Source organism: Rossellomorea sp. SC111 (genome assembly GCF_024733565.1).
Taxonomy (GTDB): domain Bacteria; phylum Bacillota; class Bacilli; order Bacillales; family Bacillaceae_B; genus Rossellomorea.
Map to the genome: position 1 here is coordinate 1 of NZ_JANIOC010000014.1, position 57671 is coordinate 57671.

52 protein-coding genes and 1 other annotated feature (1 of these 53 running past the window's edge) are annotated in these 57671 nt (G+C 45.3%); of the genes, 13 read left to right on the plus strand and 39 right to left on the minus strand.

The genetic code is table 11. The features are described from left to right. Positions 1-159: 159 nt before the first annotated feature. From fdhD to NQ095_RS17375, 3 genes are read left to right on the plus strand one after another with little or no spacing between them, the layout of a single operon-like run. Complete coding sequence (fdhD, locus tag NQ095_RS17365) at positions 160-993, plus strand: formate dehydrogenase accessory sulfurtransferase FdhD (RefSeq protein WP_258264782.1); 834 nt, start codon at positions 160-162, stop codon at positions 991-993. Between the two features lie 38 nt (positions 994-1031). Then, complete coding sequence (gene fdhF / locus NQ095_RS17370; protein WP_258264703.1) at positions 1032-3977, plus strand: formate dehydrogenase subunit alpha; 2946 nt, start codon at positions 1032-1034, stop codon at positions 3975-3977. Continuing rightward, positions 3970-4458 (plus strand): helical membrane plugin domain-containing protein, encoded by a 489-nt coding sequence (locus tag NQ095_RS17375; protein ID WP_258264704.1) that lies wholly within the window; start codon positions 3970-3972, stop codon positions 4456-4458. Before fdhF ends, NQ095_RS17375 begins: the two co-directional genes overlap by 8 nt. A gap of 65 nt (positions 4459-4523) precedes the next feature. Here NQ095_RS17375 and motS read toward each other — a convergent pair whose 3' ends face one another. The 4 genes from motS to NQ095_RS17395 form a co-directional block, all read right to left on the minus strand. Further along, positions 4524-5261, minus strand: coding sequence for a flagellar motor protein MotS (motS, locus tag NQ095_RS17380; protein ID WP_258264705.1), 738 nt, complete (start codon positions 5259-5261; stop codon positions 4524-4526). Further along, positions 5251-6066 (minus strand): flagellar motor protein MotP, encoded by an 816-nt coding sequence (gene motP, locus NQ095_RS17385; protein ID WP_258264706.1) that lies wholly within the window; start codon positions 6064-6066, stop codon positions 5251-5253. Before motP ends, motS begins: the two co-directional genes overlap by 11 nt. A 59-nt stretch (positions 6067-6125) precedes the next feature. Continuing rightward, entirely contained in the window at positions 6126-7124 is a 999-nt protein-coding gene (gene ccpA, locus NQ095_RS17390; protein ID WP_258264707.1) for a catabolite control protein A, read from the minus strand. 374 nt (positions 7125-7498) lie between these two features. Next, positions 7499-8575 carry a bifunctional 3-deoxy-7-phosphoheptulonate synthase/chorismate mutase gene (locus NQ095_RS17395; protein ID WP_258264708.1) on the minus strand — a complete coding sequence of 359 codons (1077 nt, stop codon included), beginning with the start codon at positions 8573-8575 and terminating at the stop codon, positions 7499-7501. Between the two features lie 205 nt (positions 8576-8780). On the opposite strand from NQ095_RS17395, the gene NQ095_RS17400 reads away from it, so the two are divergent. Beyond that, complete coding sequence (locus NQ095_RS17400; RefSeq protein ID WP_258264709.1) at positions 8781-10937, plus strand: cell division FtsA domain-containing protein; 2157 nt, start codon at positions 8781-8783, stop codon at positions 10935-10937. A gap of 47 nt (positions 10938-10984) precedes the next feature. On the opposite strand, the gene NQ095_RS17405 is transcribed toward NQ095_RS17400, so the two are convergent. The 4 genes from NQ095_RS17405 to NQ095_RS17420 form a co-directional block, all read right to left on the minus strand. Beyond that, complete coding sequence (locus NQ095_RS17405; protein ID WP_258264710.1) at positions 10985-11542, minus strand: YtxH domain-containing protein; 558 nt, start codon at positions 11540-11542, stop codon at positions 10985-10987. A 720-nt stretch (positions 11543-12262) separates the two neighbouring features. Beyond that, positions 12263-12577, minus strand: coding sequence for a bacillithiol system redox-active protein YtxJ (ytxJ, locus tag NQ095_RS17410; RefSeq protein ID WP_258264711.1), 315 nt, complete (start codon positions 12575-12577; stop codon positions 12263-12265). Positions 12578-12692: 115 nt separating this feature from the next. Continuing rightward, positions 12693-13175, minus strand: coding sequence for a YtxH domain-containing protein (locus tag NQ095_RS17415; protein WP_258264712.1), 483 nt, complete (start codon positions 13173-13175; stop codon positions 12693-12695). Positions 13176-13191: 16 nt separating this feature from the next. Continuing rightward, positions 13192-13713: a DUF948 domain-containing protein gene (locus tag NQ095_RS17420; RefSeq protein WP_258264713.1), complete on the minus strand. Its 522-nt coding sequence runs from the start codon at positions 13711-13713 to the stop codon at positions 13192-13194. A gap of 201 nt (positions 13714-13914) precedes the next feature. Between NQ095_RS17420 and NQ095_RS17425 the strand changes: the two genes are divergently transcribed. Beyond that, entirely contained in the window at positions 13915-15030 is a 1116-nt protein-coding gene (locus tag NQ095_RS17425; RefSeq protein ID WP_258264714.1) for an aminopeptidase, read from the plus strand. An 85-nt stretch (positions 15031-15115) separates the two neighbouring features. Here the strand turns inward: NQ095_RS17425 and murC are convergent, their stop codons facing one another. The 9 genes from murC to NQ095_RS17470 form a co-directional block, all read right to left on the minus strand. Beyond that, positions 15116-16435, minus strand: coding sequence for a UDP-N-acetylmuramate--L-alanine ligase (gene murC / locus NQ095_RS17430; protein ID WP_258264715.1), 1320 nt, complete (start codon positions 16433-16435; stop codon positions 15116-15118). Between the two features lie 158 nt (positions 16436-16593). Beyond that, positions 16594-17250 (minus strand): hypothetical protein, encoded by a 657-nt coding sequence (locus NQ095_RS17435; RefSeq protein ID WP_258264716.1) that lies wholly within the window; start codon positions 17248-17250, stop codon positions 16594-16596. Between the two features lie 8 nt (positions 17251-17258). Continuing rightward, positions 17259-18362 carry a nicotinate phosphoribosyltransferase gene (locus NQ095_RS17440; protein ID WP_258264717.1) on the minus strand — a complete coding sequence of 368 codons (1104 nt, stop codon included), beginning with the start codon at positions 18360-18362 and terminating at the stop codon, positions 17259-17261. Positions 18363-18473: 111 nt separating this feature from the next. Then, complete coding sequence (locus tag NQ095_RS17445; RefSeq protein WP_258264718.1) at positions 18474-21272, minus strand: DNA translocase FtsK; 2799 nt, start codon at positions 21270-21272, stop codon at positions 18474-18476. A 565-nt stretch (positions 21273-21837) separates the two neighbouring features. Further along, positions 21838-22443, minus strand: coding sequence for a YtpR family tRNA-binding protein (ytpR, locus tag NQ095_RS17450; RefSeq protein WP_258264783.1), 606 nt, complete (start codon positions 22441-22443; stop codon positions 21838-21840). Continuing rightward, complete coding sequence (locus NQ095_RS17455) at positions 22443-23252, minus strand: DUF1444 domain-containing protein (RefSeq protein ID WP_258264719.1); 810 nt, start codon at positions 23250-23252, stop codon at positions 22443-22445. Before NQ095_RS17455 ends, ytpR begins: the two co-directional genes overlap by 1 nt. A 170-nt stretch (positions 23253-23422) precedes the next feature. Continuing rightward, positions 23423-23740 (minus strand): thioredoxin family protein, encoded by a 318-nt coding sequence (locus tag NQ095_RS17460; RefSeq protein ID WP_258264720.1) that lies wholly within the window; start codon positions 23738-23740, stop codon positions 23423-23425. A 1-nt stretch (position 23741) separates the two neighbouring features. Then, the gene (locus NQ095_RS17465; RefSeq protein ID WP_258264721.1) at positions 23742-24773 is read right to left on the minus strand and encodes a PTS sugar transporter subunit IIC; all 1032 of its coding nucleotides are present in this window, start codon (positions 24771-24773) and stop codon (positions 23742-23744) included. A gap of 597 nt (positions 24774-25370) precedes the next feature. Then, positions 25371-25874 carry a hypothetical protein gene (locus NQ095_RS17470; protein WP_258264722.1) on the minus strand — a complete coding sequence of 168 codons (504 nt, stop codon included), beginning with the start codon at positions 25872-25874 and terminating at the stop codon, positions 25371-25373. A 170-nt stretch (positions 25875-26044) separates the two neighbouring features. On the opposite strand from NQ095_RS17470, the gene NQ095_RS17475 reads away from it, so the two are divergent. Beyond that, entirely contained in the window at positions 26045-26491 is a 447-nt protein-coding gene (locus tag NQ095_RS17475; protein ID WP_258264784.1) for a YtoQ family protein, read from the plus strand. A gap of 215 nt (positions 26492-26706) precedes the next feature. After that, positions 26707-28200, plus strand: coding sequence for a peptide MFS transporter (locus NQ095_RS17480; RefSeq protein ID WP_258264723.1), 1494 nt, complete (start codon positions 26707-26709; stop codon positions 28198-28200). 23 nt (positions 28201-28223) lie between these two features. On the opposite strand, the gene NQ095_RS17485 is transcribed toward NQ095_RS17480, so the two are convergent. The 3 genes from NQ095_RS17485 to NQ095_RS17495 form a co-directional block, all read right to left on the minus strand. Beyond that, positions 28224-28559 (minus strand): hypothetical protein, encoded by a 336-nt coding sequence (locus NQ095_RS17485; RefSeq protein ID WP_258264724.1) that lies wholly within the window; start codon positions 28557-28559, stop codon positions 28224-28226. 139 nt (positions 28560-28698) lie between these two features. Then, positions 28699-29223, minus strand: coding sequence for a DUF84 family protein (locus NQ095_RS17490; protein ID WP_309137661.1), 525 nt, complete (start codon positions 29221-29223; stop codon positions 28699-28701). Between the two features lie 105 nt (positions 29224-29328). Next, complete coding sequence (locus NQ095_RS17495) at positions 29329-30402, minus strand: M42 family metallopeptidase (RefSeq protein WP_258264725.1); 1074 nt, start codon at positions 30400-30402, stop codon at positions 29329-29331. Between the two features lie 230 nt (positions 30403-30632). On the opposite strand from NQ095_RS17495, the gene NQ095_RS17500 reads away from it, so the two are divergent. Beyond that, complete coding sequence (locus NQ095_RS17500; protein WP_258264726.1) at positions 30633-30947, plus strand: PepSY domain-containing protein; 315 nt, start codon at positions 30633-30635, stop codon at positions 30945-30947. A gap of 42 nt (positions 30948-30989) precedes the next feature. Here NQ095_RS17500 and NQ095_RS17505 read toward each other — a convergent pair whose 3' ends face one another. Both NQ095_RS17505 and trmB read right to left on the minus strand, forming a co-directional pair. After that, a complete protein-coding gene (locus NQ095_RS17505) occupies positions 30990-31832 on the minus strand; it encodes a YtnP family quorum-quenching lactonase (protein WP_258264727.1) in 843 nt (280 codons plus the stop codon). Positions 31833-32315: 483 nt separating this feature from the next. Further along, positions 32316-32960, minus strand: coding sequence for a tRNA (guanosine(46)-N7)-methyltransferase TrmB (gene trmB, locus NQ095_RS17510; RefSeq protein WP_258264728.1), 645 nt, complete (start codon positions 32958-32960; stop codon positions 32316-32318). Between the two features lie 234 nt (positions 32961-33194). On the opposite strand from trmB, the gene NQ095_RS17515 reads away from it, so the two are divergent. Further along, a complete protein-coding gene (locus NQ095_RS17515) occupies positions 33195-33473 on the plus strand; it encodes a YtzH-like family protein (RefSeq protein WP_034765629.1) in 279 nt (92 codons plus the stop codon). Between the two features lies 1 nt (position 33474). Here the strand turns inward: NQ095_RS17515 and NQ095_RS17520 are convergent, their stop codons facing one another. The 4 genes from NQ095_RS17520 to thpR all read right to left on the minus strand — a co-directional run bounded on the left by NQ095_RS17520 (position 33475) and on the right by thpR (position 38329). Further along, the gene (locus tag NQ095_RS17520) at positions 33475-34248 is read right to left on the minus strand and encodes a phosphotransferase family protein (RefSeq protein WP_034765627.1); all 774 of its coding nucleotides are present in this window, start codon (positions 34246-34248) and stop codon (positions 33475-33477) included. A 192-nt stretch (positions 34249-34440) separates the two neighbouring features. After that, on the minus strand, positions 34441-36579 hold the full coding sequence (gene pulA / locus NQ095_RS17525) for a type I pullulanase (RefSeq protein WP_258264729.1): 2139 nt from the start codon (positions 36577-36579) through the stop codon (positions 34441-34443). A gap of 231 nt (positions 36580-36810) precedes the next feature. Further along, positions 36811-37755: a nuclease-related domain-containing protein gene (locus NQ095_RS17530; RefSeq protein ID WP_258264730.1), complete on the minus strand. Its 945-nt coding sequence runs from the start codon at positions 37753-37755 to the stop codon at positions 36811-36813. Between the two features lie 22 nt (positions 37756-37777). Next, the gene (thpR, locus tag NQ095_RS17535) at positions 37778-38329 is read right to left on the minus strand and encodes an RNA 2',3'-cyclic phosphodiesterase (protein ID WP_258264731.1); all 552 of its coding nucleotides are present in this window, start codon (positions 38327-38329) and stop codon (positions 37778-37780) included. A gap of 392 nt (positions 38330-38721) precedes the next feature. Between thpR and cysK the strand changes: the two genes are divergently transcribed. Then, positions 38722-39651, plus strand: coding sequence for a cysteine synthase A (cysK, locus tag NQ095_RS17540; protein WP_258264732.1), 930 nt, complete (start codon positions 38722-38724; stop codon positions 39649-39651). 49 nt (positions 39652-39700) lie between these two features. On the opposite strand, the gene NQ095_RS17545 is transcribed toward cysK, so the two are convergent. From NQ095_RS17545 to pepV, 3 genes are read right to left on the minus strand one after another with little or no spacing between them, the layout of a single operon-like run. After that, positions 39701-39976 (minus strand): hypothetical protein, encoded by a 276-nt coding sequence (locus NQ095_RS17545; protein ID WP_258264733.1) that lies wholly within the window; start codon positions 39974-39976, stop codon positions 39701-39703. An 18-nt stretch (positions 39977-39994) separates the two neighbouring features. Then, entirely contained in the window at positions 39995-40843 is an 849-nt protein-coding gene (dat, locus tag NQ095_RS17550; RefSeq protein WP_258264734.1) for a D-amino-acid transaminase, read from the minus strand. Positions 40844-40865: 22 nt separating this feature from the next. Then, the gene (gene pepV / locus NQ095_RS17555) at positions 40866-42272 is read right to left on the minus strand and encodes a dipeptidase PepV (RefSeq protein ID WP_258264735.1); all 1407 of its coding nucleotides are present in this window, start codon (positions 42270-42272) and stop codon (positions 40866-40868) included. Between the two features lie 393 nt (positions 42273-42665). Between pepV and NQ095_RS17560 the strand changes: the two genes are divergently transcribed. Next, complete coding sequence (locus NQ095_RS17560; RefSeq protein ID WP_034765604.1) at positions 42666-42887, plus strand: DeoR family transcriptional regulator; 222 nt, start codon at positions 42666-42668, stop codon at positions 42885-42887. A 113-nt stretch (positions 42888-43000) separates the two neighbouring features. Here the strand turns inward: NQ095_RS17560 and NQ095_RS17565 are convergent, their stop codons facing one another. Next, positions 43001-43720 (minus strand): pseudouridine synthase, encoded by a 720-nt coding sequence (locus tag NQ095_RS17565; RefSeq protein ID WP_258264736.1) that lies wholly within the window; start codon positions 43718-43720, stop codon positions 43001-43003. Between the two features lie 782 nt (positions 43721-44502). Further along, positions 44503-46122 carry a putative polysaccharide biosynthesis protein gene (locus NQ095_RS17570; protein WP_258264737.1) on the minus strand — a complete coding sequence of 540 codons (1620 nt, stop codon included), beginning with the start codon at positions 46120-46122 and terminating at the stop codon, positions 44503-44505. 197 nt (positions 46123-46319) lie between these two features. Between NQ095_RS17570 and NQ095_RS17575 the strand changes: the two genes are divergently transcribed. Beyond that, positions 46320-47582: a BaiN/RdsA family NAD(P)/FAD-dependent oxidoreductase gene (locus tag NQ095_RS17575; RefSeq protein WP_258264786.1), complete on the plus strand. Its 1263-nt coding sequence runs from the start codon at positions 46320-46322 to the stop codon at positions 47580-47582. 50 nt (positions 47583-47632) lie between these two features. On the opposite strand, the gene NQ095_RS17580 is transcribed toward NQ095_RS17575, so the two are convergent. The 6 genes from NQ095_RS17580 to NQ095_RS17605 all read right to left on the minus strand — a co-directional run bounded on the left by NQ095_RS17580 (position 47633) and on the right by NQ095_RS17605 (position 55243). Beyond that, positions 47633-47815: a sporulation protein Cse60 gene (locus NQ095_RS17580; RefSeq protein WP_258264738.1), complete on the minus strand. Its 183-nt coding sequence runs from the start codon at positions 47813-47815 to the stop codon at positions 47633-47635. Between the two features lie 342 nt (positions 47816-48157). Continuing rightward, complete coding sequence (locus NQ095_RS17585) at positions 48158-48472, minus strand: rhodanese-like domain-containing protein (protein WP_258264739.1); 315 nt, start codon at positions 48470-48472, stop codon at positions 48158-48160. A gap of 172 nt (positions 48473-48644) precedes the next feature. Next, positions 48645-51059: a leucine--tRNA ligase gene (leuS, locus tag NQ095_RS17590; RefSeq protein WP_258264740.1), complete on the minus strand. Its 2415-nt coding sequence runs from the start codon at positions 51057-51059 to the stop codon at positions 48645-48647. Positions 51060-51128: 69 nt separating this feature from the next. Next, positions 51129-51351: a binding site (T-box leader), on the minus strand. Between the two features lie 159 nt (positions 51352-51510). Beyond that, on the minus strand, positions 51511-52287 hold the full coding sequence (locus tag NQ095_RS17595) for a 3-hydroxybutyrate dehydrogenase (RefSeq protein WP_258264741.1): 777 nt from the start codon (positions 52285-52287) through the stop codon (positions 51511-51513). Positions 52288-52291: 4 nt separating this feature from the next. Further along, positions 52292-53614 carry a GntP family permease gene (locus NQ095_RS17600; RefSeq protein ID WP_258264742.1) on the minus strand — a complete coding sequence of 441 codons (1323 nt, stop codon included), beginning with the start codon at positions 53612-53614 and terminating at the stop codon, positions 52292-52294. 270 nt (positions 53615-53884) lie between these two features. After that, the gene (locus tag NQ095_RS17605; protein WP_258264743.1) at positions 53885-55243 is read right to left on the minus strand and encodes a sigma-54 interaction domain-containing protein; all 1359 of its coding nucleotides are present in this window, start codon (positions 55241-55243) and stop codon (positions 53885-53887) included. A gap of 175 nt (positions 55244-55418) precedes the next feature. Between NQ095_RS17605 and NQ095_RS17610 the strand changes: the two genes are divergently transcribed. After that, positions 55419-55922, plus strand: a complete 504-nt coding sequence (locus tag NQ095_RS17610) for a cupin domain-containing protein (protein WP_258264744.1) — start codon at positions 55419-55421, stop codon at positions 55920-55922. 331 nt (positions 55923-56253) lie between these two features. Here NQ095_RS17610 and NQ095_RS17615 read toward each other — a convergent pair whose 3' ends face one another. Together NQ095_RS17615 and NQ095_RS17620 are read right to left on the minus strand one after the other, a co-directional pair. Continuing rightward, positions 56254-57441, minus strand: coding sequence for an MDR family MFS transporter (locus NQ095_RS17615; RefSeq protein WP_258264787.1), 1188 nt, complete (start codon positions 57439-57441; stop codon positions 56254-56256). 135 nt (positions 57442-57576) lie between these two features. Then, positions 57577-57671, minus strand: the 3' portion of a protein-coding gene (locus tag NQ095_RS17620; RefSeq protein WP_060672924.1) for a hypothetical protein. Its footprint extends 70 nt past the window's final position; 95 of the gene's 165 nt are visible here — the last part of the coding sequence; its start codon lies off the right edge, out of view; it ends in the stop codon at positions 57577-57579.

The window sequence follows — 57671 nt, forward strand, 5'->3', positions numbered from 1 at the left end:
GGAAAGCGAGCACCTGAAGCGGAAATCAACCACTACTCGCTACCTTACATAGCAACAAAGTTTACGAAAAGAGCCTTATATTAAATTAAGGAACTATTTTTTCATTATTTTAAACATTTCATGTTTTCCTTTCTTACTTAATAGGGAAAACACGATATGATGATAGTTTCACAAAGGGGGGATATGCTGTTGGAGGATAAAAGTATTCTAACCCGTACCGTCCGCAAATATGGAAATGGAGCCTTTTTTGATGAAGTGGATGAGGTGGCGGCTGAATTCCCGCTTACCGTTCATTTAAACGGGGAAGAATGGGCGACGATGGTCTGTTCTCCATCCAACCTGGAGGAATTGGTGGTTGGCTTTCTGGCTTCAGAGGGGATCATTCGGCGCTTCAACGAAATCTCCCGTCTCTCCATCGATCAGGATAAAGGGTTCGCCTATGTACAAATCGATAAGCTGCCTGAAGACCGGGCAAGAAATACCTCGAAACGATTTATCGGTTCCTGCTGCGGGAAAAGCAGACAATTTTATTTCACGAACGATATGCTCACAGCCAGAACGGTTACGTCCAAAACGGAACTAACCGCTCTCATGGCCATTCATCACATGCAAGAGCTGCAGAACCATTCCCGGGACTTTCACAGGACCGGTGGGATGCACAATGCAGCGATCTGCAGTACCACAGGCATCATCCAATGCTATCAGGATATCGGAAGGCATAACGCACTAGATAAGCTCTATGGATACTGCCTCATGAATCACATTTCAGTCAAGGATAAGGTCATTGCGTTCAGCGGGAGGATCTCTTCTGAGGTGCTGCTGAAGATTTCCAAGATGGGGATTGCCATCCTCTTATCCAAGTCGGCACCGACCAATCTTGCATTGGAACTCGCAGATGACTTGGGGATCACGGCCGTTGGATTTATCAGGGGTGACAGAATGAATATCTATACACACCCTGAAAGAATAACCGGTACAGAGCTACATATTTAGGAAAGCACGTAAATCGATAAAGAGGGGGAGTTTTTGTAATGGAAGGAAAGGTAACCGTTTTCATTAATGGCACTCAATACGAGGCAGAGCCCGGTATGTCTGTCCTGGAATTTCTTAATATCGAGAAAGTGGAAATTCCACAGGTTTGTTACCAGGAAAGTCTAGGTGCCATCGAAACCTGTGATACTTGCATTGTCTCCATTAACGGGGAACTGAGAAGGGCATGTGGGACACCGCTTCTGGAAGCAATGGATATTCAGACAGAGCTTTCCCAGGTGAAAGAGGCCAGATTCAAAGCGATGGACACCATTCTGGAGAACCACGAACTTTACTGTACGGTCTGCGAGAAAAACAATGGTGACTGCACCCTCCATAATACAGTGGCCATGATGGGGCTCGAACACCAGATGAAACCGTTTGAACCGAAGCCATATGAGAAAGATTTCTCCGGCCAATTCTACCGATATGATCCGGATCAATGCATCCTTTGCGGGAAATGTGTGGAAGCATGTCAGGATATCGAGGTCAACGAAACACTGTCCATTGACTGGGAGCGTAAACATCCCCGTGTCATTTGGGATAATGATGTCCCGATTGATCAGTCCTCCTGTGTCAGCTGCGGCCAATGTGTGACCGTTTGTCCGTGCAACGCCCTCATGGAAAACGATATGCTCGGAAAAGCGGGTTATATGACAGGCTATAATACGAGCCTCCTCCGATCGATGATTGATATTACAAAAAATGTGGAAACAGGCTACGGTCCCCTTTTCGCCGTGTCCGATTCAGAAGCCCAGATGAGGGATGATCAAATCAAGAAAACCAAAACCGTGTGTACGTATTGCGGGGTGGGCTGCAGCTTCAATGTCTGGACAAAAGGAAGAGAAGTGTTAAAAATGTCACCGACCGAAGAAGCCCCTGCCAATGGCATCGCTTCCTGTGTAAAGGGGAAATTCGGCTACGGCCATGTGAACAGTGACAAACGACTCACCCGTCCGTTGATCCGGGAGGGTGATCATTTTAAAGAAGTCGAGTGGGAAGAAGCCCTCCATTATGTAGCAGAGAAATTCAGGGAAATCAAAGAAAATAATGGACCGGATGCACTCGGATTCATCGCCTCATCCAAAGCAACCAATGAGGAATCCTATCTCGTGCAAAAGTTGGCCAGACAAGTCATTGGAACGAATAACGTGGATAATTGCTCCCGCTATTGCCAGTCTCCCGCAACGAAAGGATTATTCCGGACAGTGGGGTACGGAGGAGATGCAGGTTCCATGAAGGATATCGAGCATGCCGACCTGGTCATGCTGATCGGGACTAACACAGCGGATGCCCATCCTGTGCTCGCTTCCAAAATCAAACGTTCTCACAAACTCTTCGGCCAAAAAATGATTGTGGCTGACTTAAGAAAGCATGAAATGGCCCGGAGAGCCGATATGTTCCTACATCCAAATCCAGGGACCGATCTCGTATGGCTATCCGCCCTATCCAAATTCATCATTGACCAGGATTGGCACGATAAAGAATTCATCGATGAAAAGGTGAATGATTTCGATGAGTATTATCAAAGCCTTGCTCCTTTCACAATGGAATATGCTGAGGAAAAAACCGGTATCTCCCAAGAACTTCTTAAAACCGTCGCAGAGAATATCCACCGTGCGGGTTCAACTGCCATTTGCTGGGCAATGGGTGTTACCCAGCATCAAATCGGGTCTGATACATCCACTGCCATCTCCAACCTCCTGCTGGTTACAGGAAACTATGGGAAACCCGGGGCAGGCGCATACCCTCTCCGCGGTCATAATAATGTCCAGGGAGCAAGCGATTTCGGAAGCATGCCGAATACGTTCCCGGGCTACCAGAGTGTGGAGGATGAAGAAATCCGTGCAAAATTCGAAAAGGCATGGAAGACAGAGCTTCCTAAAGATATTGGTATGAACAATCACGAAATGGTAGAGGAAATCCACGAAGGAAATCTGAAAGGATTGTATGTCACCGGTGAGGATATGGGAATCGTCGACTCTAATATCAATTATGTGACAGGCGCATTTGAGAAGCTTGAGTTCTTCGTCGTCCAGGATCTGTTCCTTACAAAGACCGCCGAATATGCCGATGTGGTGCTTCCTGCCGTGCCTAGTGTCGAAAAGGAAGGAACCTTCACGAATACGGAGCGACGCATCCAGCGTATTTATCAAGCCCTCGAGCCGTTAGGGGAAGCAAGACCAGACTGGGAGATTTATTCAGGTATCGCTGAAAAACTTGGATTCAACTGGGGCTATCATTCTCCTGCAGAAATCATGGATGAAGCTGCCTCACTCACACCATTGATTGCAGGGGTTTCCTACGATAAGCTGGAAGGATTCAACAGTCTGCAATGGCCTGTGCAGGAGGACGGAACGGATACACCTCTCCTTTACACGGACGGATTCCACTTCGATGACGGGAAAGCCCGGTTCTATCCGCTTGAATATCAATACAACTATCCTGCACAAAAAGGGTACGATTATCATGTGAATAACGGGCGGGTGCTTGAACATTTCCATGAAGGAAATATGACTTCCCATACGAAAGGGATTCGAAATAAAATCCCGGAACCATTCTTTGAAGTATCCGAGAAAATGGCCCAGGAACTTGAAATTGAAGAAGGCGCCCTCATCAAGCTTTCCAACGATAACGGTGAGAGCACCGGCAGGGTACATGTGACGAAGGAAGTGTTTGGCAAGGAATTGTTTATCACCTTAAACAGTGACGGTAAAAATGCGGTGAACTATTTGACGAGCAGCCGTGTGGATAAAGACACGGATACACCTGCTTATAAAGAGGTTCCTGCCAAAGTAGAAGTACTCGAGAAAAAAGGAAAATCGCCAATACCCCATAACAATCATCGCTGGGCAACACGCAATCCGCAAATGGGGCCTGAAGTAGAAAGAAAATGGGATCGAAAAGATTACGTCTTCCCTGGAAATGAGGTTGATACAAATGGCTAAATCCATTGATAAGATTATTCCACTGGAGATTCCAAAAGAAAAGATTCAGGAGCAGAACTTGAATGAACTGATAGAAGCCCTTGCTGAAAATAAAGATTCCCTTTTAAAAGTCATTGGGATCATTAAGCACATGGATGAAAATCGAAATCTGGATACAATCAGTGCCATGGTAAACCATCAGGAAGATATCCTGTTTAACTTCTCCAAGGAAGCCAATAAAGATCAGAACGCAGCCATCCTTAATAACGTAGCCCGTATGACTGAATTACTCGGGAGTTTGAATCTGGAAGGGATTGAAACATTGAGTGTCCGGAATACGCGTAATCTCAATATAGGAAAAGAAAGACCATCTACGAAGAGAACCGGGATTTTCGGACTGTTTCGTGCCCTTGGAGACCCTGCAGTTCAGCGTACCATTACGATCATCATCTATATTTTAAGAGGGATCGGTAAAAACCGGGTAAAAAATGACAAGAAATAATACAAAAAAAACAGGCAGCCGACCTCTAAGGTTGGCAGCCTGTTTTCTATTTTTCCCGAAAGTCTTTACGATTGTTCTTCATAAGCGGGATCGGTGATGATCACTTCGACCCGCCTGTTTTTCTGGAGGTTCTCCACTTTATCATTAGGAGCGACCGGACGCGTGTCTCCATATCCGACGGCGATGAACCGCTTTGGATCGAGATCTTCCGTTGTGATCAAGTAACGCACCACACTGCTCGCCCTTGCCGATGAGAGCTCCCAGTTCGACGGGAAACGATATGTATTGATAGGGCGGTTATCTGTATGTCCCTCCACCTTCACAAAGTTCGGGATTTCGGATAAAAGCACGCCCACCTTATTCAAAAACGGATAGGCATCCGGAAGGACCGTTGCTTCGCCTGAGGCAAACAGTGTTTGTTCCTGAAGGACCAGTACGACCCCCCGTTCGGATCTGGTCGCCACTACTGCGTCACTCAATTCGTTTTCCTTCAAATAGCTCTGAATATTGGCAAGTAACGAGTTCAGATCTTGATCTGTCTCATTTCCCTGTTGTTTTGAGTCCTCCGATTCCATTTCGGGTTCTGCAGAGGGATTGTCGAAAGGAATAATAGAAGGATAGAATTCGAGAATCTGCCGTTGCTGAAATGAATCAGCGATGGTCCTGAATTTCACCATATCAATCTGTGACATCGAGAATAATAGAATGAAGAATACGAGAATAAGAGTAATAAGATCAGAAAACGTAACCATCCATTTAGGAGCACCCGGAGGCTGAGATGCCGGTCTTCGTCTACGCTTCATCTGGAGCTGCCCCTTCTTGTTTCCTGTCTGAATACATCTGTAATTCCTCGTTGGATAAGAACACTCTTAACTTTTCTTCTAATATTTTCGGATTTTGACCGGATTGTACCCCGACGACCCCTTCGATCACGATTTGTTTCATAAACACTTCTTTCTCTGTTTTCATCGCAAGCTTGGATGCCATTGGCAGAAAGACGAGATTCGCAAGAAGGGATCCGTACAGGGTCGTAAGTAAGGCGATTGCCATATTGGGACCGAGTGATGCAGGATCATTTAAATTCTTTAACATCAGTACGAGACCGATCAGTGTACCGATCATCCCCCATGCAGGGGCATATTCCCCCGCCTTATCCAATAAACTCTTATTTTTACGGTGCCGCTCTTCTAAGGCAATGATTTCAGCATTCATTATATCGACGATCACATCCTGCTCGATTCCATCGACAGCGAGCAGGACGCCTTTTCGGATAAAAGGGTCCTCGACCGCTTCCAGCTCTGCTTCAAGTGAGAGGAGGCCATCACGTCTTGCTTTTTCTGACAGGGTCACAAACGTCCTGATCAAATCATGAAGATCGTATTCCACATCCCGAAAGGATTCTCTCATCACTTTCCCCAGCTGTTTCAATTCCCTGATCGAAAAGCTGACCAGCATGGCTGCGATCAATCCGCCGATGACTACGAGCATGGACGGAAGATCGATGAAGGAGGTGAACCCGGTCACTCCCGCATTCGAAATGATCGCGAATGCAACGAATAGAAACCCTACTACAACCCCGATTGGTGTAAGAACATCAAGCTTTTTCATTTTGACTCTCCCTACAAAATAAGTTCTGTTTGTCGTTATCCTTTATATCGACAAACTCCTTACTTTGTTGAGTTACGGTATTCAAGTCGATGCGGAAGAACAACTGTCGATTCTTCAACCGTTTCCTTGTTCATATATTTCGTCAATAACCGCATGGCTACTGCTCCGATATCGTATAAAGGCTGGACAACAGACGTTAACTGAGGCCTGACCATCAGGGCAAGTCTTGTGTTATCAAAGCTGATGATTTCCACTTCTTCCGGGATGGAAACGTTTTGATCCTGAGCACCGTGTACCACACCAAGGGCCGTTTCATCATTTCCTACGAAAATGGCTGTCGGCTTGTCCGGTAGCTCTGAGAACTTCTGCCAAGCTTCTAGTCCTGAATCGTATGTGTATTCGCCTTCTACAACCAGATCATCACTGTATTCGACGCCTGCCTTCGCAAGTGCCTCTCTGTATCCTTCAAGCTTGAACTTCATGTTGATCGTATCGTGGAAAGGACCGCTGACGAATCCAATGCGTTTGTGACCTTTTTCAAGCAGTTCAGAAACTGCGTCAAAAGAAGCAGCCTTGTAATCAATGTTCACGGACGGAATTTTGTTCGTTTCTTCAACGGCACCTGCCAATACGATCGGAACCGGAGAACGTTCGAATTCCTGCACATGCTCTTCAGAAATATGGCCGCCGAGGAACAGGATGCCATCCACTTGCTTCCCAAGCATCGTATTCAATAGATGAAGTTCCTTCTCGGTATTCTGATCTGAGTTACTCAAGATGATATTATATTTATACATCGTGGCGATATCTTCAATCCCACGTGCGAGTTCTGCATAGAAGATATTTGAGATATCAGGGATGATGACCCCGACCGTCGTCGTTTTCTTGCTGGCAAGCCCTCTTGCTACAGCATTCGGACGATAGCCGAGTCGATCGATGACCTCTAATACCTTCTTCCTTGTTGCCGGCTTAACATTCGGATTTCCGTTAACCACTCGGGAAACCGTCGCCATACTTACATTGGCTTCTCTTGCTACATCATATATTGTCACGTTCATAGCTTACACTCCTTTACTCTTCTACTCATTTACCTTATTCTACACCAAATAAACCTAAAGAAAAAAGCGATTACAATAGTTTGTTAAAAAATGCACATATTTATGTTCACAATAGTGTTATATAGGTTATTTATCTGCAATTATGTAGATAATCATACGATAGTCTTGATATTCCTGCAATGTCCACATTTGATTTGTGCAAAAAGATTATTATAGCATATGGTCGGGGTGTTTGGTGGATCGATTTCAGAAGGGGAAAATAGGTGGGATTGATGTTTCGCTGATATCTGTACCAGCACCCTCCATCCAACTCACTTCTTTCCAACAAGAAAAGGGCTGAATCCCCTTTTTAAAAGGATTCAGCCCTTCATTCATTATACTTCTATCGTTCTGCCCTTCAATACTTCCTTGTAGAAATGATCGAATTGGTCAAGATCCATTTGCTGAGCGGAGTCGGATAAAGCAACGGCAGGATCGGGATGAACCTCAGCCATCACTCCATCTGCGCCGATGGCAAGTGCCGCTTTCGCTGTTGGAAGCAACAGATCTCTGCGTCCGGTTGAGTGCGTCACATCCACGAATACCGGTAGATGCGTCTCCTGCTTAAGAATTGGTACAGCTGAAATGTCAAGTGTGTTTCTAGTTGCTTTCTCGTACGTACGGATTCCACGCTCACAAAGGATGATGTCTCCATTCCCTTGAGAGATGATGTATTCAGCAGCATTGATGAATTCATCAATCGTTGCGGCTAAACCACGTTTAAGCAATACCGGCTTTTTAACGGCTCCGGCTGCTTTTAATAGTTCGAAGTTTTGCATATTTCTTGCACCGATTTGAATCACATCGATGTATTCCACTGCATGTTCGATATCAGCAGGATTCACGATTTCACTGACGACAGCCAAATCATATTCATCCGCCACTTTTTTAAGGATTTTCAAGCCTTCAATGCCAAGCCCCTGGAAGTCATAAGGAGACGTTCTTGGTTTGAACGCTCCGCCACGGAGCATTTTCAATCCTTTTGCTTTGACGGCTTTCGCGACTTCAGCCACTTGCTCGTATGATTCTACGGCACATGGACCGAAGACGAAATGAGGCTTTCCATCTCCAATGGCTTCTCCATTAATATTGACGATCGTGTCTTCCGGTTTCTTTTTACGGGAAACCAACAGGGCTTTCCGGTGATCATCCTTCTGAAGTTCCAGACCGGCTTTGAAGATTTCTTTAAAAATATGTTCAATGGTCGAATGTTCGAATGGACCATTATTATTTTCTTTAATCAGATTAAGCATTCCTCGTTCACGAACAGGATCATAGCGGTATACTCCTTGAGTCTCCTTGACACGACCGATTTCCTGAACTAGTTTAGCACGTTCATTAATGGTGTCTAATAGTTTTAAGTTCATCTCGTCTACTTGTTTACGTAATTGATCGAGTTCTTGATTACTCACAATACAGCACCCTTTCTTTTTTTATCCTGTTCATACGTAAAAACTGTTATAGTTTTAAGAAAGTATGATACATTTTTGATATTGAAACTTATTATAATAGAACACCTCGAAAATGTCACGATAAAATTCTTTATTAATTAGACGCTTTTAAGCGCTAAAGTATTTTAGTATTGTATGAGACTAGGCTAAAGTGGGTGAACACGAATTGAAAAAAAAGCAAAAAATCTTTGCATTGGACATCGGAACCCGATCGGTTGTCGGCATCATTTTGGAAGAAATAGACGGAATATTTCAAGTTTCAGATATATTAATAGAAGAACATAAGAAGAGGGCCATGCTTGATGGACAGATTCATGATGTACCCGCTGTTTCTGAGGTCATCTCCTCCATCAAACGACAATTGGAAGAGAAACACGGTCCCCTTCATAAAGTATGCGTCGCAGCTGCAGGGCGTGCCCTGAAAACGGAGACGGCCCTATCGACGTCAAATATCAAGGGGAAACCCCTTCTTCAGAAAAACGATATCCTTCATCTGGAATTAAGCGCCGTGCAACAGGCACAGGCATTGGCTGCAGAAAATGAATACGATTCGAAAGGTTATCATTATTACTGTGTCGGGTATTCCGTCCTTTTTTACCGGTTGGATGGCGAGGAGATCGGCAGCCTGATCGATCAGCAGGGGGATGAAGCAAGCGTCGAAATCATCGCGACCTTCCTTCCACGTGTCGTCGTGGATTCACTGATTGTGGCTCTGACACGGTCTGGACTTGAGATGGAAGCCCTGACTCTTGAGCCCATTGCTGCCATCAACGTCCTCATCCCTGAATCCATGCGCCGTCTGAACGTTGCGCTTGTTGATATCGGTGCAGGAACATCGGATATCGCCATCACCAATATGGGCACGGTCATTGCCTATGGGATGGTCCCGACTGCAGGTGACGAAATAACTGAAGCGATCAGTAACGAATTATTACTTGATTTCCCTTTGGCCGAACAGGCGAAGCGGGATCTTCAGTCTTCAGAAGAGATCACGGTAACGGATATTCTCGGGTTTGAAACGAGTTTCCCGTCACATGAAGTGGTAGAGAAGATCTCCCCTTCTGTGAACCGGCTCGCCGGCGAGATTTCAAATGAAATCCTCCGCCTCAACAACGGCAGGCCGCCACAGGCCGTCATGCTCGTAGGGGGAGGCAGCCTGACACCAGGCCTCCCTGTACAACTGGCTTCCTCCCTGGAGTTGCCTTCCAATCGGGTGGCCGTAAGAGGCGTCGACGCGATTCAGAACGTCACTGTATCGGATGAAGTGACAAATGGACCTGAACTTGTCACGCCGATCGGGATTGCCATTGCAGCGAAGCAGGCCCCGGTCCAATATGTCACGGCGTATGTAAATGACCAGCCTGTCCGCTTATTCGAAGTCAAGGATCTGACAGTAGGCGACTGCCTCCTTGCTGCGGGTTTGAAGTTAACGAAGTGGCATGGTACACCTGGCAATGGTTTCTTTGTTACTGTCAACGGACAGGACATTACATTACCCGGTGGTCACGGCGAGCCGCCACTCATTGAAAAAAACGGCCGGCAAAGCGAACTCGACGAAACGATTCAGAATCATGACCGGATTTCGGTTCAGAAAGGGAAGGACGGATCATCCCCTCAGGTGACGATCGATGATCTTGTGGATCCTTCATCGTCAAAACAGATTGTCATAGACGGGAACCCGCATCTCCTCTCCCCTCTCGTTTACAGGAACAATAAGCCTTCACGATTGGAAGACATCATTTGTGACCGTGATTCGATTCGGATTGAATTGATTGATACTCTTCAGGAACTGTTGACCCATTTTGGCTACAACGAATGGATGGAGGGTACGAAGCCTTATCGAATCTCCATCAACGGAGTGGATACATTCTTCCCTGCCTATTCCGGAAAGTTATTGATAAATGGGATGGAGGCTAAACACACTGCTAAAGTCAAGAATGGGGATGATATCTCCTACAAACCCGGTGTCACTCCAACGGTAATTGAACTTCTTACCAGGAAACAGTTAACAGTGGCAAAAGCTATCACGATAACCTTTAACGGCAAAGAATTGCATCTTAAGAAAGAAAGCAGTATCATCACCCGGAATGGCCTCAAGCTCGCAATGGAAGATCGCTTATTCCCTGGTGATTCCATCCTGATAGAAGAACAGCATGCGGGTCCGTTTATCTTTCAGGACTTATTTAATGCTGTGGAAATCAACATGCCCGCTCATTCGAACGGAAGCTTTGTCCTTTTGAAAAATGGAGTGGAAACGACTTTTTACGAAGAAATTGAGCAAGGGGACGACTTGGAAATCCTCTGGCCCCAAGCCTCCCGTTGATCTATTTCAAACAACAAAAAAAACTGGCAGTTACGCCAGTTTTTTTGTTATTTTGATCCAACTTGTCCCGGAATGGTGCTTGTACGGTTCGTTGGATGAATGGACTGATCTTCAGATGTGGAAGTAGAACTTGTCGCAGACTGTGACGAAGTGGAATCTCCAGTCACTTCTTCTCCCGCTTCTTTCACTTTACTGCCGATGTCCTTTAATTCTTCTGCCGCTTCTTTCGTCGAGGCAATCATTTCAGTTGAATCATCTTTGATTTGATTGACTTGATCCACCACATCGTCATTCACCTTTTCGTACAGGCTCTGCGCATCGTTGATGGCTTCTTTCAACACATTGGATGCTGTTTTCAATCGGTCCTGCCAGTCATTCACCAATCCCGAAGGATTTTCTCTCACCTTTGCAACCATCCCCATTGTAGAGTCCTTCATGTCAGATGTTCTTGATGTCACATTTTTCCTTGTTGTTTTATCCAGCATGGCAAGGGCTCCACCTACAACGGCTCCCATCACCATTCCTTTTACTAACTTGCCGCTCCTCTTTCCGTTCACTTTCACATTATTTCTTGTTCCAGTTTCATAAGGTACAGGCTGTGTCATAAATCGTTCCTCCATTTATCTATTTTTTATTCTTATAAGTTAACTTCCCTGTAAGAGGATAAATAAACGTAAAGGAGGTATTTACCAAATATTTTCAAAAGCAAGGTGGCTTTTGTTACGTTTTAAGAAGCGAGGAGTGGTTGATTTCCGCTGCAGGTGCTCGCTTTCCGCGGGGCTGGCGGTGAGCCTCCTCGGCTGTGCCTGCGGGGTCTCACCAGTCCAGCGTTTCCCGCAGGAGTCGAGCACCTTCCGCTCCAATCAACTGATTAAGCATGTGTTTAACTATATTAAGCAAATGCTAAATTTCCTTTAAATAGTTGCAATGGTCGAGGGTAATTAATAAATCCTTTTTCCCTCTTGATTCAGACCACCCTATGGAAGAATAGATGAATAAAATAGGCTGGAACAAAGTGTTTTTGACAAAAGAAAATCCGAACGATCATTCGAAGTCTTTATTGAAAATCGAATTCGTTCGGATTTTTTGTTTTGTAAACGCAAATAAAAGGTGTTTAAGCGGTTCTAGCTGTTGATTGGAGTGCAAGACGAAGACTCCTACGGGAAAAGCGGAATAGGTGAGACCCCGGAGGAGCGAAAGCTGTGAGGAGGCTCGCCTTCCGCCCGAGGAAAGCGAAGTCTTGCACGGAAATCAACAGCGGTATAGCAAGAGATCCTAACCAAAATTAGAGTTCATGAATTTAGTTATGTCCCTGCCTCTTTCCCTTATAGCTTATCCAGTTCGCTTTCGGTGATTTTCCAGTGTGAGGCGGTCCAGCCCGGTTTTCCTTCTATGAAGAGGAAGGCCTGGGGTGATTCGTGGCGGATACCGTATTTTTCGGCGATATGCTGTGACAGTTCCCTGGATTCCTGGACGGCTAGATAGTAGCCATCTTCCCCTTCATGCTTGTTCAAAAATGACTGGTATTCGGTAAAGGCATTCGAGCTTACAGGGCAAGTGAGACTGTGTTTCATAAAGAAGAAACGCGGGTTTGTCTCGGAAAGTTTTTCAAACTCCTGAACGGTATCGATCTTTTTCATATTTCCATACTTCCTTTCATACTAGTAATAGTTCCTTAGCGATTTATAGACCCTTTCATTTCAACAAAAAAACGGTGAAGTCATCATATCACTTCACCGCCCTTTGAATCAATGATTATTGATTGTATGTTTTTTCAGTTTCGTCAAAAGCTTTTTTCGTTTCTTCAAGCTTCTGATTCACATCTTCTGTTTCATCCACAGGTGTCGTTCCCGCTACTGAAACTGCTGGAACCTCTTCATTTGTTTCTTCCAATTCGTTGTTATTAGAGCGGTATGTTTTCAGCTTCCCAACCACATTGTTGGACTGCTCTTGTACGGATTTTGTTAGGGCAGAAGATTTTTCTTTTGCCACTGCTGCAAGCTCATTGCTCTTCTCTACAGCTGTGTCTTTCCACTGGCCTGTCTTTTCCTTAAGGACGACCGTTTTCTCATTGATATCATGACGAAGGTCTTTACCGGATTTCGGGGCCATTAGAAGGGCTGCTGCAGCTCCCACGATTCCCCCGATCAGTGTCCCGATCATGAAGTCCTTTGAGTTGATGTTATTGTTGTCGTTTGTCTGGTTTTGATTTTGATTTTGATTGTACTGTTGAGTCATGTAATAATTCCCCTCTCTAATTGTTATAAGATCTTGCTCTTTTAACTACCTTTTCCCGAGTACGAACTTCCTTTGATGTTTGGTTTGGGACAGCAACATCAGCCACATCATGTTGTGTTGGCTGTTTTTCCTGTTTTTGTTTCCATTTGTCCTTTAACTCAATAAATGCATTTCCCCATTGAACCACCTGTGAAATCTTTCCTTGATTGCGCTCCAGTTCAGTTGAAATGGAAGTACTTACCTTCTTCACCGAGTTATTAAGGTTCTGGATGGAATGCCCTACATCTCTTACCGCATAAACAACTGTGTTCAGATCCTCAGACTTCTTCTGGATATCCTCAGCCAATAAATTTGTTTTATGTAGTAATTCTGTAGATTCTTTTGTTACTCCTTGAAGCTGGCTCTCAAGTCCGGTCATTGTCGTTGAAACACTATCTAATGTAGAGCCGAGGGACTTCAAAGTTTTCATTAAACTCATTACCAAAATGAAAAATGCAACTGCTATGACAGCTACGCTTAGATAAAGAATGATTTCCATATGCCACACCTCCATGTATAGGAACTCTTTACCCATATGATGAACAAATAAACATTATACTAGTATTTCTTCCTCCCCAAACCTTTTTCCTGCATGAAAAAATAATATTTTTTTCATGTTTAGTATTTCATATTTTGGACAAGTCATGCCAACGCATTTTAGGGTACAATAAAAAAGACTACATATAAGGGGGAAAATATAATGAAAGATCCACGCATTGAAAAACTGGCGAAAAATTTAATTCAATATTCAGTCCAATTACAGGCTGGAGAGAAAGTACTGATTGAAAACTTCGGATTACAGCGTGAACTGGTGACGGCTCTCGTGAAAGAAGCGTATGCAGCAGGAGGACATCCTTTCGTATCCATTAAAGATCACGCAGTCGACCGCGCCTTATTAATGGGGGCCCAGGAAGAGCAGTATGATATGATCGCAGGCTTCGAAGCAAGTGTCATGGAGCAGATGGATGCCTATATCGGTTTACGTGCAGGTGATAACATCAGCGAGCAGTCTGATGTGCCGGACGAAAAGATGAAGATCCATGGAAATACAATCGGGAAGAAAGTACATAGAGAAATCCGCGTTCCTAAGAAGAAGTGGGTCGTTCTCCGCTATCCGACTGCGTCCATGGCACAGCTCGCCAACATGAGCACAGAAGGCTTTGAAGACTTCTACTTCGATGTCTGCAACCTGGACTACAGCAAAATGGACAAAGCGATGGATAACCTCGTCGAACTCATGAACAACACAGATAAAGTCCGCCTTGTCGGTGAAGGGACGGACCTCACTTTCTCCATTAAGGACATCCCTGCAGTGAAGTGTGCGGGCCGCCTGAACATTCCTGATGGTGAGGTGTACAGTGCACCTGTTAAGGATTCGGTGAACGGCGTGATCTCCTATAATACGCCATCTCCATATAACGGATTTACGTTCGAAAACGTCAAATTGACATTCAAAGAAGGAAAGATTGTCGAAGCCACTGCAAACGATACAGACCGGATCAACAAGATCTTTGATACGGATGAAGGGGCGAGATATGTAGGGGAATTCGCCATCGGAGTGAATCCGTTCATCCAGCATCCGATGCAGGACATCCTCTTTGACGAGAAGATCGACGGCAGCTTCCACTTCACACCGGGTGAATGCTACGAAGAGGCATATAACGGGAACCACTCGAACATCCACTGGGATATGGTGATGATCCAGCGTCCTGAGTATGGTGGCGGCGAAATCTATTTCGATGATGTATTGATTCGAAAAGATGGAAGGTTTGTCATCGAAGAGCTTGAAGTGTTGAATCCGGAGAATTTGAAGTAAGAGTATTGAAGCCATCGTCAGGGTTATGACGGTGGTTTTTTTTCACATAAAAAAAACCGGCTCACGTAAGAACCGGCAACATCTATTAATTATCTTCTTTCAATTGTTCCTCAAGTTTGTGCTCATATGCTTGTTGGAACTTTTGTACGTCCCCCGCTCCCATGAAAATCAGTACGGCGTTTTCATGTTTGAGTAAAGCGGTCGTATCTTGTTCGTCTATGATTTCGCATCCTTCGATTTTACTTTCAAGATCGTGGATGGAAAGTTTCCCGTGGTTTTCCCTTGCGGAACCGAAGATTTCACATAAATACACTTTGTCCGCAAGACTTAGCGTTTCGGCAAACTCTGTCAGGAAGGTCTGCGTCCGTGTAAATGTGTGAGGCTGGAAGACAGCGATGATCTCTTTTTCTGGATATTTCTGTCTTGCCGAATCAACGGTTGCCCTGATTTCAGTCGGATGATGAGCGTAGTCATCAATCAGGATCTGTGACCCCACTTCTTTTTCAGAGAAACGGCGCTTGACCCCTTTAAATGTGCTCAGTCGTTCTTGAACGATGGTTGTATCAAGCTCTTCGTAGTGACAAATGGCAATGACGGATAAAGCGTTCATGATGTTATGGTCACCGAATGTCGGGATTTTGAATGCAGCATAAAATTCATTGCGAACAAACACATCAAATGACGTACCCGTTCTGTCCCGTGATACGTTTCTCGCCTGGAAGTCGTTTTCCTCGGCAAATCCGTAGAATACCACCGGCACCTGTGCCTGGATCTTTTGTAACTGCTCGTCATCCCCGCATGCGATGATTCCTTTTTTCACCTGCATGGCCATCTCCTGGAACGCAGAGAACACGTCATCGACATTGGCGAAGTAGTCGGGATGATCGAAATCAATGTTCGTCATGATGGCATAGTCAGGGAAGTAAGACAGGAAGTGTCTTCTGTACTCACATGCTTCGAATACAAAGTAATTCGCATCCACTTCGCCTTTACCGGTTCCATCCCCGATCAGGAAGGAAGTCGGCTTCGCGCCACTGATGACATGCGCCAATAAACCGGTTGTCGATGTTTTTCCGTGCGCTCCCGTTACGGCAACACTTGTGAATTCCTGCATGAAGTCACCAAGAAATTTATGATATCTCGTGACAGGCAGTCCTAGTTCCACAGCCGCTTGTATTTCTTCATGTGTGTCAGGGAAGGCGTTCCCTGCGATCACATGCATATCCCCTCCAATGTTTTCTTTTTGGAAAGGTAGTATTTTTATATTTGATTCATCCAGAGCCTTCTGAGTAAAGAAATACTTATCTACGTCAGATCCTTGGACCTCGTAGTCCATATCGTGGAGTATCTGGGCTAATGCACTCATGCCCGACCCCTTTATTCCTACGAAATGATATATCGTCATAATAGAACCTCCAACAATCGTCTATCTTAAAGCATTATATGAAATCTATATTTATTTTGCCATCGGTCTTTAGCTTTCGATATTGAGTATAGAAAAAAGCGTACTTTCTTCAACTTGAAACATTATATCATTTTTTGAAATCCCTGACCATGCAGAAGCTATGAAAGACTTGGGAGAATGAAGTTTGGCGCTTCTTCCTTTAAAAACGTTCTCCATAATACCCCAGTTTTGTGATTCATTTGACTATACTGCGTTTGCAAATTTGCTATATCGTCCATTGATTTCACGGGAAAAACAGGACCTAAGATCCACTGATGAACGACCAGAGGGACTTTCCTCACGAAATAGACGTGTTCTTCAATCATTTCCTTTTCTATCCAATCAGGGTTCATTTTAACAATCACTTCATCTCCCTGAACGATCGTTTGACAGCGTAAGGTCCGTCCCTCTTTTTCTTTCACTAAGACGGGTTCCCAGGCAGCCGTCAATACGACGGCACCCAGGAGTTTAGTTGATTCCTGAAGGGGATGTGATTGAAGAAATTGAAAGAATAAGGTCTGCCCTTTGATGGTCTTATAATCAAATAGAAACCATTCTTGAAACAATTTCTCCACTCCTGCCTCCAACCGGGCCTCATCGTGTTGAAGAAACCGTTTAGAAAAAAGCATTTTAGCCCTTACTTTTTCTCTTATATTCGTTTCCTTCAAAGCGTACTCATATGCTTTCCTGTAGAGTTCCTCAATATGATCCTCAGCGATCTTCTGCTTTTTCTGCCTGAACCGCTCAAGATCTAACGTGCTTTGCTGTTCTTGCATGTTCTCACCTATTCGAATTCTACTTTTTCCAGACGGGGGTTCGGACGAAGCTTCCTTCCTGCCTTAGCTTCCGGGGAACCATCGATGACGACGTTGTCACCTGTAAATCCAACATGGATCTTCAGAAGACTGCTTCCGACTCCGTACATATCGACTGGAACTTGATTTTCCTCAAACTGACGTATGCGTTCTTCATTAAAGCCGCCGGACACGACAATCTTGACGTGACGGTACCCTTCTTCGTCCAAAGCATCTCTCAATGCATTGATGAGCTGTATATTGACCCCGCGCGGATCAAAGGTTCCAAGCACATGCTGATTACGAAGGAAATATTTATCGATCATCATTCTTGATGTATCTACCCTTACCCCTTTTAATTCCTGGCCAAACTCTCTTGCGACCTTCAATGAGTCCGTAATGACATCATTATTGTAATCGACCAGGGTAATGAGCTCGTCTTCAGGAAATGTTTCCTTGTACGCTTTCGTCGCCTCGACGATATCCCCATTGAATAATTGAATGAGGGCATGAGGCATCGTTCCCATCCCTTTTTTTCCCCACCATTCATTCATGGCATGGGTCGCCTGGGCTGTAGAGCCTCCTATGAAGGCTGCATAACCGTCTCCCGCCTGCTGGGTGAAATGATCATCACGGTCCCCCATAAAGATGACGGGCTTCTGTTTACCCGATAGGGATGCCGCTTTCATGACATTGTAAACGCTCGTCGAAACAGACGTCCTTCTCGCAAGGATTCCGTCGATGATGCCTTCTAGATATCCAAAGTCCTGATAACGACCCTTGATGGTCAGCACCGTTTCAAACGGAGAGATCTGGTCGCCATCCTTCAGGGAATGGATCTCAAGATTCTGCGGATTATCAGCGAATGTATGCAGAAGGGCGATGACTTCATCCGTTCCACAAATCACGGCCTGTGTCTTTTGAAAGAATTGCATGGTGATGACTGCATCCGGTTTATGTTTCTTGGCAATTTCCTTCGTTTTTAAAAAATAGACAGCTGAGAACCAGCCATCCTTGATTCTTTCATCAAACTTGAATGTATGATTGGTCAACCTGTTGAGTTTTCCTTGAAGTTTCAATTCGATTTCTTTCATCACTAGTGCTCCTTATGGCTCTTCCTACAAAAAAAGAATAGGTATTCTGTTTACATAGTCCTCATCGGACAGATATAAACAGAATACCATGTATTAAATATTTGTACTAGTCTATGCGAGTGTCTCCAATTCACTTTCGGAAATGAGGACATCCCTTGGTTTACTGCCTCTGGACTCGGAAATGATTCCATTACTCTCCATCATTTCCATCAATCTTGCGGCCCGGTTGTAACCGATTCTGAATCGGCGCTGTAGACTTGAGGCAGATGCCCCGCCCTGATCCACGACAAACTCACATGCCTCTAAAAATAAGTCGTCCTCTTCCTCGGTAACCTGTGCTTTCTTGATCAATTCATCCTGTTGGAAGAGGTAATCAGGTTCCCGCTGCTCCCTTACGTGGCGGATGATGTCATCGATTTCGTCATCGGATACGAACGTCCCCTGCAATCGGACCGGTTTGGAAGAGCCATTCTCAAGGAATAGCATATCCCCTTTACCGAGCAGGCGCTCTGCACCGCTACCATCGATGATCGTCCTTGAGTCAACGCTTGAAGAAACGGAAAATGCTACCCTTGTCGGTACATTCGCCTTGATCAAACCTGTGATGACGTCAACCGAAGGACGCTGAGTGGCAATGATCAAATGTATCCCACAGGCACGTGCCTTCTGGGCGATCCGGCAAATGGCTTCTTCCACGTCTGCCGGCGACATCATCATCAAGTCCGCGAGCTCATCGATGACAATCACCAGGTAAGGAAGCATATCGCTGTATTGTTTATTCCGCTTGGCGAGTTCATTAAAACGCTTGATATCCCTTACCCCCGTGTGGGCAAATAATTCATATCGTCTTTCCATCTCCTCCACGGCCCATTTAAGGGCGGCGGTCGCTGCTTTCACATCGGTGATCACCGGGCTCACCAAGTGAGGGATCCGGTTATACGGTGCAAGCTCGACCATCTTAGGGTCAATGAGGAGCATCTTCAATTCATCCGGAGATGACTTATATAGAAGACTGACGAGAATAGAATTGATACATACACTTTTACCCGAACCGGTCGCTCCTGCGATGAGACCGTGGGGCATCTTACTCAGGTCCGTCACGATGGGCTGGCCGGAAATATCCAGTCCAAGAGCGGCGGTCAATGGTGAAGACGGTTCCTGGAACGCAGGACTTGCAATGACTTCGCTGATGCATACAGGACGGCTCTCCCTGTTCGGCACCTCGATACCGATAGTGTGTTTACCCGGGATCGGCGCTTCCATCCGGATATCCTTGGCTGCCAGACTCAGCTTGATGTCATCTGTCAGATTCGTTATCTTGTTGACCTTCACCCCTGGTTCAGGCTGCACTTCAAAACGGGTGACCGACGGCCCCTGAGTGACATTCACCACTTTTGCCCTGACATTGAAATTATGGAGGGTCTCGTCGAGTAATAGTCTTTGGGAATCCAGCCACTCTTCACTCATTTCCTTTGATACGGGAGGCGTTAAATAATCCACTTTCGGGAAGACATAGTCTCTTGTCCGTTTCGATGACGAGCTTAATTCACTGTAGCTCTTTACCGCTTCTTCTCCCTGGACCTGCATTTGTTGTGAAGGCATTTCCACCGGACGCTGCACATCTGCAGCGGATGTTTCAACACGTTCTTGAACAGGAGGTTTCTGTTCCATTGGTTCTGTGGTCTTTTGTCTCTCCATTGAAGGGGAACCTTCCGTACGCACGGAGGATCGGCGGGTATCCATTTGCCGCTTATCTTGTTTAAGCATCAACACATTAAAAGGAAGATGCGATCTCTTCCGTCTCTCGGGTTCTTTCTTGATCGGTTCTGAAGATACGGTCGCTTCAGGTTCTTCGACTACCGGATTTTCTTCAACCACCGGCTCGACAGGGTTCTCATTAACAGCCGGTACTTCTTCATCCTCCGATTCCAAAACTACCGTTTCTTGTTGGGAATGCTCCGGCTCTCCGGCTGGTATTTCCTGTACGGGTTCGGCTGTTTCCATTGTTTCGGTAACGAGGGACGGACCTGCCTCTTGGATCGTATCTCCATGTACTGACCTATCTGGTTCTTCTTCAACCGGGTCCGGTTCATTTATAAGTGAAATACGCTCACTTGACGTCGGGGGAGTGTCCGTGATTCCTTCGACATCTTGTTCCGTTTCATCCATTCGATGAGCTTGCATCTCTTCTACTTGAACCGGCTGGTCTACCGGTAGGCTGCTTTCTTCCGCTTCATCCGTAAGCGATCCTACCGGGGCTGTAGCTTCTTGCTCAGTCGCAAAGGGAGGCGTTTTTTCGACAACAGGTAGGGCATCCTCTACGATCGATAGAGCTTTTTGATCGATGACTGCTTCTTTTCTCTCTTCTTCATTATGTAAAAACTTATTCAGCTCATATTCGACACTTTCTTCTTTCTTAACCGGCCTCCCTCTAAAACCATAGATGGGGGAAGGGATCTCTGTTGGCGTAAATGGACGGCTGTTTCCTTTTTCCACCTTTGTCGCTTTCTTTGTCTTGACGGGCTTGGACTGTTTCTCTTCTTTCCATTTCCGGCTGCCCGAAGATTGGTTTCGATTCTTCGGCTGCCGCGGCTCCTGCTCTTTAGGCTTCTCTCTTTCTCTTTCTTCTCTTTCTTGATTTCTTTGTGCTCTCCGGGGACGCTCTCTGTTTTCCCCGTCTGATATAAGGGGAAATCGGAAATTCCCTTTAGGGTATTGATATGTCATCCTTGCTTCTATATCACGTGAATGATTTGGCCCTGCTATATGTTTACGTTCAGCCTTTGTCGGTTCCGGCTCTTGAACATCGTCGTGGTTATCATCATAGTACTCTTCAAATTGTTCATCATTATCTGATAATTTACCAAATATTTTTTTAATCCAGCTCACAAACATCACTCTTTCTTTCATACTTACTATTTATTTTATCAGGTAAAGAGAAAAATTCGAGTCATTTCGATAGAATAGGAGAATTGTTAAAGGATTGTGTCGAAATAAACATAGGTGTAAAGAGAATGTAATACGTATTATTAAGCTAATTCCGACTTAATTTTACTGAGCGAGCAGTGGTTGATTTCCGCTCCAGATGCTCGCTTTCCGCGGGGCTGGCGGTGGGCCTCCTCGGCTTCGCCTGTGGGGTCTCACCTGTCTAGCTACGGCGGCAAGCCCCTCGAGGTCATAAGCTAAATAGTCCAAGAAGGCAAAAAAACGCCTTCTCGGCACATTCATCTTATGCTTGTCGGGGCTGGGCGAGCCGCCTCCGCTTTTCGTACTGTCCAGCGTTTCCCGCAGGAGTCGAGCATCTTCCGCTTCAATCAACTTAACAATTATCGGTCAAATTCTCAGAACTCATTAAATAACGTAAGAAGTCGTCGTTATCTTCACAAAATGTTTGCACCTTATTTTTTCAGAAACAGAAAAATAGAGATAAAAATAAAAATACCTGAGCCCACACTCCGGACCCAGGTATACGTTTTTATGCTGTGAAAGGTTGACCTACTTGATATGTATCTTCAAGGACGAGGATCCCTTTTTCTTGTGGGGCATCCGGCAGTGCCAGTTCTTTGGCAGAGCAGATCATGCCTGATGATGCGACTCCGCGGAGTTCAGCATCCTTGATGACCATCCCGCTTGGCATGACAGCTCCTACTTTCGCGACAACGACTTTTTGCCCTTTGTCAACGTTAGGTGCACCACAGACGATTTGCAGGGTTTCTTCCCCGACATCCACGGTACAAATGTTTAGCTTGTCTGCATTAGGATGCTTTTCTTTTTCAGACACATAGCCTACCACAAACTTTGGTGAAAAGTCCGCTTCCAATACTTCATCGAAACCGTTCTTCTTGATGGCTTCATTGATCAATTGGAGCTTCTCATCATTCATTTCGACAGGTCCCACTTCACTTACACTTATATACTTAGATGCATGGAATAGGTTATAGCCGAGTGTTTTCCCTGTTTTCTCATCGAATAAACGTGCTGCGTCTTCTTTTCTTTCGTGTTGAACTTCTCCTTCAAAGCCCGGATCCAGTGTAACGATCAGGGTATCACCAATGCCTTCCAAGTTATAAAATACGTTCATCATTTTTTCTCCCTTTCCTTCTTGCGGTTTTTTGCCAAAATGAAGATCGGTTCCAATTCTCCTTCTTCATATACAAAGGATAATGCTGTAATCGGTACATTTCCTGTCGTAAAGAAACTCATCGTCATCTGGGCAAGGACATCATAGCCCGTTTCATTACGGATATCCCCAATGACTAATACATCCTGATGGGGGACCGATACCGTCATCTCACCTTGCACATCCTTGCTTACCTGTTTTAAGAAGGCGTCATTCAAGATGCGACTGGCATCGTATCCATCATTATTGTTCAGGAAATAGAAGATGTTCCCCGCTACTTCATCCTTCTTCATGTCTGTTGACAGGCTTCTGACGTTGAAAAGGGCAGTCTCCTTCATTTGCTCATGAGTCCATCCTTCAGCCTTCAGCATGTTTTCATCCAACAGGCGGTAGGATTTCCCTAAATCAACGGCATAGTAGATACGCGTTTCAGCTGTATGGTCGTCTGTGACGAGTGCAACCCCTTCATTGGATTCTGTAGTAAAAGAGGTGGAACGGATGACAGGAAAGACCTTCTTTTGTTTACTGCCAAGATCCGTTTCGGTTCCCATAACATTTAACGCTTCTTCTACATAATAAACCACTTCATCGATGATGGATTTATTGTTTTCTTTCCATTTCGATACGATCGGCGGCAGGGCGACGGTGATCCCTTTTTTCGTAATGGTGTTTTCAATCCGCAATGAATCTTTATCCCGATCATATGTAAACGTACGATTTGGTTTCTCTAATCGTTCCTGGAGTATACTTTTTAGCTTTTTAATGTCCAAATCTGATCCTCCTTTGATGATACATTTATATAGAAAGTACTGATCCTAAACCTTCGTTTTTCATTCACTTATAACATTTTACATGAAATTGGCCAGATTACAAAAGGAACCTTTTGTTTTAGGGAAAAAGAAAAGGGATCCCATTTTTCAGGAGACCCCTCTGCTGTTAGTTATGATGCTAATGAGTTCATGAAGTCCTCGATTTGTTCTTTTGATTTCCTGTCTTTGTTTACGAAGCGACCAAGTTCGCGGCCGTCACCGTAGGCGATGAAGCTCGGGATTCCGAAGATATCAAGCTCAATGCAAAGGTCGATGAATTGATCTCTATCTACATATAAGAATGTATACTCTCCGTACTCACTTTCGATTTCCGGCAGGATCGGTTCGATGATTCGGCAATCCGGACACCAGTCGGCCGAGAACATGAATACATGCTTCCCACTTTCTTTCAACTGATGGAATTCTTCCACTGATTCAAGTTTACGCATTTTATTTGCCCCCTGTTTCAATCGTCATTTGGTTTGGTTTGATCCAACCTAGTTTACGCATATATTCAGATATTAACAGGCTTATGAATGCAGGTCCAACAAAATGCAACAGAAGGATTTTCATTGTGACATCCCAGCTGAATCCCATCGTTTTGAACGTCATGATTTGTCCGACAAATCCGCTCGTCCCCATCCCGGCACCTGCTGCATTGTTTTCCATCAGCCAAACGGTCGTGCCGATGGGAGCGAGGATCATGCCTGCAACAGTCGGCGGTATGAGGATAAGAGGATTCCGAACGATATTCGGGACTTGTAACATGGATGTCCCGATTCCCTGGGCGAACAATCCCCCCACCCGGTTCTCCCGGTAACTGATGACGGCAAATCCTACCATTTGAGCGGCGCAGCCAATCGTGGCGGCTCCGGCAGCGACCCCGTTCAAATCAAGCATCAACGCAATGGCTGCACTTGAAATGGGTGCCGTCAGAGCAAGACCCATGAGGGCCGCTACAAGGATACCCATGATGATCGGTCTCTGTTCCGTCGCCCAGCTGATCCAGCTTCCAAACATACTCATAAAGTCTGCAATTCCGGGACCGATGAAGTAAGCGACCGTGAAACCTGCAAAAATCGTGACAAATGGCGTCACGATAATATCTATTTTCGTTGTCTTACTGACGAGCTTTCCAATTTCTGTTGATAGGACTGCCGCTACATACGCTCCTGCCGGTCCTCCAAGAGTGGCTCCGGCTGCCCCTGTCACCACGGCGGCGAATATGACCAGTGGAGGTGCCCCAAGGCCAAAGGCAATCGCCACACCGATCGCCGGCCCCATCAAGCTGATGGCAAGAGTCCCCATCTCTATGAAGAATTCACTTAACCCTGCTGGAAGGGGAAGCTGCTCTCCAATCGTCTTGATGATCAATCCAATGATCAACGAGCTGAACAACCCCAGTGCCATATAACTTAAAGCATCTATAAAATACGTCTTCGCAGACAACGTAATGCCTTTTCTCTCTAAATATCCTCTCATGCCCCTCACTCCTCTATATACATTTCCTTTTACTAGTGTAAAGACACATGTTTGATTTGTCTATTATTTTCATTAAACCAAAGAGTATTTTCTCCCATTCTCCAGCTGATATGACTTTCTGGCCTCTGTCAATCTGGATGTACAGTATGGTTAGGGGAATTGCTTCGCTTTCCGCGGACGTTCGGCCGAGCCTCCTCAGCTTCGCTTCCGGGGTCTCAACCTGCCCGTTGTTCCGGAGGAGTCTACGCAATTCCCCTAACCATCAAAAAGGAATCGGATGACAGAGCTAACTAGTGACGATTGGAAGAAATCGATGACTGTTTACATCCCATGAAAAAATTCTGTTAATGGACTAGCTAAAATGACGTGGACAACGGACTTAACATAGTTGCAATGAATATTGAGTTTAAGCTTGTAGTTTACTGTGTGAAGGTGGTGTTATTTTCAATATGGAAAAAAGTGTCGTACCACAGAGTGGATTGTAGCGGAAAGGAACGGTCCATGTTTTCACTTGGACAAACCTCGCGAAGGCTAAATAAAAGCAAAAAAAGACCGCCCCCTCCCTGCTTCCACAGAAAAAGACCGGTCTATATCTATCTAGTTGTGTTTGACTGATGCTGCGATTTTCATCATCATTTCAGCGTTATCCGCCAAGTCTTTCATTTCTGACTGAGTTGTTACTTTCGTTCCGCCCACTCCTACAGTAAGTTCGTATTCTTCTGTATCCGGCAATTCCTTAATGACATAATACCCTAACAGGTTGTCTTCTTTAAAAGTCCCATGCTTCACGAGACTCTCTTTGTCATTAATGGCCATTTTATATAGAAGTTCACTATCCTTATCTTCTTGAGGGTTGGTAAAAAGTATAAACGTATCAGAGCTTTTTGAAATAATGATATTGTAAGGAGACTCTTTTTCTATCTTGGCACCAAACGGGAGATAAAAGCTGATGTTCCCAGCGTCTTCACCGGCTTTCTCATTGGAGTTCAAAGCTCCCTCCACCACGCTTGCCGTCTCCTCTTTTTCCTGGTCGATCGATGTATTGCATCCTGCTAAAATAAGCAATAGTATAAAGAAAATGATCGATGCTGTGGTTTTCATCCTCGATTTCCCTCCCTTTCATACCTAGGACCTACGCTTATGATACCCTCACAAAGTCCCCCTTTCAACCCTTCCAATAAGAAATTCTGCCTTTTTCATGGGAAGGATGGTTGAATTCCCTTCCAAAGGGTATTTATGATAAGATGACTAAAAACAGGAAGGTGATCAGTATGGAATTAACCGTGTATTTAGCCGGAGAGATACATAGCTCCTGGAGGAATGAATTAAAAGAGAAAGCGAAAGCCCTCAGGCTCCCCCTTCAGTTCGTCGGCCCCATGGAAAATCATGACCGTTCCGATTCGATCGGAGAAGAAATCCTCGGCGAACAGCCGAACAAGATTTTCCGGGATGAAGCTGCTTCTTCCATCAATAACTTCCGAACGGAACTGCTCATTAAGAAATCCGATGTGGTGATTGCTTTATTCGGAGAAGAATATAAGCAATGGAACACGGCGATGGACGCGAGTACGGCCATTACCCTCCAAAAGCCCCTGATCCTCATTCGTCCGGAAAAACTTCATCATCCATTGAAAGAGCTTACAAATAAGGCGAATGTCACCGTATCATCAATCGACCAGGCACTAAAGACCCTTTCTTACGTTTTTGAATCCGAATGACCCAAATGTTTCAAAAAGCCTGCAGGATAAATCCTGCAGGCTTTTTTATGAGGAATTGTCACACACCCCAAAGACCTAATTATTTTTACTATTTAAAAATAATTTAATATTAGCAATCTATAGAAAGTTTATGTTATAATTAACCATTTGCAAACTTTTTTTGACTTTAAGAAAATATTAAAATATTATAGTAAAGGAATAAGGGAGGTAGTAACATGTCATCAATGAATAAACAGAAAATTGTGGATAGTGTCCCTCAAAAAGGTTTCTTTGGACAACCGAAGGGATTATTCACTTTGTTCTTCACTGAATTTTGGGAGCGCTTTTCTTACTATGGAATGCGTGCCATCCTCGTATTCTACATGTACTATGAGGTTTCAAAAGGTGGACTGGGCCTTGACCAAAATACCGCTTTAGCTATCATGTCCATTTATGGTTCACTTGTGTATATGTCAGGGGTAATCGGGGGCTGGTTGGCTGATAGGATATTCGGAACGTCAAAAGCCGTTTTCTACGGTGGAATATTCATCATGTTTGGTCACATTGCTTTATCATTTCCAGGGAACTTATCCATGTTCTTTGTTTCAATGGTATTGATCGTAATCGGAACAGGTTTATTAAAACCAAATGTATCCACTGTTGTAGGTGAAATGTACAGTGAAAATGATACCCGCCGTGATTCGGCATTCAGTATTTTCTACATGGGTATCAACTTAGGTGCTTTCATCGCCCCACTTATCGTGGGTAGTCTTATGGAGGCGAAAGGGTTCCACTGGGGATTCTCAGTTGCCGCAGTCGGAATGTTCTTAGGTCTTGTCGTATTCATGTTAACGAAGAAAAAGAATCTTGGCCTTGCGGGTACATATGTGCCAAACCCGCTTAACACGCGCGAAAAGAAGAAATACGGATTAATCGTAGGTGCGGTCGTAATCGCCCTTGCCATCATTTTAGGTATCACGATTCCTGCAGGTTTATTTACATTGGACGTATTCATCAATATCGTCGGAATCTTCGGTATCGCCGTTCCAACCATCTACTTTATTGTGATGTACTATAGTCCAAAGACAACGGCAACTGAACGTTCAAGAGTCATTGCCTATATACCATTATTTATTTCAGCAGTTATGTTCTGGTCGATCCAGGAACAAGGTTCAACTATCCTTGCCGCTTATGCAGACAAGCGTACACAGCTTGATTTCATGGGGATTTCCATCTCTCCTGCATGGTTCCAGTCACTCAACCCATTATTTATCATCCTTTTAGCTCCAGTATTTGCATGGTTGTGGGTGAAATTGGGTGACCGTCAGCCATCCATTCCGAAGAAATTCTCATTCGGTCTATTGTTTGCCGGTTTATCTTTCTTAGTGATCCTGTTACCTGCACAAATGGGTGGAGAAGATTCTCTTGTAAATCCATTATGGCTCGTGTTAAGTTACTTCATCGTTGTTCTTGGTGAACTATGCTTATCACCGGTCGGTCTTTCAGCTACAACGAAGCTTGCTCCTGAAGCGTTCTCAGCTCAAACGATGAGTCTCTGGTTCCTTGCCTCTGCCGGTGCACAGGCTCTGAATGCACAGCTTGTCCGCTTCTATTCACCTGAAAATGAAACACTTTACTTTGGTTCAATCGGTGGAATGGCAATCGTTCTGGCTATTATCCTATTCCTCATCTCCCCTATGATTCAACGGGCGATGAAAGGTGTAAAATAATACATCAAACCCTCTGAATGATTTCAGAGGGTTTTTTTCTCCCCAAAAAAAGAACCCCGTTTGAAACGGAGTTCGATCCTTTTACCAGAATAGATTGCAGAAGCAGTTTCTGTGTCTTTTTTTGCATCCGCAGTTTCGATGGTTGTCTTCATCGCCTCTTCTTCCTCTGCAGCCTCTGTTCCGGTCTTCTGCTCCCCTGACATTGTCTCTTCCGCATCCGCATCTTCTGCGTTCGTCATTCGCCCCAAACAGGTTACATCTTCTCCTGTCGCCAAAAAGGAATTTATTCCAGTCACAACAGAATCGGTCGTCCCGGCAATCACCACGATGATCATCCCGGCGTCCGCCAACTCGGTCATTGCAATAGTTGCATCCCATAAATTCTAACCTCCTTAGAAAGAATTTATCAGAAAAAAGAAAGTCTGATATACTCCATCCTATGAAGGACCGGTGAAATTGGTATGGGCCAAGTACCTTTGAAGGCATATATACTCCAGATTATTTTGTCCGGTATTGCCACTGCCCGAGCAGGAGCTGAACGACGTGAAGGAACATCGTTTCTCTTGTGACGAGTCCATTGGTGAATATCCCTACGGCCCCTTCCTTCTTCCTGATTCCCGTGCGCTGGGTATACTCATCCATTAAGGGACCAAGCTCTTTCCCTTTCTTTAGCTCACGACTGATTTCGGCTGGCAGGGTGATCCTTGCACCACCGCCGATGATTTCGTTCCCCTGCCGGTCGACGAGCGCCCCCCAATTACAGACAAACATGCCATACAGGGATTCAGATACTCCACCTTCAAGGCCGATCCCTACGTCACTTTCTGTGCTTTGGAGAACATTTTTGGCGCGGTTTAATGCCCCTTCGATCGTCTCCTGATCGGTCATTGGCTGCTCACTTACACGGGATTCGGTTTTCAGGCACTGGAACTGAACCTCATTGTATTGTTCCCCAAACGCCTTTTGTATTGCTTTCACCTTAGCAGGATTCGTTGTACCGATTGCTATATTCAACAAATTCATACCTCATTTCTAAAAAGGCCTGAGAATTGCCCTTTTTTCTCTATAAAAAGGCTGTCCCAACTCGTATAAGAGTGAGACAGCCCTTCCCTATTTTTCTAGTGGTGATCATCCATTGGATTTAATGGTCTCGATGGTCGAGCGGTCACACTCTTTCACTAACTTGACGATCAGCTCTTTGGCTGCCGCATAATCATCTACGTGGATCATGGACGCATGCGTATGGATATATCTCGAGCAGATTCCAACTACAGCACTCGGGACGCCTTCATTTGACATATGAACTCTCCCCGCGTCTGTGCCGCCTTGAGAGACAAAATACTGATACGGAATGTCATTTGACTCTGCTGTATCCAAAACAAACTCCCTTATTCCCCTGTGCGTCACCATGGAACGGTCAAGTATGCGTAACAGTGCCCCTTTTCCAAGTTGACCAAATTCATTCTTATCCCCTGACATATCATTTGCAGGACTCGCATCCAGGGCAAAGAAAATATCCGGATTGATCATATTGGCTGCCGTTTGTGCACCACGAAGCCCAACTTCCTCCTGTACCGTGGCTCCGGAGTATAGAGTATTAGGGAGGGTTATTCCCTGAAGCTCTTTTAATAATTCTATGGATAATCCGCAACCATAGCGGTTATCCCAGGCTTTGGCAAGAATCTTCTTCTCATTGGCCATCGGGGTGAACGGACAGATCGGAACAATCTGCTGACCTGGCTTGATTCCGATTTCACGTGCATTTTCCCGATCATCCGCACCGATATCAATGAGCATATTCTTGATGTCCATCGGTTTACGGCGCTGCTCTTCCCCCAGTAGGTGAGGCGGTATACTTCCGATCACACCTGTCACCGGTCCGTTATCCGTCATGATCTGGACCCGCTGTGCGAGCAGTACCTGGCTCCACCAGCCGCCGAGGGGTTGAAAACGGATCATTCCATTGTCCGTGATCGATGTAACCATGAAGCCCACTTCATCCATGTGTCCGGCAACCATGACAACAGGGTCCTGAACGCCGCCTTTTCTTACACCGAATACTCCGCCTAATCGATCTTGCACGATTTCATCAGAGTATTGGGATAAATGTTCTTTCATAAATGCACGAACCGCATGCTCATTACCTGGAGCTCCTTGTAATTCAGTCAATGTCTTAAATAAATCTAACGTCTCTTGTTTCATGTCTTATGCCCCTTTTATATAAAATCTGCTGTATGTATAATCTTATTTTACAGAACTTTCGCACCTCTTACCACCTATTGAGAATAAAAGCAGTTCTCTTTTTTCTGTTTTCTTTGATAGAATGTACCTAAGGATGACAAATTATCGATCAATGCCGGCAAGGCTCTCGGGACCGGATGGACGGTTCTGGGCTTCCGGCATGTAAAATTAGCCTGTGGAGGGAATAAAGAATGAACTGGAAATCTTTCGTATTTGGACTTGGAATCGGAGCAGCGGGCGGATATCTGCTTAAAGAAAAGCTGGATGATTCACGCCTTATTTCTGCTGAAAAAGTATTAAAAGACGTCAAACTTTCATTTAAAAAAGAGGGCAGCATCGATGGGTCATGGATCGGGATGAAGCCTGAAGACTATCACAAGCACTCCGTCAGCACCAAAGTATATAAAGGTGGTATATCAAGACGTAAAGACGGCGAACTCGAGCAGTATGAATTCGTCGCCGACGCGTATACCGGTACAGTGGTGGATGTATACCCTTTAGTGTAAAAAAATGGGATGATCCCGATATACTCCGGGATCATCCTTTTCTTATTTTTCCCTCATTACCTTATCAATGATTTCCCCGTCTCTATTCCACTTGATGCCCCTATATACCGCATCATGATAGAAAAGGAACCAGTACTCTCCTTCAATCGCTTTCCCTATCCATTTTTCTTTTGCCCCGATGGACGTCATCGGATAGTCATCATAAGCGAGTACCCATAAAGGATTCTTATGTGCATGAGTCGGCATGATATCTGCCATATGAATGAATGTCTCTCCGCCTTGCTCTATGAGGATGATCGAATGGCCGTCACTGTGACCGCCGGTGTGAACCATCTTGATCCCTGGAAGGACTTCCATTTCGTCTTTGAACGTTTCCACTTGTGATTGAATGCTTTCCCAATTTTCCTTCCAATATGTATTGCGGGACCGCACATTTGGATTCCTCATCTCATCCCATTCCACCTGAGAGGTGTAGATGGAGGCATTCGGGAAAACAGGAACGAGTTCCTCTCCCTCAACCTTCGTCAATCCGCATGCATGGTCAAAGTGCATATGCGTCATCAAGACTACATCAATATCGTCTGGCGTAAGGCCAAGGGATGCAAGGGATGCTTCAATATCCGATTCTTCATGCACACCATAGTTACGCTTTTGTTTATCATTCAGTTTTCCTTTGCCGATCCCTGATTCGATCAAGACATTCTTCCCTTCCCACTGAAAGAAAAGGGGGTCGGTCCGCAATTCGATCTGGTTGTTTTCATTCACGGCATATTTTTTTGACCAGAGTGGCTTCGGAACCACGCCAAACATGGCTCCCCCATCCATGTGAGTCACGCCGCCGTTCAACCAGTGTATCGTTACATCTCCAACTTTCAACGTTTCCATCCTGACTCCTCCTTTGTTCATACCTTTTCATTTTATCAGAATACACGGATAACTTGTAGGCGTAGGTCTTGGCAACAATAAAGGATATTTGTAAGCTTGGTTGCTTTTGACGAAGCGAGTAGAGGTTGATTTCCAAGTATACGTTTTTACCTATAACCAAATGTCATAATCGCTTTCACATATCACCTATGAATTTAGCAGTAGTTTTCATTGCTTATTATTGCTCTGTAAACAATGCAAGTTTACAGGGGTAGGGGAATTGCGTAGACTCCTGCGGAAAACGGGCGTGCCGAGACCCCGGAAGCGAACTGTCCTGAAGAGGATCGGTCATAAGTCCGCGGAAACGGAGCAGCTCTCCTAACCCCCCAGCACTCTCTCATTGACAGAGCATTGGCGAATCAAATCAGTTAAAAATACAAAATTCTATACGAGAAAAACCAATAAAAAACAGCCCTGCGAATTCACAGTGCTGTTTTCGTACTTTTATTGATTTTGAAATTGTGCTTCGACGCGGTAGATTCTTTGCCCTTTGGCAGAGAATTTTTCTTCGTATTCTGTCATGATGTTGCCTTCGAATTCACTGTTATGAAGGTCGAGGCTTAAGAAATTCAGATGAAGTCCGTACCATGAGAAACTCTTTAAAGAGTACTCGAATAATCCTTGATTATCTGTCTTAAAGTGGATTTCCCCGCCTTTGATCAGAATTTGTTCATACATGGATAAGAAGTCCTTGTACGTCAGGCGGCGTTTTTCATGGCGGTTTTTCGGCCATGGGTCAGAGAAGTTCAAATAGACTCTGCCCACTTCCCCCGCTTCGAAATATTCCGTCAGATTCTTCGCATCGACATTCAACAATTTAACGTTCGGAAGTTCCGCTTCGATCAGGCGATCAAGAGCCGTCACGATGACACTTTCATATAACTCGATTCCTATATAATTAACGTCCGGATTGGCCCTTGCCATTTCCGTGACGAATTGACCTTTTCCTGTCCCTACCTCGATATGGATCGGGTTATCGCTCTCAAACTCTTTGTTCCATTGACCTTTTTTCTCCTTGGGTTCTGCCACAACATACTGTGGATGATCACTGATTTTCTCAGAAGCCCATGGTTTATGACGTAAACGCATGTAGACACCTCATTTTTTATTATCGAAAAAACCATACCATGACTCCCCGTCCTATGCAAGAGCCAAAAAAGGAATGAAGCACAGGGTGGAGGTCCGTCCCTCAAAAAAGGGCGCATAATTGAAAAAGGAATTCACACACTAGTAGTGAATTCCTTTTTGGGTCTGGTCATTTGAAGGGACCTTTAGAATGTAAGTGTTTCATTCAACCATACGAAAAATGAAAGGGTGTACCCGATGCCTTTAAATTCACAGAATCAAATGCAGTTATTATCAGATATATTAAGCAATCATTCAACGGATTGCTGCGGTTCGGTTTCAGAATGTGAGCAGGTTGAACGGTTGGTCAAGTCATTGATGGTCAATGCCGATATTCATGAAAACGTCAAACCCGTTTTACAGGAAATTTATCAGTACAGTCAAAGCGGGATTTCCTCCTCTGACTTAACGAACCATATTACGACGAATAAACAAAACCTGTCCCAATGGGTCACGGATATGAACAGCTACTCCTGATTCATATCACCTTGTGTAAATATTGAATCCAGTGATTCATTTCGTGGAAACGTGCTTTCCCTTTATGCCATTGGATGGATAGGATCGTCTGGGCAACAACATACCATTTCATGCGCAGCTTCAAGTTATCCGTCAGCTCGGCTCCATACTGGGTCAGCCAGCTTTCCCACTGATCCTCAGGAATATACCAGTATAACAGCAAGCCCACATCAAAGGCAGGATCTGCGATCATCGCTCCGTCCCAGTCAATTAAATACAACTGGTTGTAATCCGACAGCAGCCAGTTGTTATGGTTGACGTCTCCGTGACAGACCACATATTCGTCCTGTTGGACTTCCATAAGCTCCTTTTGAAGAAACGAAAGCGCCTCTCTGATGACAGGCAATGAAAGAAGATCGAACTCGAGTCCCGTCTCCACTTCCGTCAGCATATGCTCCGGTTGAAACGGTTCTTTACCAAGCCGCTCAAGCATGGTTGAAAGAGGCTTCGAGGAGTGGATCTTGTTCAACAGCCTCGCCACCCGTTCATCCTTCATCTCTTCGGGCTTTAACTCTCTCCCATTTAACCAGTGTTGTGCCGTGATGACGTCCCCGTTTTCCATTCGTTTTGTCCAGACAAGCTTCGGCACGATTCCTTCTGCTGATAAAACAGCCACAAAAGGGGAAGAATTACGCTTCAAAAATAACCTCTGCTCCTGATACTGAGCAAAGAACGCTTCTCCCGTAGCACCGCCTGCGGGGACTATTTCCCAATCTTGGTCAAATAAGTGTTCCAATATATTCACCTTCTATTGGTCCTTTGTCATGTTTATATGTTCACGTTTATAGGGTCTTTTTTATCATGTTGGTTTCTTATTAAAATAGTCTTATAAAATAAAAAAGACAGCTATTGGGCAATACAAATCAATAGCCATCTGTTTACGATTTTATCGTCATCTTGCGTTTTCGTCAAGCACTGGAATGAATGGTTACCTTACAAATACATAGGAAGACACCGGCCGGAGGGTGATGGAAGTCTCCTTCACATCGTACAGGCCGCTTACGCTCGCCTGATTGCCATCCGATAAACAGATCCATTGTTTTCCTTCAGCCAGAACATGCTCGCATGGTTTTGTATCAGAGTGAAAGACCATGAGGATCTCATCCCATGGACCGTAAGGGTGGACATTCTGATAGGTGACATCCACGAGATTCGCCTTGCTGTGAGACACTTTTACATGCTCCCGGATCAAATCGCCCTGTTGAAATCGGAAGGCCCCGTGACTTTTCCGTATCTGGATCAATGCTTTCACATACCGGACCACTTCATCGTACTCTTCCCTTCTGACCCAATCCAGCTGATTGATTTCTATGGGTGAGTTATAGCTGTTCTCGATTCCCTTTTTCGTTCTGAAGAATTCCTGCCCTGCATGGAGAAACGGGATCCCTTGAGACAAGAGCACCATCGTGGTCGCTAATTTGTGCCTGGCTTTAAGAGTTTCTTCTTCTTCATTCATGCATGCCTTCATTTTGTCCCACAGCGTATGATTATCATGGGACTCAACATAGTTGACGGATTGAGAGGGTTCTTTGAAGAGGCCCCGTTCCCCGCTCTTCATCCCGATGCTGCCGGTGAGGACCAGCTCCACCTTTTGTTCGAGGTGTCCGTGACCAAGGGCAAAGCCTTTGTCATACAAATTAAAGGTACTTCCTTTAATGGTGTCCCTGAACCAATCATTGAATTGTCCGATTCCCTGAAGATGATGGGCATTCCGAAGATTGGCTTTTTGGTGGGGAGGGAGTGGTGTATTCAGATCCCAGCCTTCTCCTATTAAAATCGCTCCAGGCAACACTTTATCCACTTCTTCACGAATCACGGTCATCGTCTTGACATCCAGGATCCCCATCAAATCAAAACGGAAACCGTCGACCCCGTATTCTTTCATCCAATAAAGAATCGAATCGACAATGAACTTTCTTGCCATGAGACGTTCTGAAGCGAAGTCATTCCCTACCCCCGTACCGTTTGACGGTAAGCCATTTTCATCATGCCGGAAAAAATAGCCCGGCACGAGTTTTTCAAAAGGTGAATCTTCACGAATGAACACGTGGTTGTAGACCACGTCCTGAATGACCCTGATATTCTCATCGTGAAGGCTTTGGATCACGGCTTTTAACTCCCTGATCCGTTCATATGGATCTTCAGGCTTTAAGCTGTAACTTCCTTCAGGTGCATTGAAAAATAAGGGATTGTACCCCCAATTATAGGTGTTGTCTGAAGGGTTATCCGTCACCCCGTCAAAGTCGTTTACAGGAAGCAGCTCCACATGTGTGACGCCTAGTTCCTTCAAGTACTCGATCCCGCTTGAGAATCCTTTCGGTGTCTTCGTTCCTTTTTCCGTAAATGCGCTGTACTTCCCCCGAAACTTCATCCCGCTCTCTTTTTGGGCAGAGAAATCCCTGATATTCAATTCGTAAATCACGGCATCCGTCGGAGAGGCCAATGGAGCGAGGGGAGTAACCTTTTCCCGGGGATTGATGACACAGCCCCACTCACTATTCAATGAGACCGCTTTCGCATAAGGGTCGATCAGCTCATCCCAAACGAGATTGATGCACGGGAGGATCGAATACAAATAGCCTTCTATATCGGTATCCACCCGGCACTCCCATACACCGTTTTCCAATCTCGTATACGGGTATTGGATTTCTTCATCATCGGGTGATTTGAGTTTTAACCGAACCTCTGTCGCAGTCGGGGCCCATACCTTGAATACGGTGGATCCATCCTGATATGTCACACCGAGGTCGTTTCCATTGTAATAGTACCTTTGATCAAATTCTTCGGTCCGTATGACCGCCCCGATCTGAAGGTCTGTTTTTGTACCATGTTCGTCGACGATTTCATATGTGTCGCCTAAGATGATCTTTTCACTTTGAATGGTCGTCACATATTTCATGGCATCGTTCAGGGGGATCTTCTCTTCGATATGAAGAGCGATCTTTTCATCATCCTTCATCAGGGTGAAGTGATTCGAATTCCCCTCATGATAATCGTAGGGAAGGATCATGGTAATTACATTGAATGTATCTAAAAACGCGTCATAATGCCTGCTAATGACTAACACTTCTGCCACCCACTTTTGTTTAACATTTTCCGACTCTCTGCCATCTTGAAGAACCGTATTCGTTAGAATGACCGCTACCTTATATTATTCACTACATTCCTATTTGCTCCGCCGTTCACGGCATCTCTATCTTTGATCCTTTAGTAAGGTATATGTTTGTTTCATATGAAGTAGTCAATCATCCGCTATTTGAAAGAATATACCCTATACGAGTCTTCTCAAAACCGCCGGCTACTCTTCTGACGCCGTTTCTTCCCACTGCAGCCTCTTAAAGGATGTCGTTTGACAATACTCCATAATGGCCTGTGCCGCTTTCAGCTGGACACTCTTAATCGGGGAAGAGTTTGAACGCTGCTGCTGGAACCATTCATGGTGGGTCCGTTTGTCCAAAAACTGTATCCCGACTGGGGATTGGGGATAATCTATGTAACCATTCCTGCTTATTACGGCTTGGTGAATGGGAAGTTCCACCCCTCCATAACGCATGATCTGATGGACGATTCTCTCCATCCTTTTCAATCCGATAAGAGGATTTAACACCTTTTCTTCCCCATTCCCCCATTTTTTCACCCAGAATCGCTCTCCTGAACCGATATAGGCGGTACCCTCTTCAAACTCGAGAAAGGTTAAACACCATATGCCTGTCGGGGTGATCAGGACCGTTTCCAGTTCGACGGGTGCATTTTTAATTTTCAGGACGGGATTGTACAAGACAAAAATATTATCCGGGAAGCGTTGAAGAAGATACCGTAATCGTTCGTCATAATGATAGCTGTTATCCACATAGGATTTCTCCGTAATCGTGGAACTCGCCCATCTCAGCTGAAAATCAAATACAAGGTTCAAATAGGACGCCTTCAATTCCTCTTCCGAGTGGATATCCTGACCCGTGTCCATCTCCAAATGGAGGTCTTCATCACTCGGCTCTGGAATCATTTCTTCTTCTTCATCCTCTTTCTTCTTAAAAAGGGAAAAGAGCTTGTCTTTCATGGAGTTCTTCTCCTCGTCAGCCCATTCCTGTACGGGTGGTGATGGATTTGGCAGATCTCCACTCTCCCAATGTTGTTTCATTTTTTCCCATTGCTGCTTTTTTAATCGGACAAATTGGGAAGGATATCTATATAAATCCGTTTCGTATCGTGAAACGTAATCTTGAAGTTTAATCAGCTGAGCCATAATAATCGTCCTTTCGTGTCGGTCAATTTGCCTGTAAAGGTATGGTATGGACGGCTTCATACTTAGGCAGCCGGTCCGGGTGGGTGTGATATAACACCACTTCTGTTGCAGTAAACATATGACGTTCAGCAGGCTGGAATTCATTCAGCCACTCTTGGGAAAATGAATATTCCCCATTCCATTTCCGCCCCACTGTAATATGAGGTGAAAATGGCCTCTGATCCAATTGAAAGCCGGCATCTTCACATGCACCATACACAAGGTCCCTGAGACGGTGCAGCATCCCGGAAGGCTCGACCCCCATCCACAGGATCCTCGGGGACTCACTCTTCCCAAACGTACCAAACCCGCTCAAGGTCAATGGAAAAGAAGGATGCGCCAACCTCCCCACATTATCCATGACCGGCCCGAGTTCATCCGCACTCCCTAAAAAGGCCAGGGTCAGGTGATAATCCTCCGGGTGGACCCACTTCTTGAACGAGCCATCAAGTCTCATCGGCTCCATGCATGCGTTAATATACTCTTTCGTTCCCTCTGACAGGGAAAGGGCAAAGAAATAGTGGGATTTTAACATAGCACTCGTCCTTTCAGTTAGCGTGTATGACGTACGAATTTAGTTATAGTAAGTAATAAATTTATTCTTAGAAAGTTGATTGGAGCGGAAAGTGATCGACTCCTGCGGGAAACGCTGGACAGGTGAGACCCCGCAGGGCCTAGCCCGAGGAGGCTCACCGCCAGCCCCGCGGAAAGCGAGCACCTGGAGTGGAAATCAATCACCACATGCTCCAAAAAAGGCGAAAATAAAAATCAGTTCTCTATTATTACTTTCATTTTAGCAAAATGTGTCATGAGAGAGAATGACTAGAAGGAAATGCAACAGAAATGAAATACAAAGCTAATTTATTTGATAAGATTTGTCTGAATTAGTACGATAGAAGAAGAAAGTTTTCTGAAAGGAAGATGAACATGAAAGTTGTACAAAATATCGCAGAATTGATCGGGGACACCCCCCTTGTAAAATTAAATCGGTTAAACCCTGCTGACGGTGCAGATGTATATGTGAAATTAGAATTTTACAATCCGAGTAAAAGCGTCAAGGACAGAGCAGCCTATCAAATGATCGTGGAAGCGGAAAAAGAAGGCTTCTTGAAGGAAGGTTCGACCATCATCGAGCCTACCAGTGGAAACACGGGGATCGGCCTTGCCATGAACGCTGCGGCACGGGGCTATCGTGCAATCCTTGTCATGCCGGATACGATGACTCAAGAGCGCATCAACCTCTTGAAAGCCTATGGAGCTGAAGTGGTATTGACACCGGGGGACGAGAAAATGCCCGGTGCCATCGAAAAAGCGAAAGAATTGACAAAGAAAATCCCTGACAGTTTCATGCCCATGCAGTTTGAAAACGATGCGAATCCGAACGCTCACCGGAAAACAACGGCCCTTGAAATCGTCGAAGCCATGAAGGAAATAGGCAAGCCCCTATCAGCATTCGTTGCTACGGCGGGGACAGGGGGAACGATCACCGGAACAGGTGAAGTGTTAAAAGAGCACTATCCCGAGCTCGCTGTCCATGTAGTGGAGCCGGCGGGATCTCCCGTCCTATCAGGAGGGAAACCCGGCAAGCATAAATTGGTCGGTACAAGTCCAGGCTTCGTTCCCCAAATCCTGAATACGGATGTGTACGATGAAATTCATAAAATCGAAGACGAACAGGCATATGATATCACCCGCAGAATGGCAAGCGAAGAAGGAATCTTAGTCGGACCATCCTCAGGAGCCGCATGTTACGCTGCGATCGAAGTGGCGAAAAAATTATCGCCTGAAGATGTCGTCGTTTGCATCGCCTGCGATACGGGAGAACGCTATCTATCAAGTGACTTATTCAGATTTTAATAAAACGACAAGAGGCTGGCACATCGATGTGCCAGCCTCTTTCGTATGTTCATTTAACAGTATGATAATGTGAGATGAATTGTTCTGGAGAAGATTTGACGACGAACGTCCAGACCCCTTCGATGGTGTGAAGATACAAAAACGTATAGTAAGCGGACAAGGGCTTACTTGTCACATCCATCACATCCTTAATGGTGAAGCTTTTCGTAGGAGTGACGATCCGGTCACTGTACAAATAAAGATGCTCCTCCGTCTCGATCGTGAATTGCTGGTTGTCTTCTATTCTTCGTTCGGTCTTCATAAATGGTTGTGAACAAATCAACATGTATTGCCTCCAACTCGTTTAACGGGATCCCAATCCTTTTCTTTCATTGAACAGATCCTGAAGCCTTTTCGTGACAGTACCTGGTGTTCCTTCTCCGATGTCCTGTCCATCGATTTCGACTACAGGCATCACTTCTGAAGTGGTACTGGCAATGAATACTTCATCCGCTGTCATCAATTCAGAAACGGAAAACGTCTCTTCCTGAAAAGAGATCCCATTTTTTCTGCATAGTTCTTCAATGACTCGTCTTGTGATTCCATTCAGGATCAGGTTTGTAACGGGATGCGTATAAATGACCCCGTTTTTCACCATAAAGGCATTGGAAGAGGAGCCTTCGGTTACCGTGTCGCCGCGATGCAGAATCGCTTCAAAGTGCCCTTCTGACGCCGCCTCCTGTTTTGCAAGAAGGTTACCAAGGAGATTAAGGCTCTTTATGTCACAGCGCAGCCATCTGATATCTTCCACGAGCTTGGCTGTTACCCCTTGTTGCATCTGGCGAGCCGGAACAGGGAAATCCTTTGTATACGCGACGACACTCCCCACTACATCTTCTTGAGGAAAATGATGCTGACGTGCTGATACACCACGTGTCACTTGTACATATACGATTCCGTCCCTGACCCCATTGAGGTTAATCAAATGAAGGAGCTTTGATGTGAAATCCGCTTCTTGATACGGGATGGAAAGCTTCATTTTTTCAGCGCTTTGATACAGTCTTCCCATATGCTCTTTCATGGTGAATGTGTTTCCGCTGTACACTCGGATCACTTCATAGATGCCGTCCCCGAATTGATAACCGCGGTCCTCGATATCGACCTTCGCCTTGTCGCGGTCGATCAGTTCACCGTTTACAAATACTGTGTTCATCCTATCCTCTCCCCCTTCTCTCTTATGATTCACACGCTAATTCATAAATCGCCTGGGCATAAATGGCCGTCGCTTTAAGAAGATCCTCTATATACATATATTCATCCTTCTGATGGGCAATATCTTCACGGCCCGGGAATAATGCCCCGAAGGCAACACCTGCTTCCAGACTTCTCGCATATGTTCCCCCGCCGATACTTAATAACTCGCCTCTTTCGCCTGTTTGATCTTCATATACTTTTTTCAGGGTCTGTACGAGTTCATCATCCTTGGACACATGATGAGGTTTACTATCGGTGAAATTCTCGATGGAATACCCCTCGACGTTCTCGATGATGGTCTTTCCTTTATCCATATCAAACGTCACCGGATAACGCATGTTCAATCCTAATCGTCCGCCTTCAGCTTCCGAATAGCGGAGCTTCCCTATATTGATGGTCAGATCCCCCGTAATGTCGTCCGTGTAGCTGACACCGAGCTGGATCCCTCTTGAGTCCTTGAAGAAATGCTTCGCCGTGAATTCAAAGAACTGTTTCCCTTGAGAGGAGAGTGGCAGCTTTGATAAGAAAGCGGCTAAATAAAGCCCTGCATTCTTTCCATTGTCAGGCTCCATCCCGTGTGAGGATACGCCTTCCACCTGGAACACGAGCTCTCCATTTTCAATATAATAGCTTCCTTTGACGCCTTCATCTTTTGTGAAGATTTCAAAATTCTGTATCCATTTCGTATGATCTTCATCGACAACCAGGATCGCCTTTGCAAAATCAGGTACCATGTTATACCGGCGGCCGGACTCGAATGAAAGGACCTTGATCCCTGAATCAGTAATCTCCTCGGGCTTCACCTGAACCAGATCATAATCCGCGATCCCTTTTTCAGCATGGATGATCGGGAAATCGGCATCAGGTGCAAATCCCATCGTCGGCATTTCCTCGTTTTTGAAATAATGCTCCACGCATCTCCAATCACTTTCTTCATCCGTTCCGATGATCATGCGGATCCTCTTATTGAAGGTCGGATCCAGATCCTTGACGATTTTCATGGCATAATAAGCGGCCATGGTAGGTCCCTTGTCATCGATCGCTCCACGGGCAAAGATCTTCCCATCCTTGATCTCACCGCCATAAGGGTCCACGCTCCATCCGTCCCCTTCAGGAACCACATCCACATGGCAGAGGATGCCGAGAAGGTCCTCCCCTTCACCGAATTCTAAATGCCCGGCAAGATGATCGACGTTTTTAGGAGTGAAACCATCCTTCTCCCCAAGCGTCAACAGATAGGAAAGAGCTTCCTTTACACCTTTTCCGAGTGGTGCATCTTCAGTCGCATCCTCTTCATCAAGCACACTTTTAATTTGAAGGAATTTCTGCAAGTCCTTAAGCAAATCATCTTTCCGTTTCTCGACTTCATTCGTCCAATTGATACTCATACACTCCACCTGCTTTATATGTATTGTCTTCCCCTCCCATTTTATACTGTTTAGCGGGGAAATCCAAACGGGGAGGGCCACTCGTTGCCGATGGAAATCAACCTCCCTGTCTCCTATCTGAAATTAAACTAAACAAAATACATATTTTTAGCATTTTCTTCATATTCTAGGAATAGACCCAAGAAGTTACTAGGTAAATTGTTTGTAAATTTGGACAATATTCTAGAAATTTTGTCGGATTAGGAGTACAATGTAATTGTCTGACATCATATGAGTAAACTCTATTTGTAGAAAAGGGGTTGTCTAAAGCGCATAGTACATATGGTAGCACGTGAGGTGCACACATGACGCATGTAGTCTTTGCCTTTCGAAAAATGATGAGGGAGTGGTTTTTTGAAACCTTCAACCAATCGTATGCTCACTAGAATCAAAGCTGTATACATGTACATCAAACAGAAGGGTACTGTAACAACTCAAGATCTTGTAGACGAATTTGGCATTACTCCTCGAACCATACAAAGAGATCTCAACGTGTTAGCCTATAACGACCTCGTCCAAAGCCCTAGCCGCGGCCAGTGGACAACTACAGAGAAAAAAGTGAAGTTGACGTCATAAACAAACATTGACGTCTACAGACTGAACTTACAAGAACTAATAACGGACTAAAAATTACTAAAATAACAAAAAAACGGGACAGCACCTTTAGCCAAGGGTGCTGCCCCGTTTTTTTATTGGGGTTTATATTCTTTAAGAAGCGTTACTTCCTCTTCCGTCAGTTCCCGATACTCACCAAGCTCCAAGTCTTCATCAAGCTCAAGAGGTCCCATGGTCAAACGCTTCAGATAAACCACGCGCTTCCCGACACTTTCAAACATCCTTTTCACCTGATGGAATTTCCCTTCCGTAATCGTCAATTCGATATCCGAAGTCAGACCCGACTTTAAGATCGTTAAATCCCCCGGCTTCGTTTCATATCCATCATCCAATGTAACACCATTCTTGAACGCTTCAATATCCGCTTCCGTCACTTCTCCGTCGATCACGGCGAAATATGTCTTCGGCACATGGCGCTTCGGTGAAAGAAGCTGATGGGACAATTGACCATCGTTGGTGATCAGGAGGAAGCCTTCCGTATCCTTATCCAGCCTTCCCACTGGAAACGGATTGAAGATTTGATCTTCCAGCTGAAGTAAATCAATCACCGTTTCCTCCTGTCCATCTTCAGTGGCGGAAATGACTCCAGGCGGCTTATTCATCAGCAGATAGATGAATTCTTTATACTCGACCTGTTCACCGTGCAGCATGACGGTATCCTTATCTGTATCAATATGAACCTTTCCATCCTTGACGACGTCCCCATTCACTTGAAGACCGCCATCCTTTAATAGTTTCTTTACTTCCTTCCGGCTGCCGTAGCCCATATTCGCAAGCATTTTATCTATTCTCATCTCTATCACTCTCCGTTTTGTTATTCCTTTTTCCGGTCTCCAGCGGGCATGTTGCCCTTCCTTCTATTATTCTTTACACAGGCTGCTGAAGGTAAGCAACTTTGATAAAAATAAAAGGCTGTTTTCGTAAAGGTTGTTGGTTTTGAACATTTTGTCTGCCTGGGCTCTGTCAATCGGTATGTGCTGATGGTGAGGGGAACTACTCCGCTTTCCGCGGACGAACGGCCGAGCCTCCTCAGCTTCGCTTCCGGGGTCTCAGCACGCCCGTTTTTCCGCAGGAGTCTGCGCACCCTTCACCATATTTAAGAGATTTCGTGACAGAGCTATAAGGTCTCAAATAAAAACATAATAAAAAACAATATTCTTCTTTCTTAATATGAAATTACTCTCAACTTTACTTTAATGAAGGTTGCTTGCTAAATTTCTTAAGGATACAGGCCAAGCAGTTGATTCTCGCTGCAGGTGCTCGACTCCTGCGGGAATTGCGGGAAAGCCTGAAAAGCGGAGGTGGCTTGCTCTGCCCCGACCAGCATAAGATGAGTGGGCTAAGAAGGCGTTCTTTTGCCTTCTTGGACCATTTAGCTTATGACCTCGAGGGGCTAGCCACCGTAGCTGGATCTTGAGACCCCACAGGGCAACGCCCGAGGAGGCTCAACTCACGCCCCGCGGAAAGCGAGCACCTGGAGCGGAAATCAACCAGCGCTTTCCTTTTAAAAGCAACAGAGTCTGCGAAAACACCCAAATAAAAAAGGGATGATCGGCATGTATCATCCCTTTTTCTTTTACCCAATGCGCAGTTTACTGCGGATTTTTGTAATCTTGTCACCGAATAACCGATCAGCGAGTTTGCTTCTTAAGCTCAGGTAGAAGTAAACGAGTGCTCCCACTCCACCGCAAATGGCAACAAGGAGGATCGATTGGAATCCTGTCTCCGGACTAAGGAATTTAACCAGGATACCATACAGAACCAATACGACCCCGGCCATGGCGGCATTCAATGCGCCAATGAACATGGTCCTTCTCAAAATAAGCCTGAACTGATATCGCGCATACTTTTTGATCACATATAAATTGATCAGGATTGCCACTGCATACCCGATCGTTGTCGCAAGCACAGCACCCTGTGTTTCAAACAGGCGAATGAGCGGGATATTCAGAACAAGCTTCAGAAGCAAGCCGACAAGTAGACTGAAAATCGTGAACTTCTGCTCATCGATTCCTTGAAGAATCGCTGCAGTGACTGCAAATAATGCAAAAAGGATCGCTACAGGTGCATAAGAACGTAAAATCGATGTGCCAAGAGCGTCACTGTGATAGAACAGTGTATACATCGGCTCGGCTAGAAGGGCCAGTCCCAAAGCTGCCGGTACGGTCAGAAACAACAGAATCTGAAAGGTCTGATCAATGTTCCTGCGCATCGTCTTTCGGTCACCACTCGTATAAGACGTTGTAATGAGCGGAATCAGCGTCATGGAGAAAGCTGTCGCCAGTGACACTGGAATGATCACGAGCTTATGCGTGTAGAAGTTCAATACAGCAAAAGCGTGATCCGAGACTTTCGCGTTCCCGATATCAGCCATGGCGGTATTAAACGTGATTTGATCCACCAGTTGAAACAATGGATTGGCGAGACCCACAAAAATGAAGGGAATCGAATAGGCAATGATCTCTTTGTACATCGCTTTTAACGAAATCTCTTCATTCCCCCGGTCCTCTTCAAGGAGTTCATCCAAATGAGGTTTCCGCTTGAACCAATACCAGATCAATGCACCGAGACTTGCAAGCCCCCCTACGAAAGCTGCGAATGTCGCAACGGAAATGGCCGTTGTCACGGTCCCTTCCAGAATGTTCAATACGACATAAATCCCGCCAAGGAGGAAGACGATCCGGACGATTTGTTCAATCACCTGGGAAACCGCCGTCGGCCCCATGGATTGATGCCCCTGGAAGAATCCCCGGATCAGACTCATGAACGGAATGATGATCAAGGCAAAGCTCACGGCCCGGATGACGGTGGTTACCTGAGCGACCGAAATGACCTGCTCATCGCTTTTAATTGTCATTTCTGCGAAAATCGGTGCGAACGCATACATGATGAGGAAGGAAACGATCCCAGTCAAAGTCATGAGCAAGAGACCGGATTTGAATAATTTCCTCCCTACGGCATATTCCCCGATGGCATTATATTTTGAAACGAATTTTGAAACGGCCAGTGGCACTCCTGCTGTCGCTACTGTCAGAAAGATCGTATAAGGTACATATCCATATTGATAAAGGGATGCCCCTTCTTCATGACCTTTTAACAAATCATCAAACGGTATAACATAAAAAAGACCCAAAAACTTCGAAATAAAGGTCCCCAACGTTAAGATAAACGTTCCTCTTATTAATTTAGATGACATAGTATCCCTCTCTATATATCTTGTTGCCCGTTAAACAAACAAAATAAATATAAACTTAGAAATTTACACACTATCAGTAGTTTACTACTGTACGAATCGAATGACAATTTTTTTCGAATGTTGTATTTAAAACACATCCCATTTAAAATAAGGTGAAACTTCTTTTCTAAAGCGAATATTAAAAGTTGGTGGAAAAAATGGTAAAGAAATACGATGTCATCATCATAGGCGGGGGACCATCGGGCTTGATGGCCAGTATCGCAGCCGGGGAAAACGGCGCGAAAGTCCTCCTTGTAGATAAAGGAACAAAGCTTGGAAGAAAGCTTGCGATTTCAGGAGGCGGCCGCTGCAATGTGACCAACAGGCTTCCTGTAGAGGAAATCATCAAGCATATCCCCGGGAACGGGCGTTTTCTATACAGCGCATTTTCGGAGTTTAATAATGAAGATATCATTTCCTTCTTTGAAAACCTGGGAATCAGGTTGAAAGAAGAAGATCATGGGCGGATGTTCCCTGTATCGAACAGGGCGATGGATGTAGTCGAAGCCTTACTGACACGCATGAAGGAATTGAATGTCGACACCCGGACAAGTACTAGTGTGGAAGAGGTTCTGTACGAGGGTGGCAAGACGGTGGGCATCCTCTTAAAAGACGGGGAAACCATCGTCTCAAACGCTGTCGTCATTGCCGTCGGCGGCAAGTCCGTCCCTCACACCGGATCAACAGGTGACGGGTATCCATGGGCAACAAAAGCCGGGCATACAATCACGGACCTGTTCCCGACTGAGGTTCCCCTTACGTCGGACGAACCATTCGTGAAAAAGAAAGAGCTTCAAGGCCTTTCTTTGCGAAGCGTCGATTTAAGTGTATTAAATCCTAAGGGTAAGAAAATCGTGACGCATAAAATGGACATGATCTTCACTCATCTCGGCATTTCCGGTCCGGCTGTTCTCCGCTGCAGCCAATACGTCGTAAAGGCAATGAAGAAATGGAACCTGACACATGTTGCCATGCAGATCGACTCCATGCCCGATCAAAATGAAGAGCAGCTATTCCAATCCCTGCATAAACAGGTGAAGGACGAAGGAAAGAAAGCGGCGAAAAATATCTTCAAAGGCCTTGTCCCTGAACGGTACCTTCTATTTTTACTGGACCTGGCAGAAATCGATCATGACGAAAAAGGGGATCACATCTCCTCAGAGAAGATCCGTCATTTTGCAAAGCTCTTAAAACAATTCACCTTCAATGTGAACGGCACACTATCCATTGATAAAGCCTTTGTAACCGGCGGAGGGGTTTCCATCAAAGAAATCGAACCGAAAACGATGGCTTCGAAAAAGATGGACGGCCTCTTCTTCTGCGGGGAAGTGCTTGATATCCACGGATACACTGGTGGCTACAATATCACCTCTGCCCTGGTTACCGGCCGGCTTGCGGGGCTTAATGCCGCAAAGGTGTGAGTAAAAAAAGAAAGGTTGATCTCATCTGCATTTGCAGTGGATCAACCTTTTTATTTTCTGTACACGACCATGGCCGAGAAGCAATAGATCTGGTCCTCCACTTCCTCTGACATCGCAGCCACATGATATTTAATATCGACAATCTTTTTATCATCCATTTTACTGAGAAAATGGTTCATATCTTTCTCTAAATCTTTTTCATGTTCATAATCGAATACTCTCACCTGGATCATGGAATCCCCTCCCGGATTGTTTTGGTATTAGTATTGTCAGAATATTTCATTTTTAAACAATTGAGGTAGGGGTTTTTTAAATTGGATGGAGTGATGCGTGTGGTTGTGGCGGTATGTGTGGTGTTTATTGGAGTTCGCTGATTATTTGAGATTTCGCCGATATATTTTTGATTTCGCCGATAAAATGAATTTTGCGCTGATATATTTCCGATTTCGCTGATAAATCCTTTTCCATTCCAAATCCAGCTCTCTAGTGTAGTCACTTTCTACCTGTTTTCTATTAAACACACGAAAAAAGCACACCCCTTTTTTAAAAAAGAATGTGCTTCCCCCTTAAATCTCCTATTCCTTCGCTGCAGTCTCTCCTGCCCAGTTCATCATGCCGCCTTCCATGTTCACCACTTTATACCCCTGATCCTGCATATAGTGGGCTACATTTCCGCTGCGATTTCCGGAACGGCAGATAAAGATATACTCCTTATCTTTATCGAATTGATCAAGTGACTCAGGGATTTCTCCCATCTTGATATGCTTCGCTCCTGGAATCATACCTTCTTCCACTTCTTCATCCTCTCGAACATCCACTAGTAGTAGATCCTCACCGTTCTTCAACTTCTTCTCTAACTCATCTGTTGTAATCGTCTTAATACTATCCATATTCAAAACATCCTTTCAAAATTCATTTAACCATTCACCAAGATTATACCAAAGCACGTCCCCAGAACAAAAACATCAGATCCAAATAGAGGGACGGACCTCAACGAAATGCTGATTTAAAGCGATTTCCGCTTCAAAACAGGCCCATTTCGAGGTCCGTCCCTCACGATTATCAGTTGGCTACGATGTTGACTAGTTTGCCTGGTACGGCGATGATTTTGCGGATGGTTTTGCCATCGATTTGTGTTTTGATTTCATCGTTTTCCATGGCTGTTTTTTCCAGGTCATCTTTGGTCATATCGCGTGGGATCATGACTTTGGCTTTCACTTTTCCGTTCACTTGAAGGACGATTTCGACTTCGTTGTCGACTAGCTTCGATTCATCGAATGTCGGCCATGCTTCGTAGGAAATCGTTCCTTCATGACCAAGCTTGCTCCAAAGTTCCTCTGTCATATGAGGAGCAATCGGTGACAGAAGCTTGATGAATCCTTCTACATAGTTCTTCGGAAGCGTATCTGCTTTATAGGCATCATTGATGAACACCATCAGCTGGGAAATCCCTGTGTTGAAACGAAGACCTTCGTAGTCCTCTGTGACTTTCTTAACGGTCTGGTTATACGTTTTGTCCAGGTCGCTGTTCTTTGCGTCCTTCACTTTAGAGGAAAGCGTGCCATCGTCTTCCACAAGCAGGCGCCATACACGGTCAAGGAAGCGACGGGCTCCATCTAAACCGTTTGTGCTCCAGGCAATGGACGCTTCCAGTGGTCCCATGAACATTTCGTAAAGGCGAAGGGTATCGGCACCGTGAGATTCCACAACCTCATCGGGATTCACGACGTTCCCTTTCGATTTACTCATTTTTTCATTGTTTTCCCCCAGGATCATTCCTTGGTTGAACAGCTTTTGGAAAGGCTCTTTCGTTGGAACTACGCCGATATCATATAGGAACTTATGCCAGAAACGTGCATATAGCAAGTGGAGGACCGCATGCTCGGCTCCTCCGATATACGTATCGACCGGAAGCCACTCCTGCATTTTCTTCGCATCGGCAAGTGCATCTTCGTTATGTGGATCGATATAGCGGATGTAGTACCAGCAGCTTCCCGCCCACTGCGGCATCGTGTTTGTTTCACGGCGGCCTTTTTTACCTGTTTCAGGATCTTCGACGTTCACCCATTCACTGATATTTGCAAGCGGGGATTCACCTGTACCGGACGGTTTGATTTCCGTCGTCTTCGGAAGAACAAGCGGCAGCTCACTCTCAGGGACAGTCGTTGTCGTACCGTCTTCCCAGTGAATGACTGGAATCGGCTCACCCCAATAACGCTGGCGGCTGAATAGCCAGTCGCGAAGGCGATACGTAATTTTCTTCGTTCCGATATTTTTCTCTTCCAACCAGGAAATGGCTTTAGCGATCGCTTCTTCCTTACCCAGTCCGTCAAGGAAACCGGAATTCACGTGATCTCCGTCACCTGTGTACGCTTCTTTCTCAACGTTACCTCCAGCGACCACTTCCACGATGGAAAGATCGAATTCTTTCGCAAATTCATAATCCCTTTCATCATGGGCAGGGACGGCCATAATCGCGCCTGAGCCATAGCTCATCAGAACGTAATCGGCGATCCAGATCGGCATTTTCTCGCCGTTTGCCGGGTTAATGGCATAAGCACCTGTGAATACACCGGTTTTTTCTTTTGCAAGATCGGTACGTTCAAGGTCACTCTTTGATTTGATTTTGTCGATATACTCATTCACTTTGGAACGTTGTTCGTCCGTCGTGATTTTCGCAACAAACGGGTGCTCTGGGGCAAGAACCGCATAGGTCGCACCGAAGATCGTATCAGGACGGGTCGTGAACACATCGAACGATTCTTCATGACCATCGATGGTAAAATTCACTTCTGCTCCTTCAGAGCGTCCGATCCAGTTACGCTGCATATCCTTGATGCTTTCCGGCCAGTCGACCTCCTCAAGGTCTTCAACCAGACGGTCTGCATAAGCCGTGATCTTCAGCATCCACTGCTTCATCGGACGGCGTTCTACTGGATGCCCTCCGCGTTCACTCTTCCCATCGATGACTTCTTCATTGGCAAGGACGGTTCCAAGGGCCGGACACCAGTTCACGGCAACCTCATCCACATAAGCGAGTCCTTTTTCATAAAGCTTCGTGAAGATCCATTGTGTCCACTTATAGTAGCCCGGATCAGTCGTATTGACTTCGCGGTCCCAATCATACGAGAAACCAAGGGACTTGATTTGACGACGGAACGTATCGATATTTTTTTGAGTGAATTCTGCCGGATCATTCCCTGTATCAAGGGCATATTGCTCTGCCGGTAAACCGAATGCATCCCAGCCCATCGGATGAAGGACATTGTACCCCTGCATACGCTTCATGCGGGAAAGGATGTCTGTCGCCGTAAACCCTTCCGGATGACCGACGTGAAGGCCTGCACCTGATGGATACGGGAACATATCCAGTGCATAGAAATTGGATTTCCCTTCGTCTTCCGTTGCCTTGAACGTTTTATTCTTTTCCCAATACTGCTGCCATTTCGTCTCAACACTTTTATGATTAAAACTCATATTGAGATCCTCCTTTAATTGTCATGTGCTTTTCTTTAAAAAACAAAAAAACCCTCATCCCAAATAAATATTTGGGACGAGAGTCTGTATGTACATTCTCCCGCGGTACCACCCACATTAGTGTACGCGCACTCAGCTTCATTCATCCTTAACGCGGAAAACGGCAAGTCTTACTGTTACTTCACACTTGCAACTCAGCAGGCGAGTTCATGATGCTTCTGGTTGACTTTCACCACCCGTCAACTCTCTACGACAGAAAACAGTCATTACTACTCCTGATCAACGTTTCGATATAAGTAAACACTATATGTATACACTATTTTAGTGAAAAATATACAGAAGCGCAAGCCTATTGTTGGTTTGCAAGTGAGATTTTAGTCATTTGTTTGAAAGTATAGGCTAAAATTCGAAAAAGAAACGGCCCCCTAAAGGCCGTTTCTATTCATCCAGTTTATTGAACTGTATACCCGCCATCCAAAACAACTGCCTGCCCGGTGATCCCTTTTGCTGCATCACTGCACAGGAACATCGTATAGTCGGCAATTTCTTTAACGTCCAGTAATCGTTTCTGGGGCACTAAAGGATAGATGACTTCCTCAATCACTCTCTCAAAAGGGACGCTGCGCGTCTTCGCGAGATCTGCCAGTTGATTCCGGACCAAAGGCGTATCCACGTAGCCGGGACAAACAGCATTCACGGTGATCCCATGATCCGCTGTTTCCAGTGCAGCGACTTTCGTCAAACCGATGACTCCGTGTTTCGCAGAATTATAGGCTGCCTTGCCGGAGAATCCGACCAATCCATTAATGGACGCCATGTTGATGATTCTCCCCGATCCCTGCGCCTTCATGTGGGGAAGGGAATGCTTGATCGCCACAAACGGGGCCGTCAGCATGACTTTTAACAGCAGCTCGAACTTTTCAGTCGGGAACTCTTCGATATGTGATACATGCTGAAGCCCTGCATTGTTGATCAGGACATCGAGCTTCCCGAAATGATCCACCGCTTGCCCGATCGCTTCTTTTAGTTCTGATTCCGATGTTACGTCACAGCCCAATCCCAGAACCACATATCCTTCTGCTGTAAGGGATTCTGAAGCTTCCTGTACAGCTTCTTCCTTCAGATCCGTGAGGACGACTTTCGCCCCTCCGGCGGCAAATTCCCTGCCGATTTGGTAGCCGATGCCCTGGGCTGCCCCAGTTATGAATACCACTTTATTTTCTACCATTTTCTTAAATCCCCACTCCCAAGCTGAATAATACAATCGCAAGTGCCAATCCTATGAGAGGAACGATGACCGTCAACGCACCGACAGCGCCATACGCTTCCCCGTGTGATTCATTACAGATCGAGCGGATCGTCGTCACGACGTATCCATTGTGAGGCAGTGAGTCCAGTGCTCCTGAAGAAATCGCCACTACACGGTGAAGGGCTTCTGGATTCACACCCATATCGACATAGTGCGGTGCAAGGATCGGCAATGCAATCGCCTGACCACCCGAAGCCGAACCTGTCATACCGGCGATGACACTGACGGCGATGGCTCCTCCAATCAATGGGGAACCAGGAATATTCGTCATGACATCGACTGCTGTCGTAAAGGCAGGAACCGCTTTGGCCACCCCACCGAACCCGACAACGGCCGCAGTGTTCCCGATGGCGATCAACGCACCGACCGTCCCCTCGGAAACAGCTCCCCAGAAGCCTTTGAAATACTTACGATTCAATACATAAGCGGAAATGACCCCGCCGAGCAAAGCGATGATCAGAGCCGATTGTTTTAAAGAATCGTGGAATGAAAATGCCAGGATGAGGACGACCAATAATGGGATCAATCCCATGAACGGATTTGGTAAAGGCCTGCCTTCATCAATGACCGGATCTTCCTCACGTGCGAGGAATCTCTCTCCTTTTCTCACAGCCTTTGTGATCATCCGCTTTAACCACCAGTATCCAAACACCGCCATGAATACGGCAACGATCAAGCTGACTTCCCAGCCTGCATAAGGCGTTGTCCCTAAGTATTCGATGGGGATCCAGTTTTGGATCTCCGGAGAGCCGGCTGAGGTCATCGTGAACGTGACCGACCCGAACGCTAAGGCAGCCGGGATGAAACGGCGTGGCAGATCCGCTTGTTTAAACAGACTCACCGCCATAGGATATACCGAGAAGGCAACAACGAACAGACTGACTCCCCCGTACGTCAAAACCGCACAGGCAAGCACGATGGCGAACACAGCATATTTCATTCCCAATTTTTCTACTACAAAACGGGAGACGCTGTCTGCGGCACCGCTATCCTCCATCACTTTCCCGAACACGGCTCCCAGTAAGAACATCAAATACCAGGCAGCGACAAAGCTTGTGAAACCTGACATATAGTTCGTGACAAGATCCGCTTCACCTTTTCCCGCCAGCTGCGGAAAAAGTGGCATCCCGCTCAGCACGGCTACAAATAATGCCGAGATGGGCCCAACGATCAGGATATTCATGCCCCTCATCGTTAAAAAGATTAATAAAATGAGTCCTCCAATCAAACCGATCATGCTTAACATGCTATTTCCCCCTTTGTTTTCTAATAATGATGACGCTTACATTTTTACCTTGCTTTGTACATGCCCCTTTCCCAAAAATAGGTTCACTGACTAAACATGCAATAATTGTGCCAACTTTCAGATTACTATTCAAACACTCGTAGAACTTTTCAAGATTCCGAAATTCTGGACAAATCCATCTTTCAGTCACGAAATGTTCACCATTCCTCTTACAATAAGATAGTCCGGAAACACGGACTGTTTTCCGCATTTCCGGACTATCTCATGAGTTCATAAAAGCCCATATTTATTTAATTTTTCATACATACTGGATTTACTGATACCAAGTGACTCTGCAACCTTTCGCTTATCGGGTTGGGATTGGAGACTTTGAGTCAAAACGGACTTTTCCGTTTCTTCAAGAATTTCTCTCAACGTTTTAGATCCCACTCCATATACATTACCCGACTTCATATAAGTCGGTAATGACTGAAGGGAAATTGTGCTTCCACTCGAAAGATAGGTGGAAGCATGAATGACATTTTCCAATTCACGAAGGTTACCCGGCCAGCTGTAGGAGCGAAAAATCTCCATCACCTCTTGGTCAAAATCGTGGATACGCTTTCCCGATGATTTTGTGGATTTTTCCAAGAAAAAGGATGCGAGGGTCTCAATATCCTCTTTCCTCTCTCGCAGGGGAGGTATCTGAAACGGGATGACATTGATCCGGTAATACAGATCACTCCGGAATCTTTTTTCTTCCATCATTTTTTCCAGTGGACGGTTCGTGGCCGCAATGATCCGCACGTCCACATTCTGAATCCGGGTTGAACCGACTGCCTCGATTTCCCCTTCCTGTAATACCCTGAGAAGCTTCGCCTGCATATTAAGAGGCATATCACCGATTTCATCAAGGAATAATGTCCCCTTATGGGCAAGCTGGAATTTCCCTTTCTTCCCGCCCTTTTTGGCCCCGGTAAATGCCCCTTCTTCGTAACCAAAGAGTTCCGACTCCAGAAGCTGCTCGGGGATCGCTGCACAGTTCACTTTAATGAAAGGCTGTCCACTTCTTTCACTCAACTGGTGAATGCTGTGGGCGAACAGTTCTTTACCCGTGCCACTCTCCCCTCTGATCAGGACCTGAATATCACTCGGGGCGATCATTTGGGCTTTGTCCTTCAATTCATTCATACCGGGTGAGTCCCCGATGATATCATTCAGCGAGTATTTCACCCCGGTATTGATATCCTGTATGTAACTTTGGATCTTTGACATCATGTTTTTCACATGTGAACTCATTTGCATCCATTCACTCGTATCTCTGAAAATGACGGATCCGAATGCCCCGATCACGTTTCCATCCACTTGAATGGGGATTCGGTTGGCAATCATGTAATTCCCTTTGATATATTGAAGATCCGCCACCTCTTCCTTCCCGCTCTCAGCCACAATGTGCATTCTCGTGTTTTCAATCACGTTTGTTACATGTGATCCTATCGCTTTATCCCGTTCAACCTCAAGAAAGCGACAGTAATTATCGTTTATATAGATGATGATTCCTTCGTCATCGACGACGACCAACCACTCGAAAGCGTTCTCAAGAATGATTTCGATCATGTCGACGGACACCTTTTTTAATAAACTGCTCATTTCCCATCGCCTCCTCTGTTTTGCAAGAGAACATATACCTCTATAGTAGCACATCCCATCATGAGCTTTTGGAAAACAATTCAGATTTGTCAATAACTTCAATTACCAGTCGGAATTCGGTTTAATGCCTGCCGTATTAGGGAATCTTCTTAACAATGAATGGAGGAATGAGAGGATGAAAATCGCAGAACTGAATATATTTTATTTCGAAGACGATGGAATCATCCCGAATAACCCGGACCTGCCCGTTCTCATTTACCGGAACGCACTCAATCAGGCAAATGAAGCCGAAAAGATATTCAACCAAAACCACTGGCTGAACAGCTGGACAAATGGCATTTACGATTATCACCATTATCACAGCAATGCCCACGAAGTATTGGGTGTCATGCAGGGCGAGGCAAGCGTTCAATTAGGCGGGGAAAGAGGCAAGGAAGTGACGGTCCATCAAGGTGATGTGATGGTCCTGCCAGCAGGGACCGGTCATAAAAAATTGTCAGCAAGTCCCGACTTTAAAGTCGCCGGTGCCTATCCGGATGGAGACAGTTATAATTTAAAAAAGGGCTCAATACGTGAACGTCCCAGTGTGTTAATTGAGATAAAAAACGTTCCCCTTCCAACATCAGACCCAGTATTTGGCGATAAGGGTCCTCTGATAAAATATTGGCTCAAAAAATGAGTTAGAAACCATTCTGCACAGTATGAACGCTTTCATTCCTATTTCTCTATAGTAATGCTTCTTAGAAACGACTATCATTACTTATAAAAGCCCGATATAATCCTCGGATAAAGATTATATTTATAAAATAGTCTTGTTTTCTTTCAAGTCCTATGCTATTCTATTATAGCGATGAGCTGAATTGTGTAAGTCGGTGATCACGTCCTTGTGACAACAAACGATGTGGCGTTTGCTGATCATCCGCCTCAATTTTTTGCAAGTGGGCTTCCGTAGGAAACGGGAGCCCTTTTTATATGGAGAAACCCCCAATGATTCCTGATTGGGGGTTTCTTTATTGTTGTACCGATACTGTCACGGCGCTTTTCTTTTTCAAGGGACGATCATATTGGCTGGTAATCAATAATGATACGATGAAAAACGCGACCAGCGTCATGAAGAGCACCTGCATGCTGAATACATCCACCAGCACCCCTCCAATAAACGGACCGATCATCCTTCCGCCCGTTGCCGTACTATTGACGATACCCTGGTAAAATCCTTCTCTTCCCTTTGGAGCAAGTGAGTTGGCTATCGTCGGGACCGCCGGCCAAATGAGCATTTCACCGATCGTCAAAATAATCATGGCAATGGCAAACCATTGAAATTGATCGGCAATCGACGCAACACTGAATGAAATCATAAAAATGATGGTCCCGATCATGATTTGCAGTTTTAAATTGTTTTCAAAACGCTTGATCGCTTTCGATAAGAGAGGCTGGGCAAGAACAATCAACGCTCCATTGATCGTCCATAATAAGCTGTATTGTTTCAGGGATATATTGATTTCCTGTGTATACGTGGCGATAGTGGACTGCCATTGCACGTACCCCATCCAGCATAAAAGATAGGCTGCACATATGAAAAGCAGGGCCTTCAGTTTCGATTTATCCCTTATCACCTTCGATTCATTCAACACCGACGTTTGATGACCCGCAACCGAAATGTTCCGATATCCGAAGAAGGCGATGAAGAAAAAGACGATATACATACTCAGATTTGCCATAAATATATAGTTAAAGGAGAATGAGGCGACAAACCCGCCCAACGCGGCTCCGACGGCCACTCCAATGTTTTGAGCGACATAGACAGAATTGAATGCTTTCCGTCCCCCTTCCGGCCATACCGAACCTGCCATGGCGTACATGGAAGGAAATACGATACCAGATCCAAATCCAACAACGGTCAGGAAGAAGACATAGTAGGAAAAGCCGTGCCATATATTCATCCCGATAAGGGCGGATAAAGTGATTGATATTCCTAACAGGATTGAACGATAACCGCCAAAACGATCGAATAAAGTCCCTCCGATCAGATTCCCGATCACACTCGCGCCTGCATTAATCATCAGTACAATTCCCGCTACAGAAAGTGACTTCCCTAAATTTTCATGAAGGTAAATCGTATTTAGCGGCCATAAAAAAGAGGCACCTGTCACATTCACCATCATTCCAATGACAAGTAACCATAATGATTTGGGCATCATTCTGCCCCCTTTCCATCCTTTTATTTCGAGTCCCAAAAGGATTTTACTCCTTTTCAGGAAAGGGAGCAAGAACTATTTCTTCAAATCAAAAAAAAACCAGGCACTCATGGAGAGCACCTGGCAGGGGACATTTTATTTTCCGTTATGATGATTGGATTTAACGGGCTGACCCTGTTTTTCGTAGCGCTTTTTAGCTTCTTTGACAGGATTGTTTTCAGCACCGAATT

Excerpts from the sequence above, each read along its gene's own strand:
- cysK (WP_258264732.1), top strand. The coding sequence starts at position 38,722 with ATGAAAGTTGTACAAAATATCGCAGAATTGATCGGGGACACCCCCCTT.
- murC (WP_258264715.1), bottom strand. The coding sequence starts at position 16,435 with ATGACGATATATCATTTCGTAGGAATAAAGGGGTCGGGCATGAGTGCA.
- NQ095_RS17595 (WP_258264741.1), bottom strand. The coding sequence starts at position 52,287 with ATGGTAGAAAATAAAGTGGTATTCATAACTGGGGCAGCCCAGGGCATC.
- NQ095_RS17505 (WP_258264727.1), bottom strand. The coding sequence starts at position 31,832 with ATGGAAACGTTGAAAGTTGGAGATGTAACGATACACTGGTTGAACGGC.
- fdhD (WP_258264782.1), top strand. The coding sequence starts at position 160 with ATGATAGTTTCACAAAGGGGGGATATGCTGTTGGAGGATAAAAGTATT.
- leuS (WP_258264740.1), bottom strand. The coding sequence starts at position 51,059 with ATGAGTTTTAATCATAAAAGTGTTGAGACGAAATGGCAGCAGTATTGG.
- NQ095_RS17600 (WP_258264742.1), bottom strand. The coding sequence starts at position 53,614 with ATGTTAAGCATGATCGGTTTGATTGGAGGACTCATTTTATTAATCTTT.
- motP (WP_258264706.1), bottom strand. The coding sequence starts at position 6,066 with ATGAAAAAGCTTGATGTTCTTACACCAATCGGGGTTGTAGTAGGGTTT.
- NQ095_RS17495 (WP_258264725.1), bottom strand. The coding sequence starts at position 30,402 with ATGAAACAAGAGACGTTAGATTTATTTAAGACATTGACTGAATTACAA.
- motS (WP_258264705.1), bottom strand. The coding sequence starts at position 5,261 with ATGAAGCGTAGACGAAGACCGGCATCTCAGCCTCCGGGTGCTCCTAAA.
- pepV (WP_258264735.1), bottom strand. The coding sequence starts at position 42,272 with ATGAGTATCAATTGGACGAATGAAGTCGAGAAACGGAAAGATGATTTG.
- NQ095_RS17475 (WP_258264784.1), top strand. The coding sequence starts at position 26,045 with ATGGAATTAACCGTGTATTTAGCCGGAGAGATACATAGCTCCTGGAGG.
- NQ095_RS17480 (WP_258264723.1), top strand. The coding sequence starts at position 26,707 with ATGTCATCAATGAATAAACAGAAAATTGTGGATAGTGTCCCTCAAAAA.
- NQ095_RS17565 (WP_258264736.1), bottom strand. The coding sequence starts at position 43,720 with ATGAGAATAGATAAAATGCTTGCGAATATGGGCTACGGCAGCCGGAAG.
- NQ095_RS17440 (WP_258264717.1), bottom strand. The coding sequence starts at position 18,362 with ATGAAAGAAATCGAATTGAAACTTCAAGGAAAACTCAACAGGTTGACC.
- NQ095_RS17420 (WP_258264713.1), bottom strand. The coding sequence starts at position 13,713 with ATGGAAATCATTCTTTATCTAAGCGTAGCTGTCATAGCAGTTGCATTT.
- fdhF (WP_258264703.1), top strand. The coding sequence starts at position 1,032 with ATGGAAGGAAAGGTAACCGTTTTCATTAATGGCACTCAATACGAGGCA.
- NQ095_RS17615 (WP_258264787.1), bottom strand. The coding sequence starts at position 57,441 with ATGCCCAAATCATTATGGTTACTTGTCATTGGAATGATGGTGAATGTG.
- NQ095_RS17445 (WP_258264718.1), bottom strand. The coding sequence starts at position 21,272 with ATGAAAGAAAGAGTGATGTTTGTGAGCTGGATTAAAAAAATATTTGGT.
- trmB (WP_258264728.1), bottom strand. The coding sequence starts at position 32,960 with ATGCGTTTACGTCATAAACCATGGGCTTCTGAGAAAATCAGTGATCAT.
- NQ095_RS17610 (WP_258264744.1), top strand. The coding sequence starts at position 55,419 with ATGAAAATCGCAGAACTGAATATATTTTATTTCGAAGACGATGGAATC.
- NQ095_RS17580 (WP_258264738.1), bottom strand. The coding sequence starts at position 47,815 with ATGATCCAGGTGAGAGTATTCGATTATGAACATGAAAAAGATTTAGAG.
- NQ095_RS17435 (WP_258264716.1), bottom strand. The coding sequence starts at position 17,250 with ATGCAAGAACAGCAAAGCACGTTAGATCTTGAGCGGTTCAGGCAGAAA.
- NQ095_RS17415 (WP_258264712.1), bottom strand. The coding sequence starts at position 13,175 with ATGACTCAACAGTACAATCAAAATCAAAATCAAAACCAGACAAACGAC.
- ccpA (WP_258264707.1), bottom strand. The coding sequence starts at position 7,124 with ATGAACGTGACAATATATGATGTAGCAAGAGAAGCCAATGTAAGTATG.
- NQ095_RS17460 (WP_258264720.1), bottom strand. The coding sequence starts at position 23,740 with ATGCGTAAACTTGAATCAGTGGAAGAATTCCATCAGTTGAAAGAAAGT.
- thpR (WP_258264731.1), bottom strand. The coding sequence starts at position 38,329 with ATGTTAAAATCCCACTATTTCTTTGCCCTTTCCCTGTCAGAGGGAACG.
- NQ095_RS17500 (WP_258264726.1), top strand. The coding sequence starts at position 30,633 with ATGAACTGGAAATCTTTCGTATTTGGACTTGGAATCGGAGCAGCGGGC.
- NQ095_RS17545 (WP_258264733.1), bottom strand. The coding sequence starts at position 39,976 with ATGTTGATTTGTTCACAACCATTTATGAAGACCGAACGAAGAATAGAA.
- NQ095_RS17605 (WP_258264743.1), bottom strand. The coding sequence starts at position 55,243 with ATGAGCAGTTTATTAAAAAAGGTGTCCGTCGACATGATCGAAATCATT.
- NQ095_RS17375 (WP_258264704.1), top strand. The coding sequence starts at position 3,970 with ATGGCTAAATCCATTGATAAGATTATTCCACTGGAGATTCCAAAAGAA.
- NQ095_RS17470 (WP_258264722.1), bottom strand. The coding sequence starts at position 25,874 with ATGAAAACCACAGCATCGATCATTTTCTTTATACTATTGCTTATTTTA.
- NQ095_RS17465 (WP_258264721.1), bottom strand. The coding sequence starts at position 24,773 with ATGAGAGGATATTTAGAGAGAAAAGGCATTACGTTGTCTGCGAAGACG.
- NQ095_RS17515 (WP_034765629.1), top strand. The coding sequence starts at position 33,195 with ATGCCTTTAAATTCACAGAATCAAATGCAGTTATTATCAGATATATTA.
- NQ095_RS17425 (WP_258264714.1), top strand. The coding sequence starts at position 13,915 with ATGAAAGATCCACGCATTGAAAAACTGGCGAAAAATTTAATTCAATAT.
- NQ095_RS17405 (WP_258264710.1), bottom strand. The coding sequence starts at position 11,542 with ATGACACAGCCTGTACCTTATGAAACTGGAACAAGAAATAATGTGAAA.
- dat (WP_258264734.1), bottom strand. The coding sequence starts at position 40,843 with ATGAACACAGTATTTGTAAACGGTGAACTGATCGACCGCGACAAGGCG.
- NQ095_RS17570 (WP_258264737.1), bottom strand. The coding sequence starts at position 46,122 with ATGTCATCTAAATTAATAAGAGGAACGTTTATCTTAACGTTGGGGACC.
- NQ095_RS17490 (WP_309137661.1), bottom strand. The coding sequence starts at position 29,223 with ATGAATTTGTTGAATATAGCAATCGGTACAACGAATCCTGCTAAGGTG.
- NQ095_RS17575 (WP_258264786.1), top strand. The coding sequence starts at position 46,320 with ATGGTAAAGAAATACGATGTCATCATCATAGGCGGGGGACCATCGGGC.
- ytxJ (WP_258264711.1), bottom strand. The coding sequence starts at position 12,577 with ATGAAAAAGATCGATACCGTTCAGGAGTTTGAAAAACTTTCCGAGACA.
- NQ095_RS17485 (WP_258264724.1), bottom strand. The coding sequence starts at position 28,559 with ATGACCGAGTTGGCGGACGCCGGGATGATCATCGTGGTGATTGCCGGG.
- ytpR (WP_258264783.1), bottom strand. The coding sequence starts at position 22,443 with ATGAACGTATTTTATAACTTGGAAGGCATTGGTGATACCCTGATCGTT.
- NQ095_RS17530 (WP_258264730.1), bottom strand. The coding sequence starts at position 37,755 with ATGGCTCAGCTGATTAAACTTCAAGATTACGTTTCACGATACGAAACG.
- NQ095_RS17585 (WP_258264739.1), bottom strand. The coding sequence starts at position 48,472 with ATGGATAGTATTAAGACGATTACAACAGATGAGTTAGAGAAGAAGTTG.